Source organism: Nocardioides faecalis (assembly GCF_018388425.1).
Taxonomy (GTDB): domain Bacteria; phylum Actinomycetota; class Actinomycetes; order Propionibacteriales; family Nocardioidaceae; genus Nocardioides; species Nocardioides faecalis.
This window is the reverse complement of sequence record NZ_CP074406.1, coordinates 286,984-342,922: the sequence shown is the minus strand read 5'-3', so window position 1 is coordinate 342,922 and position 55,939 is coordinate 286,984. Positions and strand designations below refer to the sequence as shown.

Annotated in this window: 50 protein-coding genes, 2 tRNA genes and 1 other RNA gene (2 of these 53 running past the window's edge); 20 read left to right on the top strand and 33 right to left on the bottom strand. The window is 73.3% G+C overall.

Features of this window, described 5'->3' with window-relative positions:
- Both KG111_RS01520 and KG111_RS01515 read right to left on the bottom strand, forming a co-directional pair.
- Nucleotides 1–767 carry the 5' portion of an SDR family oxidoreductase gene (locus KG111_RS01520; protein ID WP_205292321.1) on the bottom strand. The gene continues 262 nt to the left of window position 1, outside the view, so the window shows 767 of its 1,029 coding nt (coding positions 1–767); the start codon lies at nucleotides 765–767; the stop codon falls past the left edge of the window.
- A complete protein-coding gene (locus KG111_RS01515) occupies nucleotides 764–2,452 on the bottom strand; it encodes a phytoene desaturase family protein (RefSeq protein ID WP_205292320.1) in 1,689 nt (562 codons plus the stop codon). The genes KG111_RS01520 and KG111_RS01515 overlap by 4 nt, the downstream gene beginning before the upstream one ends.
- A 118-nt stretch (nucleotides 2,453–2,570) precedes the next feature.
- On the opposite strand from KG111_RS01515, the gene bagA reads away from it, so the two are divergent.
- Together bagA and bagB are read left to right on the top strand one after the other, a co-directional pair.
- On the top strand, nucleotides 2,571–3,569 hold the full coding sequence (gene bagA / locus KG111_RS01510) for an ATPase BagA (RefSeq protein WP_249666251.1): 999 nt from the start codon (nucleotides 2,571–2,573) through the stop codon (nucleotides 3,567–3,569).
- 11 nt (nucleotides 3,570–3,580) lie between these two features.
- A complete protein-coding gene (gene bagB / locus KG111_RS01505; protein ID WP_205292318.1) occupies nucleotides 3,581–4,792 on the top strand; it encodes an ArsA family ATPase in 1,212 nt (403 codons plus the stop codon).
- 54 nt (nucleotides 4,793–4,846) lie between these two features.
- On the opposite strand, the gene KG111_RS01500 is transcribed toward bagB, so the two are convergent.
- Entirely contained in the window at nucleotides 4,847–5,128 is a 282-nt protein-coding gene (locus tag KG111_RS01500; protein WP_240195977.1) for a WhiB family transcriptional regulator, read from the bottom strand.
- Between the two features lie 239 nt (nucleotides 5,129–5,367).
- On the opposite strand from KG111_RS01500, the gene KG111_RS01495 reads away from it, so the two are divergent.
- Nucleotides 5,368–7,671, top strand: coding sequence for a penicillin-binding protein (locus KG111_RS01495; RefSeq protein ID WP_205292316.1), 2,304 nt, complete (start codon nucleotides 5,368–5,370; stop codon nucleotides 7,669–7,671).
- A 70-nt stretch (nucleotides 7,672–7,741) separates the two neighbouring features.
- On the opposite strand, the gene KG111_RS01490 is transcribed toward KG111_RS01495, so the two are convergent.
- The gene (locus KG111_RS01490) at nucleotides 7,742–8,200 is read right to left on the bottom strand and encodes a GatB/YqeY domain-containing protein (RefSeq protein ID WP_205292315.1); all 459 of its coding nucleotides are present in this window, start codon (nucleotides 8,198–8,200) and stop codon (nucleotides 7,742–7,744) included.
- Nucleotides 8,201–8,236: 36 nt separating this feature from the next.
- On the opposite strand from KG111_RS01490, the gene KG111_RS01485 reads away from it, so the two are divergent.
- The 3 genes from KG111_RS01485 to KG111_RS01475 all read left to right on the top strand — a co-directional run bounded on the left by KG111_RS01485 (nucleotide 8,237) and on the right by KG111_RS01475 (nucleotide 10,589).
- The gene (locus KG111_RS01485) at nucleotides 8,237–9,187 is read left to right on the top strand and encodes a metallophosphoesterase (RefSeq protein WP_205292314.1); all 951 of its coding nucleotides are present in this window, start codon (nucleotides 8,237–8,239) and stop codon (nucleotides 9,185–9,187) included.
- Between the two features lie 81 nt (nucleotides 9,188–9,268).
- A tRNA-Pro gene (locus tag KG111_RS01480) sits at nucleotides 9,269–9,345 on the top strand.
- Between the two features lie 140 nt (nucleotides 9,346–9,485).
- Entirely contained in the window at nucleotides 9,486–10,589 is a 1,104-nt protein-coding gene (locus tag KG111_RS01475) for a hypothetical protein (protein WP_205292313.1), read from the top strand.
- 108 nt (nucleotides 10,590–10,697) lie between these two features.
- On the opposite strand, the gene KG111_RS01470 is transcribed toward KG111_RS01475, so the two are convergent.
- The 7 genes from KG111_RS01470 to ffs form a co-directional block, all read right to left on the bottom strand.
- Nucleotides 10,698–11,747, bottom strand: coding sequence for an aspartate-semialdehyde dehydrogenase (locus tag KG111_RS01470; protein ID WP_213450021.1), 1,050 nt, complete (start codon nucleotides 11,745–11,747; stop codon nucleotides 10,698–10,700).
- The gene (locus tag KG111_RS01465; RefSeq protein WP_205292312.1) at nucleotides 11,744–13,021 is read right to left on the bottom strand and encodes an aspartate kinase; all 1,278 of its coding nucleotides are present in this window, start codon (nucleotides 13,019–13,021) and stop codon (nucleotides 11,744–11,746) included. The genes KG111_RS01470 and KG111_RS01465 overlap by 4 nt, the downstream gene beginning before the upstream one ends.
- A 106-nt stretch (nucleotides 13,022–13,127) precedes the next feature.
- Entirely contained in the window at nucleotides 13,128–13,754 is a 627-nt protein-coding gene (locus KG111_RS01460; protein WP_205292311.1) for a DUF5063 domain-containing protein, read from the bottom strand.
- Nucleotides 13,751–14,347 (bottom strand): recombination mediator RecR, encoded by a 597-nt coding sequence (recR, locus tag KG111_RS01455; protein ID WP_205292310.1) that lies wholly within the window; start codon nucleotides 14,345–14,347, stop codon nucleotides 13,751–13,753. Before recR ends, KG111_RS01460 begins: the two co-directional genes overlap by 4 nt.
- Nucleotides 14,348–14,359: 12 nt before the next feature.
- Entirely contained in the window at nucleotides 14,360–14,758 is a 399-nt protein-coding gene (locus KG111_RS01450; RefSeq protein ID WP_205292309.1) for a YbaB/EbfC family nucleoid-associated protein, read from the bottom strand.
- Between the two features lie 72 nt (nucleotides 14,759–14,830).
- Nucleotides 14,831–17,149, bottom strand: a complete 2,319-nt coding sequence (locus KG111_RS01445; protein ID WP_213450020.1) for a DNA polymerase III subunit gamma and tau — start codon at nucleotides 17,147–17,149, stop codon at nucleotides 14,831–14,833.
- Between the two features lie 56 nt (nucleotides 17,150–17,205).
- Nucleotides 17,206–17,296: signal recognition particle sRNA small type (gene ffs / locus KG111_RS01440), an RNA gene on the bottom strand.
- 120 nt (nucleotides 17,297–17,416) lie between these two features.
- Between ffs and KG111_RS01435 the strand changes: the two genes are divergently transcribed.
- A tRNA-Ser gene (locus KG111_RS01435) sits at nucleotides 17,417–17,505 on the top strand.
- Between the two features lie 124 nt (nucleotides 17,506–17,629).
- On the opposite strand, the gene KG111_RS01430 is transcribed toward KG111_RS01435, so the two are convergent.
- From KG111_RS01430 to KG111_RS01405, 6 genes are all read right to left on the bottom strand, one after another.
- Nucleotides 17,630–18,910, bottom strand: coding sequence for a S8/S53 family peptidase (locus KG111_RS01430; protein WP_205293009.1), 1,281 nt, complete (start codon nucleotides 18,908–18,910; stop codon nucleotides 17,630–17,632).
- Nucleotides 18,907–20,346, bottom strand: a complete 1,440-nt coding sequence (locus KG111_RS01425; RefSeq protein WP_205293010.1) for a type VII secretion protein EccB — start codon at nucleotides 20,344–20,346, stop codon at nucleotides 18,907–18,909. The genes KG111_RS01430 and KG111_RS01425 overlap by 4 nt, the downstream gene beginning before the upstream one ends.
- A gap of 2 nt (nucleotides 20,347–20,348) precedes the next feature.
- Nucleotides 20,349–21,734, bottom strand: coding sequence for a type VII secretion integral membrane protein EccD (eccD, locus tag KG111_RS01420; RefSeq protein ID WP_205293011.1), 1,386 nt, complete (start codon nucleotides 21,732–21,734; stop codon nucleotides 20,349–20,351).
- A gap of 102 nt (nucleotides 21,735–21,836) precedes the next feature.
- Complete coding sequence (locus KG111_RS01415; protein ID WP_205293012.1) at nucleotides 21,837–22,133, bottom strand: WXG100 family type VII secretion target; 297 nt, start codon at nucleotides 22,131–22,133, stop codon at nucleotides 21,837–21,839.
- Nucleotides 22,134–22,167: 34 nt separating this feature from the next.
- A complete protein-coding gene (locus tag KG111_RS01410) occupies nucleotides 22,168–22,494 on the bottom strand; it encodes a WXG100 family type VII secretion target (RefSeq protein ID WP_205293013.1) in 327 nt (108 codons plus the stop codon).
- 128 nt (nucleotides 22,495–22,622) lie between these two features.
- Nucleotides 22,623–24,029, bottom strand: coding sequence for a hypothetical protein (locus KG111_RS01405; RefSeq protein ID WP_205293014.1), 1,407 nt, complete (start codon nucleotides 24,027–24,029; stop codon nucleotides 22,623–22,625).
- A gap of 377 nt (nucleotides 24,030–24,406) precedes the next feature.
- Here KG111_RS01405 and eccCa point away from each other — a divergent pair, with 377 nt between their 5' ends.
- A complete protein-coding gene (eccCa, locus tag KG111_RS01400; protein ID WP_205293025.1) occupies nucleotides 24,407–28,384 on the top strand; it encodes a type VII secretion protein EccCa in 3,978 nt (1,325 codons plus the stop codon).
- On the opposite strand, the gene KG111_RS01395 is transcribed toward eccCa, so the two are convergent.
- Complete coding sequence (locus tag KG111_RS01395; RefSeq protein ID WP_249666249.1) at nucleotides 28,354–29,628, bottom strand: YibE/F family protein; 1,275 nt, start codon at nucleotides 29,626–29,628, stop codon at nucleotides 28,354–28,356. The genes eccCa and KG111_RS01395 overlap by 31 nt on opposite strands.
- Before the next feature lie 111 nt (nucleotides 29,629–29,739).
- Here KG111_RS01395 and KG111_RS01390 point away from each other — a divergent pair, with 111 nt between their 5' ends.
- Nucleotides 29,740–31,299, top strand: coding sequence for an FAD-dependent oxidoreductase (locus KG111_RS01390; protein WP_205293015.1), 1,560 nt, complete (start codon nucleotides 29,740–29,742; stop codon nucleotides 31,297–31,299).
- A gap of 25 nt (nucleotides 31,300–31,324) precedes the next feature.
- On the opposite strand, the gene KG111_RS01385 is transcribed toward KG111_RS01390, so the two are convergent.
- The gene (locus KG111_RS01385) at nucleotides 31,325–31,789 is read right to left on the bottom strand and encodes a MarR family winged helix-turn-helix transcriptional regulator (protein ID WP_240196175.1); all 465 of its coding nucleotides are present in this window, start codon (nucleotides 31,787–31,789) and stop codon (nucleotides 31,325–31,327) included.
- Between the two features lie 170 nt (nucleotides 31,790–31,959).
- Between KG111_RS01385 and KG111_RS01380 the strand changes: the two genes are divergently transcribed.
- On the top strand, nucleotides 31,960–33,408 hold the full coding sequence (locus KG111_RS01380) for a glyceraldehyde-3-phosphate dehydrogenase (protein WP_205293017.1): 1,449 nt from the start codon (nucleotides 31,960–31,962) through the stop codon (nucleotides 33,406–33,408).
- A 74-nt stretch (nucleotides 33,409–33,482) separates the two neighbouring features.
- Here the strand turns inward: KG111_RS01380 and KG111_RS01375 are convergent, their stop codons facing one another.
- Complete coding sequence (locus KG111_RS01375) at nucleotides 33,483–33,887, bottom strand: sterol carrier protein (protein ID WP_205293018.1); 405 nt, start codon at nucleotides 33,885–33,887, stop codon at nucleotides 33,483–33,485.
- A 378-nt stretch (nucleotides 33,888–34,265) separates the two neighbouring features.
- Here KG111_RS01375 and KG111_RS01370 point away from each other — a divergent pair, with 378 nt between their 5' ends.
- Together KG111_RS01370 and KG111_RS01365 are read left to right on the top strand one after the other, a co-directional pair.
- Nucleotides 34,266–34,820, top strand: coding sequence for a C40 family peptidase (locus KG111_RS01370; RefSeq protein ID WP_205293019.1), 555 nt, complete (start codon nucleotides 34,266–34,268; stop codon nucleotides 34,818–34,820).
- A gap of 86 nt (nucleotides 34,821–34,906) precedes the next feature.
- Entirely contained in the window at nucleotides 34,907–35,254 is a 348-nt protein-coding gene (locus tag KG111_RS01365) for a DUF4031 domain-containing protein (RefSeq protein WP_205293020.1), read from the top strand.
- On the opposite strand, the gene KG111_RS01360 is transcribed toward KG111_RS01365, so the two are convergent.
- Nucleotides 35,241–36,080: a crotonase/enoyl-CoA hydratase family protein gene (locus KG111_RS01360; protein WP_205293021.1), complete on the bottom strand. Its 840-nt coding sequence runs from the start codon at nucleotides 36,078–36,080 to the stop codon at nucleotides 35,241–35,243. The two genes, KG111_RS01365 and KG111_RS01360, sit on opposite strands and share 14 nt — an antisense overlap.
- A 145-nt stretch (nucleotides 36,081–36,225) precedes the next feature.
- Between KG111_RS01360 and KG111_RS01355 the strand changes: the two genes are divergently transcribed.
- Nucleotides 36,226–36,969: a nitroreductase gene (locus tag KG111_RS01355; protein WP_205293022.1), complete on the top strand. Its 744-nt coding sequence runs from the start codon at nucleotides 36,226–36,228 to the stop codon at nucleotides 36,967–36,969.
- Between the two features lie 88 nt (nucleotides 36,970–37,057).
- Nucleotides 37,058–37,630 carry a TetR/AcrR family transcriptional regulator gene (locus tag KG111_RS01350; protein ID WP_205293023.1) on the top strand — a complete coding sequence of 191 codons (573 nt, stop codon included), beginning with the start codon at nucleotides 37,058–37,060 and terminating at the stop codon, nucleotides 37,628–37,630.
- A 42-nt stretch (nucleotides 37,631–37,672) separates the two neighbouring features.
- Here KG111_RS01350 and KG111_RS01345 read toward each other — a convergent pair whose 3' ends face one another.
- The gene (locus KG111_RS01345; RefSeq protein ID WP_205293024.1) at nucleotides 37,673–38,407 is read right to left on the bottom strand and encodes a hypothetical protein; all 735 of its coding nucleotides are present in this window, start codon (nucleotides 38,405–38,407) and stop codon (nucleotides 37,673–37,675) included.
- Between the two features lie 110 nt (nucleotides 38,408–38,517).
- On the opposite strand from KG111_RS01345, the gene KG111_RS01340 reads away from it, so the two are divergent.
- The 5 genes from KG111_RS01340 (at nucleotide 38,518) to KG111_RS01320 (ending at nucleotide 45,223) form a co-directional block, all read left to right on the top strand.
- A complete protein-coding gene (locus tag KG111_RS01340) occupies nucleotides 38,518–41,457 on the top strand; it encodes an FAD-binding and (Fe-S)-binding domain-containing protein (protein ID WP_249666248.1) in 2,940 nt (979 codons plus the stop codon).
- Nucleotides 41,458–41,510: 53 nt separating this feature from the next.
- Nucleotides 41,511–42,596 carry an enoyl-CoA hydratase/isomerase family protein gene (locus KG111_RS01335; RefSeq protein ID WP_205292537.1) on the top strand — a complete coding sequence of 362 codons (1,086 nt, stop codon included), beginning with the start codon at nucleotides 41,511–41,513 and terminating at the stop codon, nucleotides 42,594–42,596.
- A gap of 122 nt (nucleotides 42,597–42,718) precedes the next feature.
- Complete coding sequence (locus KG111_RS01330) at nucleotides 42,719–44,023, top strand: multidrug effflux MFS transporter (protein WP_205292536.1); 1,305 nt, start codon at nucleotides 42,719–42,721, stop codon at nucleotides 44,021–44,023.
- 9 nt (nucleotides 44,024–44,032) lie between these two features.
- Nucleotides 44,033–44,569 (top strand): gamma carbonic anhydrase family protein, encoded by a 537-nt coding sequence (locus KG111_RS01325; protein ID WP_205292535.1) that lies wholly within the window; start codon nucleotides 44,033–44,035, stop codon nucleotides 44,567–44,569.
- Between the two features lie 222 nt (nucleotides 44,570–44,791).
- Nucleotides 44,792–45,223 carry a universal stress protein gene (locus tag KG111_RS01320; RefSeq protein ID WP_205292534.1) on the top strand — a complete coding sequence of 144 codons (432 nt, stop codon included), beginning with the start codon at nucleotides 44,792–44,794 and terminating at the stop codon, nucleotides 45,221–45,223.
- Nucleotides 45,224–45,356: 133 nt separating this feature from the next.
- Here KG111_RS01320 and dmpG read toward each other — a convergent pair whose 3' ends face one another.
- The 3 genes from dmpG to KG111_RS01305 are packed head-to-tail and all read right to left on the bottom strand — an operon-like array spanning nucleotide 45,357 to nucleotide 48,171.
- Complete coding sequence (gene dmpG / locus KG111_RS01315; RefSeq protein ID WP_249666247.1) at nucleotides 45,357–46,412, bottom strand: 4-hydroxy-2-oxovalerate aldolase; 1,056 nt, start codon at nucleotides 46,410–46,412, stop codon at nucleotides 45,357–45,359.
- Complete coding sequence (locus KG111_RS01310) at nucleotides 46,409–47,362, bottom strand: acetaldehyde dehydrogenase (acetylating) (protein WP_205292533.1); 954 nt, start codon at nucleotides 47,360–47,362, stop codon at nucleotides 46,409–46,411. Before KG111_RS01310 ends, dmpG begins: the two co-directional genes overlap by 4 nt.
- The gene (locus KG111_RS01305) at nucleotides 47,362–48,171 is read right to left on the bottom strand and encodes a 2-keto-4-pentenoate hydratase (RefSeq protein WP_205292532.1); all 810 of its coding nucleotides are present in this window, start codon (nucleotides 48,169–48,171) and stop codon (nucleotides 47,362–47,364) included. The genes KG111_RS01310 and KG111_RS01305 overlap by 1 nt, the downstream gene beginning before the upstream one ends.
- 70 nt (nucleotides 48,172–48,241) lie before the next feature.
- Here KG111_RS01305 and KG111_RS01300 point away from each other — a divergent pair, with 70 nt between their 5' ends.
- Nucleotides 48,242–49,021 (top strand): IclR family transcriptional regulator, encoded by a 780-nt coding sequence (locus tag KG111_RS01300; protein ID WP_249666246.1) that lies wholly within the window; start codon nucleotides 48,242–48,244, stop codon nucleotides 49,019–49,021.
- A 107-nt stretch (nucleotides 49,022–49,128) separates the two neighbouring features.
- On the opposite strand, the gene KG111_RS01295 is transcribed toward KG111_RS01300, so the two are convergent.
- The 8 genes in view from KG111_RS01295 to KG111_RS01260 are tightly spaced (at most 43 nt apart) and all read right to left on the bottom strand, a layout consistent with a single transcriptional unit that may run on beyond the window.
- Nucleotides 49,129–49,995 carry an alpha/beta fold hydrolase gene (locus tag KG111_RS01295; protein ID WP_205292530.1) on the bottom strand — a complete coding sequence of 289 codons (867 nt, stop codon included), beginning with the start codon at nucleotides 49,993–49,995 and terminating at the stop codon, nucleotides 49,129–49,131.
- The gene (locus KG111_RS01290; RefSeq protein ID WP_205292529.1) at nucleotides 49,992–50,864 is read right to left on the bottom strand and encodes an alpha/beta fold hydrolase; all 873 of its coding nucleotides are present in this window, start codon (nucleotides 50,862–50,864) and stop codon (nucleotides 49,992–49,994) included. The genes KG111_RS01295 and KG111_RS01290 overlap by 4 nt, the downstream gene beginning before the upstream one ends.
- Complete coding sequence (locus KG111_RS01285) at nucleotides 50,864–52,030, bottom strand: acyl-CoA dehydrogenase family protein (RefSeq protein WP_205292528.1); 1,167 nt, start codon at nucleotides 52,028–52,030, stop codon at nucleotides 50,864–50,866. Before KG111_RS01285 ends, KG111_RS01290 begins: the two co-directional genes overlap by 1 nt.
- Before the next feature lie 35 nt (nucleotides 52,031–52,065).
- On the bottom strand, nucleotides 52,066–52,944 hold the full coding sequence (locus tag KG111_RS01280) for a VOC family protein (protein ID WP_205292527.1): 879 nt from the start codon (nucleotides 52,942–52,944) through the stop codon (nucleotides 52,066–52,068).
- A 43-nt stretch (nucleotides 52,945–52,987) separates the two neighbouring features.
- Nucleotides 52,988–54,190, bottom strand: a complete 1,203-nt coding sequence (locus KG111_RS01275) for a flavin reductase family protein (protein WP_205292526.1) — start codon at nucleotides 54,188–54,190, stop codon at nucleotides 52,988–52,990.
- Nucleotides 54,183–54,983 (bottom strand): ABC transporter ATP-binding protein, encoded by an 801-nt coding sequence (locus tag KG111_RS01270; RefSeq protein WP_205292525.1) that lies wholly within the window; start codon nucleotides 54,981–54,983, stop codon nucleotides 54,183–54,185. The genes KG111_RS01275 and KG111_RS01270 overlap by 8 nt, the downstream gene beginning before the upstream one ends.
- Nucleotides 54,980–55,768, bottom strand: a complete 789-nt coding sequence (locus KG111_RS01265; RefSeq protein ID WP_249666245.1) for an ABC transporter permease — start codon at nucleotides 55,766–55,768, stop codon at nucleotides 54,980–54,982. The genes KG111_RS01270 and KG111_RS01265 overlap by 4 nt, the downstream gene beginning before the upstream one ends.
- Nucleotides 55,765–55,939 carry the end of an ABC transporter permease gene (locus tag KG111_RS01260; protein ID WP_205292524.1) on the bottom strand. 626 nt of this gene lie beyond the right edge of the window, so 175 of the gene's 801 nt are visible here — the last part of the coding sequence; its start codon lies beyond the right edge, outside the window; it ends in the stop codon at nucleotides 55,765–55,767. The genes KG111_RS01265 and KG111_RS01260 overlap by 4 nt, the downstream gene beginning before the upstream one ends.

The window sequence follows — 55,939 nt, the reverse complement described above, 5'->3', positions numbered from 1 at the left end:
TCGCCCAGCACCGTGCGGGTGGTGGTCGAGGTGACCAGCAGCGACCGGTCGCCGGTGCGGGCGGCGTGCAGCACCGCGCGGGCGGGCACCTCGGGCTGGAAGATCGGCGGCACCGGCTGCGGCGCCTCGCCGACCAGGTTGCGGCACATGTCGAACTGCGGGGTGTTGACCGCGGGCAGGTTCACCTCGCTGACGGTGATCTTGCTGTCCTGGTGCAGCAGCTCGCTGCGCAGGGAGTCGCTGAAGCCCTGCACGGCGTGCTTGGCCGCGCAGTACGCCGCCTGCAGCGGGATGCCGCGGTAGGCCAGGGCGCTGCCCACCTGCACGATCCGGCCGGTGCCGCGCGGGCGCATCACCCGCAGCGCGGTGCGGGTGCCGTTGACGGTGCCGGTGAACACGACGTCCATCACCCGGTCGAAGTCCTCGGGGCTGACCTTCTCGAACTCGCCGAGCACGGTGACCATCGCGGAGTTGACCCAGACCTCGATCGGCCCGATCTCGGCCTCGATCACGTCGGCGGCGCGGTCGAGCGCGTCGCGGTCGGTGACGTCCAGGCTCATCGCGCGGCAGGCGGGGTGCCGCTCACGCAGCTCGGCCTCGGTGGCGTCGAGGGCGTCCTGCCCGCGGGCCAGCACGACGACCGGGTGCCCGGCCTCGGCGAAGGCGCGGGCGGTGGCGCGCCCGACCCCTGAGGTGCCGCCGGTGATGACGACGGTGCCGGGCCCGTCCGCGGCACTCGGCTCGGCCACGATCTCCTCCGCGCTCACAGCCGGCCTCCGGCCACCCGCTGAGGCAGCGACCGTACGACGCTCACCGCCGTGCGCAGCCGGGCGTGCCCGAGCGCGGCGCGGGCGGCGTTCGAGCCGCAGGCGCCGTGCACGCCGCCGCCGGGGTGGGCCGACGCGGAGCCCAGGTAGAGCCCCTTCACGTGCGTCTCGGCGCGGCCCAGCCCGGGCACCGGGCGGAAGACGAGCTGCTGGTGCAGGTTCGCGGTGCCGCCGTTGAGCGCACCGCCCACCAGGTTGGCGTCGCGGGCCTGCATCTCGCGGGGCCCCAGCACCCGGCGGGCGACGACCCGCTCGGCGAATCCCGGTGCGTACTTCTCGATCCTGGCCTGCATCCGATCGGCCATCCTCTCGACGTCGTCGTGGTCCCACTTCCCGGTGATCCCTGCAGTACCCGCGCTCGCGCCGGCATCCCCGCGGACCTCCTGCGGCACGTGTGTGTAGGCCCACAGCGACTCCGCGCCGGCCGGCGCCCGGGTGGGGTCGGCGGCCGCCATCTGGCCGACCAGCAGGAACGGTCGGGCGGGCACGAGGTGGTCGAGGATGTGCCCGCTCTGCTCGGCGAGCTCGTCGATGGTCTCGGCCACGTGCACGGTGCCGGGTGCCTGGCTCGGCGCGCCCTGCCAGGGCACCGGGCCGGACAGCGCCCAGTCGACCTTGACGGTGCCGAAGTCCCAGGCGAACTGCCGCATCCGCCGTCGTACGGCGTCCGGCACGTCCTCGCTGGCCAGCAGGTCGCCGTACAGCGCCGGTGCGCTGACGTCGGCGACCACCGCCTGGCGGACCCGGACCTCCTCGCCGGTCGAGGTGCGCACCGCCACCGCGCGGCCGTCGCGGACCACGACCTGCTCGCCACGGCAGCCGGTGACGATCCGGCCGCCGACGGAGGTCAGGCGGCGCGCCATCGCCCCGGAGAAGGCGCCGGCGCCGCCCTGGGGCACCGGGTAGCCGAGGTTCTGCCCGACCATCGCCAGCAGCCAGCCCATCAGCGTCGAGCCGACGCCGTCCATCGGGATGTCGGCGTGCGCGGCGTTGGCGGCCAGCAGCATCTTGGCGCCGTCGTCGGAGAAGTGCTGGTCGGCGACCTCGCGCATCGGGGCGAGCAGGGTGCGCACGAAGTCCAGCCCGCCGGCGCGGGGCAGCCGGGTGAGTGCACCCACCCCCGCCCGCAGCGGCGGGAACGGGTCGAGCAGGGCGCCGACGACCTGCTCGCCGATGGCGTCCCAGGTCCGGCACATCTCGAGCCAGGCGTCCCCGTCGCCCTGCGCCCGCTGCTCCAGCGCGGCGGCGGTGGTGTCGCGGTCGCGGTGCAGCACCGCCCAGTGCCCGTCGGCGTACGGCGTGCCCAGCACCGCCGGGGCGTGCGACCACACCAGGCCGTGCTTCTCCAGCTCCAGGGCCCGGATGGTGGGGCTGACCGCGGCCAGCGGGTAGAACGAGCTGAAGGTGTCGTGCACGTAGTCGGGGTGCAGCGCGGAGTCGCTGGCCACGGCACCGCCGATGGTGTCCTGCTCCTCCAGCACCAGCACGCTCCACCCCGCGTCGGCGAGCAGGTTGGCCGCGACCAGGCCGTTGGGGCCGCTGCCGATGACGACGGCGTCCACCTCCCGGTCGAGCCCCTCCGGGCTGCTCACACCGGCGGCGCGGTCGGGACGGTCTGGGCTCATGCGGGAGGCTCCTCGGATCGGGTCGGCTTCGAGGTGGCTGTACCCGGGCGGCGGCGAGGGAACCTCCGTTCGCCCGTACGCCGCCCCGTCCGCCCGTGCTCTCGCTACGCTGCACGACGTGAGCGACTGGGATGGGGTGCGGCTGCACGTGGTCTCGGGCAAGGGCGGCACGGGCAAGTCCACCGTGGCCTCCGCGCTGGCCCTGGCGCTGGCCGGGCGGGGACGCAACGTGCTGCTCTGCGAGGTCGAGGGCCGCCAGGGCATCGCGCGGATGTTCGACGTCGAGCCGCTGCCCTACTCCGAGCAGCGGCTGACCACCGGCCTGCCCGACGCCGACGGCGGGCGCGGGGTGGTGCACGCGCTGCACATCGACGCCGAGGCGGCGCTGCTGGAGTACTTGTCGATGTACTACCGGCTGGGCCGCGCCGGCCGCGCGCTGGACCGGTTCGGCGTGACCGAGTTCGCCACCACGATCGCGCCCGGGGTGCGCGACGTGCTGCTGACCGGCAAGGTCTACGAGGCGGTGGAGCGCAACTCTCGCAACAAGGGCGCGATCCGGTACGACGCCGTGGTGCTCGACGCGCCGCCGACGGGCCGGATCACCCAGTTCCTCAACGTCAGCAACGAGCTGGCCGGGCTGGCCAAGGTGGGTCCGATCAAGGCGCAGGCCGACACGATGATGACCCTGTTCCGCTCCCCGCGCACCGCGGTGCACCTGGTCACCGTGCTGGAGGAGATGCCGGTGCAGGAGACCGCCGACGGCATCGCCGAGCTGCGTGCGGCGCGGCTGCCGGTGGGCGGCGTGATCGTCAACCAGGTCCGCCCCCAGGACCTCAGCGCGGACGCGCTGGCCCCTGCCCGCGCCGGCACCCTGGACCGGGCCCGCATCGAGTCCGACCTGACGAGCACGGGCCTGAAGGTCACCCCCGGCCTCGTGGACGGGCTGCTCGCCGAGGCGGCCGACCACGCCGAGCGGCGGGCCCTGGAGGACTCCCAGCGCGCGCTGGTCGCGGAGCTGGGCCAGCCGACCTACGAGCTGCCGCGGCTGCCCGGCGGCATCGACCTCGGCGGACTCTACGAGCTGGCCGGCATGCTGCGGGCCCAGGGAATGGCATAGGGGGCGCCACGATGGCACGTTCTGCCGGACGATCCTCGCGGGTCGGACCCGCGACGGCGCCGCACCGGCCGGCCGGTGCGCTGGACGTCGACGCGCTGATCGACGACCGCCACACCAGCATCATCGTGTGCTGCGGCTCGGGCGGTGTCGGCAAGACCACGACCAGCGCCGCGCTGGCGCTGCGGGCCGCCGAGCGCGGCCGGCGCGTGGTGGTGCTGACGATCGACCCGGCGCGACGCCTGGCGCAGTCGATGGGCATCGACCAGCTGGACAACACCCCCCGCCCGGTCTCCGGGGTCGAGGGGCCCGGGCGGCTCGACGCGATGATGCTGGACATGAAGCGCACCTTCGACGAGGTGGTGCTGGCACAGGCGAGCCCGGAGAAGGCGCAGCAGATCCTGGCCAACCCGTTCTACGTCGCGCTCTCCAGCTCGTTCGCGGGCACGCAGGAGTACATGGCGATGGAGAAGCTCGGGCAGCTGCACCGCGAGCACGTCGTACCGGGCTCGGAGGCTGAGGGGGACTACGACCTGATCGTCGTCGACACCCCGCCGTCGCGCTCGGCGCTGGACTTCCTCGACGCCCCCGAACGGCTCTCCAGCTTCCTCGACGGCCGGTTCGTCCGGCTGCTGCTGGCGCCGGCGAAGGGGCCGGCGAAGCTGATGACGGCCGGGTTCAACCTGATCACCAACGCCCTGACCCGGATCCTGGGCGCGCAGTTCCTCAAGGACCTGCAGACGTTCGTCACCGCGCTGGACACCGTCTTCGGCGGGTTCCGGCAGCGGGCGCAGCAGACCTACGCCCTGCTCAAGGCCGACGGCACCGCGTTCCTGGTGATCGCCGCCCCCGAGCCCGACGCGCTGCGCGAGGCCGCCTACTTCGTGGAGCGGCTCAGCGAGGACGACATGCCGTTGGCCGGCATGGTCGTCAACCGGGCCAGCGCCGAGCCCGCGGAGATGCTGTCGGCCGAGGAGGCGCTGTCGGCCGCCGAACGGCTGCGGCAGCAGGACCCGGGGTCGCTGACCGCCGGGCTGCTGCGCCTGCACGGCGACCGGATGCGGCTCGTCGAGCGCGAGCGCACCCTGCGGGCCCGCTTCGCCACCGCCCACCCGCAGGTGGCCACGGCCGTGGTGCCGGCCCTGGCCGGCGACGTGCACGACCTGGACGGCCTGCGCCGCATCGGCGAGCTGCTCGCCGAGTCCCACGAGACGCTGGCCCGCTAGACGCGGGCAGCACTGCAGCCGCCTCACCGCAGGGGTGAGGCGGCTCGCGCCGACTCAGAGGGCGCGGACGCCCTCGCCCTTGCGGGCGTCCTCGAGGACCTTGCGCCAGGAGGCGTTCGGTCGGCGCCGCAGCAGCGCCCGGCGCTCACGCTCGGTCATGCCACCCCACACGCCCCACTCGATCTGGTTGTCGAGCGCCTCTGCCAGGCACTCGGTGCGCACCGCGCAACCCGAGCACACCTGCTTGGCCTTGTTCTGCTCCGCGCCCCGAACGAAGAGCTGGTCAGGCTGCGCGTCCCGGCAAGCGGCCCGCGGCGTCCAGTCGTCTACCCACATCATGTTGTGTCCTTGTGTCCCACAGCCGGCCGGCCATCGCCCCCACAGCGACTGGTCCTACCGACGTCAATCAAAGTAAAGGCAGTTGCCCAGGACACAACACCGCTCATCGGACCCAACCTGACTAGTCAAAATTGACTATGGACATCCCGCATCAGGATGGGTGTGACGTCCCCGGGGGTGGCCGGTGCCCTCGCCGGCGCTGAGCGTCGCCACCTCGGTCACGTACCCTGAGGGCCATGTCCCGCACCCGCCCCGACCGCCTGCCGCCCGGCAGGATCGCCTCCCACCTCGGCGTGATGCTCCTGGTCGCGGCGGTGCTCGGCGTGGTCGTGTCCGGGCTGGCGATCCCGTTCGCGGGCGTGGCCGGCTTCACCGCCCGCAACCTGGCCGAGTCCGTCGACGACCTGCCCCAGGAGCTCGAGACCGAGCAGCTGCCGCAGCGCACCGAGATCAAGGACGTGCGCGGCACCACCATCGCCACCCTGTACGACCAGAACCGGGTGAACGTCCCGCTGCGGCAGATCTCGCGCACCATGGTCGAGGCGATGGTCGCCATCGAGGACTACCGCTTCTACCAGCACGGGGCCCTGGACCTGAAGGGCACGATGCGGGCCCTGTTCACCAACCAGGCCTCCGGCGGCGTGGCGCAGGGCGGCTCCTCGATCACCCAGCAGCTGGTCAAGCTGACCCTGGTCAACCAGGCGAAGACCGACGAGGAGCGGCGCGCCGCCACCGACGACACCTACGGCCGCAAGCTGCGCGAGCTGCGCTACGCGATCGCGCTCGAGAAGCGTCACACCAAGGACTGGATCCTGGAGCGCTACCTCAACACGGCCTACTTCGGCGACGGCGCGTACGGCGTCCAGGCCGCCGCGCAGCACTACTTCAGCGTCAACGCCAAGGACCTCAACCTGCGCCAAGCCGCGCTGCTGGCGGGCCTGGTGCAGTCCCCCGAGGCCTACAACCCGACGAAGTACCCCGCCCAGGCGAAGGTGCGCCGCAACATCGTGCTGCAGCGGATGGCCCAGCTCGGCGTGATCACCGACGAGGAGGCCGCCAAGACCAAGGAGCGCCGCCTCGGGCTGAAGGTGGCCGAGCAGCGCAACGGCTGCGTGAACTCCCCTGCCCAGTTCTACTGCGACTTCGCGGTGCGCTGGCTCAAGGAGGATCCCGCCCTCGGCGAGACGCCCGAGGAGCGTGAGCGGCTCATCTTCAGCGGCGGCCTGACCATCCGGACCCCGCTCGACATGCGCCACCAGCGCGCCGCGACGGAGTCGGTGGCCAGCAAGGTCTACCCCGAGGACGCCGCCATCGGCGCCCTGGCGCTGATCGAGCCCCGCACCGGCAACGTGAAGGCGATCGCCCAGTCGCGCCCGATGGGCAAGCGCAAGGGCCAGACGTTCCTGAACTACACCGTCCCGCGCCAGTACGGCGACGCAGCGGGCTTCCAGCCCGGCTCGACGTTCAAGGCGTTCGTGCTGACCGCGGCGATCATGCAGGACATCCCGCTCAACCAGCGGATCCCGGCGCCGAAGCAGATCTCGGTCAGCCTGCGCGACTTCGAGACCTGCGACGGCCCGTACCGCAGCGCCGAGGTGTGGCGGCCGAAGAACTCCACCACCGCCTCGGCCGCGCCGAACCTCTACGAGGGCACCCAGAAGTCGGTCAACACGTTCTTCGTGAACCTGGAGCGGATGACCGGCATCTGCGAGCCGTGGAAGCTCGCCCGCGCGATGGGCATCAGCCGGCTGACCAAGGACAACATCGTGCCGTCGTTCACCCTCGGCGTCGCCGACGTGAGCCCGCTGGAGATGGCGGAGGCCTACGCGACGTTCGCGGCCGGCGGCGTGCACTGCGACGCGCGCCCGGTGACCCAGATCGAGGACATCGACGGCAACGTGCTGAAGAAGTACCCCAAGAGCTGCACGCAGGTCTTCGCCAGCCCGGTCGCCGACGCGGTCAACGACGTGCTGCGCGGCGTGGTCGCCCCCGGCGGCTTCGGTGCCGCGCTCAACCCGGGCAAGCCGGCTGCCGGCAAGACGGGCACCACCAGCGACAACAAGGCCGTCTGGTTCGTCGGCTACACCCCGACGCTGGCGGGCGCGGCCACGGTCGCCGGCCTCAACAAGGCCGGGCAGCCGGAGACCCTCAACGGCCGCTCCATCGGCGGTCGGACCCTGTACTCCACCTCGGGCTCCACCACGGCCGGCCCGATCTGGGGCGATGCGTTCAAGAAGATCGCACCGTTCCTGGAGGACAAGGACTTCAACCGGCCCTCCTCGACCGACATCCGCGGACTGCTGACCCCGGTCCCCGACGTGGGCGGCAAGACGTACGACGAGGCCGAGGACATCCTCAGCGACCTCGGCTTCGACGTGGTCCGCGGCAGCACCGTCGACTCCAGCTACAGCCGGGGGCTGGTGGCCTCCACCGCGCCGCGGGCCGGCACCGGGCTCGCCGGCGGCGACAAGGTCACCGTCTACATCTCCGACGGTAGCCCGAAGAAGGCCAAGAAGAAGCGCAAGAAGGGCGGCGACTGACCCGTCGCCGGATCCGGGTGACCGGCGGCCGTGGCGGCCGCCGGGCCTCCCGGGGCGTCGGGTCCCGGCGTCAGCCGAGCTGGCGTCGTACCTCAGCGGCGACGGCGGCACCGTCGGCGCGGCCCTTGACCTGCGGCGAGACGATGCCCATCACCTTGCCCATGGCCTTCGGGCCCTCACCGGCGACGCCGGCCTGCTCGACCGCGGCGCTGACGATCTGGGCGATCTCCTCCGGACCGAGCTGCTCAGGCAGGTAGTCCTGCAGCACCGCGGCCTCCGCCCGCTCCTTGGCGGCGCTCTCTGGGCGGCCACCGTCCTCGAAGGCCACGGCCGCCTCCCGCCGCTTCTTGGCCTCGCTGGCCAGCACCGTGACGATCTCGTCGTCGGTGAGGTCCTTGTGGGTCTTGCCGGCGACCTCGGCGTTGGTGACGGCGGTGAGCACCATCCGCAGCGTGGAGGAGCGCACCTCGTCGCGGCCCTTGATCGCGGTGGTCAGGTCTGCGCGCAGTCGATCCTTGAGGGTGCCCATGGGGAGATTGTGCCCGTCGTGTGTCAGCCTTGCCGAATGGGATTGGTCAGGACGGCGGGGCGCGTGGCCGGCCTCGGCGCCCTGCTCGGTGGGGCGGTGACGTCCTACGCCCACTGGGAGGCCCGGCAGTACACGCTGCGCCGCTACGAGGTGGCGGTGCTGCCGCCCGGGATGCGGCCCCTGAAGGTGCTGCACCTCAGTGACCTGCACATGGTGCCCGGGCAGCGGCGCAAGCAGGAGTGGGTGCGCGACCTGGCCTCGCTGCACCCCGACCTCGTCATCGACACCGGCGACAACCTGGCGCACCGCGACGCCGTGTGGCCGGTGCTGGAGAGCCTGGACGCCCTGCTGGACGTGCCCGGGGTGTTCGTGCACGGCTCGAACGACTACTTCGAGCCCGGTCTGCGCAACCCGTTCGCCTACCTGCTGCCCGACGACGGCCGCCGGCACACTGACGTCCCCGAGCTGCCCTGGCGCGACCTGAGCGCCGGGCTGGGCGCGGCGGGCTGGCTGGACCTCACCAACCGCCGGGGCACGCTCACCGTCGGCGAGGCGACGCTGGCCTTCGCCGGGGTCGACGACCCGCACCTGGGGTACGACGACCTGCCCGCGATCGCGGGACCGGCCGACCCGGACGCCGACCTGCGCATCGGGGTCACCCACGCGCCGTACCTGCGGGTGCTCGACCAGCTCGCCGCCGACGGGTACGAGGCGATCGTGGCCGGGCACACCCACGGCGGACAGGTCTGCCTGCCGTGGCCCGGCGGCCGGGCCCTGACGACCAACTGCGACCTCGAGCCGGCCCGCGCCCGCGGCCTGCACCGGCACCCCGCCGACTCCCGGCCCGGCGACCCCGGCTCCGCGGCGCTGCACGTCTCGGCGGGACTCGGCACCAACCCGTACCTGCGGATGCGGATCGCCTGCCGGCCCGAGGCCTCGCTGCTGACCCTCGTGCCGCGCGAACGGGACACCGAAGCGGTCCGGTGACCCCCTGGATTGCGGGTCGCGGGCGCCGCTCCGGTATGCTCCCCTGCTTGTGAGCGAACCCCGCGAGGGGTGCGCGATCGGCGGGCTGTGGCGCAGCTTGGTAGCGCGCCTCGTTCGGGACGAGGAGGCCGCAGGTTCAAATCCTGTCAGCCCGACCACCGTGTCACCAGACACCGGCGAAGGACCCACGACCACGTGGGTCCTTCGCTCGTTTTGGCGCCCCCTGGCGCCCCTGGGCACCTCGGACGTTGTCCGGACTCCGTCCGATCGTGGCCTCCCTCGTGACAGACTGCCGCCCATGGCAGACGAGCAGGACAAGCTGAAGCTCAGCTTGGAGCCGCCCAAGCTCTTCGGGCGCAAGAAGCGCGGGGACTCGAAGAAGGCTGTCTCCGAGCCGCCCACCCGGCCGGAGCCCGAGCCCGCCGCAGCGGCGAAGCCCGCCGTCGAGGAGCCCGTCGCGGTGGAGGAACCCGTCGTCGAGGAGCCCGTCGAGGCGCCGGTCGTCGAGGAGCCTGCTTCGGTGGAGGAGCCCGTCGCGGTGGAGGAGCCTGCTGCGGTGGAGGAGCCCGTCGCGGTGGAGGAGCCTGCTGCGGTGGAGGAACCCGTCGCGGTGGAGGACGCCGTCGTCGAGGAGCCCGCCGTCGAGGTGCCTGCGGCTGCCGACACCAGCGACGACCCGGCCGACGACCCGGCCGATGCCACGGCGACGCAGGTCATCTCGCCGGTGAAGCCCGCCGCCGACACGACCGACACCGCCGTCGACATCGACGCCGAATCCGAGACGGAGCCGGAGCCGGCGCGTCCCGCCGGGCGCGGCATGGCCGCCCGCCTGTCCACCCTCTCCGCAGGCCTGCGGCGTCCCGGCGCGGGGCCGGGCGGATCCGCGGCCCGTGGCGGCGCCGTACCGGCCACGGGCGGCTCTGCGACGAGCGTCATGGAGGGGGACGCGGTCCTCGCCGACCTCGCCGCCGAGGACGCGGAGATCGCCGAGATCGCTGCCGCGGCCGACCACGACCCGCTGCTCACCATCTACCGGGCCGCGGCGCTGACTGGGCTCGTGGTGGGCGCGACGATGGTCGTGCTGACCTGGCTCTCGCTGCGCGGCTGCGAGGCCGTGCGCGGCACCTCCTCGTGCGGTGGCGGGCCCGGCTTCCTGCTGCTGATCGCCACGTTCGCGCTCTGCGTGCTGCTGGGCAGCCAGCTGCTGAAAGCGTTCCTGGTCCCCGACCCGGGCAGCTCGAGCTTCCTCGCGGTGGGCATGGTCGCGGTGATCGCGCTGCTGCTGCTCATCGAGGTGCTCGACAGCTGGACGATGCTGGTCGTCATCCCGTTGCTCAGTGTCGGCGGCTACCTGGCGTCGGTGTGGGTGACCAAGACGTTCGTGGAGCCACCAGACGCCTGACCCCGCGCCTGACCCGCATCAGGCGCGCACCGGTGACGCAGAAAGACCTCGCCCCCGGCTCGTCGTACGAGCCGGGGGCGAGGTCTTCGCGCGTCAGGGGCGTTCCGCTCAGCGCGAGGCGGCGATCAACTCCGCGATCTGCACCGTGTTGAGGGCCGCACCCTTGCGCAGGTTGTCGTTGGAGACGAAGAGCGCGAGGCCGCGGTCGTCGTCGACGCCCGGGTCCTGGCGCAGCCGGCCCACGTAGGAGGGGTCCTTGCCGGCGGCGGCCAGCGGGTTCGGGATCTCCGCCAGCTCCACGCCCGGGGCGCCGGCGAGCAGCTCGCGGGCGCGGTCCACGGGCAGGGAGCGCTCGAACTCGGCGTTGATCGCCAGCGAGTGGCCGGTGAAGACGGGCACGCGCACGCAGATCCCGGACACCCGCAGGTCGGGGATGCCGAGGATCTTCCGCGACTCGTTGCGCAGCTTCTGCTCCTCGTCGGTCTCGCCCAGGCCGTCGTCGACGAGGTTCCCGGCGAAGGGCAGCACGTTGTAGGCGATGGTGCGCTTGTAGACGCCGGGCTCGCCGAAGTCGACGGCCTCGCCGTCGTACGCCAGCTCACGGGCCTTGTCACCGGCCGCGGCGACACCGTTGGCCAGCTCCTCCACGCCGGCGATGCCGGAGCCGGAGACGGCCTGGTACGTCGACGCGATGAGGCGGCGCAGCCCGGCCTCCTCGTGCAGCGGCTTGAGGACCGGCATCGCGGCCATCGTGGTGCAGTTGGGGTTCGCGATGATGCCGCGGCCCGCCTCGATCACGCCGCGGGCGGCCTCGGGGTTCACCTCGGAGACGACCAGCGGGATGTCGGGGTCCTTGCGGAACGCCGAGGAGTTGTCGACCACGATCACGCCGGCCTCGACGAAGCGGGGGGCCAGGGCGCGCGAGGCGGTGGCGCCGGCGGAGAACAGCGCGACGTCCAGCCCGGTCGGGTCGGCGGTCTCGGCATCCTCCACGACGACCTCACGGTCACCGAAGGCGAGCACCTTGCCCGCAGAGCGGGCCGAGGAGAAGAACCGGATCTCGCCGACTCCGAAGTCGCGCTCGAGCAGGATCTGGCGCATCGCGACGCCGACCTGGCCGGTGGCGCCGACGACGCCGATGTTGATGGGCTTGCTCATCGTCCGGTACCTCCGTAGACCACGGCCTCGATCTCGTCCGACCCGAGGTCGAACGCGGCGTGTGCAGCGTTGACGGCGTCGACGACCTGGGTCTCCGAGACCACCACGGACACGCGGATCTCCGAGGTGGAGATCATCTCGATGTTGACCCCGGCCTCCGAGAGCGCCTCGAAGAAGCGGGCGGAGATGCCCGGGGAGGAGCTCATGCCCGCGCCGATGATGGAGACCTTGCCGACCGAGTCGTCGTACTGCAGGCTCTCGAAGCCGATCGACTCCTGGATCCGCGACAGCGCCGTCATCGCAGTCTGCCCCTCGCTGCTGGGCAGGGTGAAGGAGATGTCGGTGCGCCCCGTCGCGGCGGCGGAGACGTTCTGCACGATCATGTCGATGTTGATCTGCGCCTCGGCGACGGCGCGGAACAGCGCGGCCGCCTCGCCCGGCTTGTCCGGCACGCCGACCACGGTGATCTTGGCCTGGCTCCGGTCGTGGGCGACACCGGTGATGATGGCAGCTTCCATGGTGGCCTCCTGGGCAACATCCTCGGCCTTGACGACCCAGGTGCCCTCCTTCTCCGAGAAGGAGGAGCGGACGTGGATGGGCATGTCGTAGCGGCGCGCGTACTCCACGCACCGCAGGTGCAGGATCTTGGCCCCCTGCGCGGCCATCTCGAGGGTCTCCTCGTAGGAGATCCGCGGCACCTTGCGGGCGCGCGGCTCGATCCGCGGGTCGGCGGTGAAGATGCCGTCCACGTCGGAGTAGATCTCGCACACGTCCGCGTCGAGGGCGACGGCGAGCGCCACCGCGGTGGTGTCGGAGCCGCCGCGGCCCAGGGTGGTGATGTCCTTCGTGGTCTGCGAGACGCCCTGGAAGCCGGCGACGATCGCGATCGCGCCCTCGCCGATGGCCTTCTGGATGCGGCTGGGCGTGACGTCGATGATCTTCGCCTTGCCGTGGGCGGCGTCGGTGATCACGCCGGCCTGGGAGCCGGTGAACGAGCGGGCCTCGTGGCCGAGCGTGGCGATCGCCATGGCCAGCACGGCCATCGAGATCCGCTCACCGGCGGTGAGCAGCATGTCGAGCTCGCGGGCCGGCGGCAGCGGCGCGACCTCGTTGGCGAGGTCGATCAGCTCGTCGGTGGTGTCGCCCATCGCCGAGACCACCACGACGACCTGGTGGCCGGCCTTCTTGGTGTTGACGATGCGCTGCGCCACGCGCTTGACGCCGGCCGCGTCGGCGACCGACGAGCCGCCGTACTTCTGCACGACAATGCCCATGGGCGGACTCACTCCTGGCTGGACGGGGGAAGGAAGGGGGGAACGCGGTTCGATCCCCGCCGCGGGCGACCAGCAGCGGGACCGCGCACGATTCTACCGAGCGCGGTTACTGTTCCTCGCCGCTGTCCAGGGTCGTGGAGACGGCGGCCACCTGGTCCTCCTCTGAGGGCACCTCGACGTCGAGGCGGTCGTGAGCCACCACCGAGAGCAGCGCCTTCATCGCGGCGCCCGCCTGCGCGCCCCAGCTGGAGACGTAGGAGAACTGCCACCACCACAGCGCCTCGTCCACGTCGCCCCGGCCGTGGTGGCGCAGGCCGAGCTCGAGGTCGGCGGCGATGCTGGCCAGGTCGTCGGAGAGCAGCCCGGTGACCAGCTCGGGCCGGTAGGGGTCGAAGACGTAGCTGTAGGTGTCGGCGTCGCCGAGCAGCTCGGCGATGCGCATCCGCAGCTCCTCCACGTCGGCGTCGGGACCGACGTCGGGCTGGTACTCCTCACGGGGATCGAAGTCGCGCTGCACCCCCAGCCGGGCACCCGCCAGTGCGATCTGCCCGATCTCCAGAAGCAGCAGCGACACCGCCTGCCCGGGCGTGGCCTGGGTGGCGATCGTGGGCAGCGCGTCCAGGAAGCCGCGCACCGAGGTGGCGATGTCCTCGGCGAACGCGATCGTCTCCGCCGACGGCGCCCGAGCGGACCTCGGGTCGAGCACCGGCGCTGCTCCAGGGATGTCGCTCATGTCGCCGCCTGCCTTCCCACGAACGCTCTGCCGAGGGTGACCTCGTCGGCGTACTCGAGGTCGCCTCCTACCGGCAGTCCACTCGCCAAACGCGTCACGCGCAACCCCAGCGGGTTCAGCATCCGGGTCAGGTACGTCGCGGTCGCCTCGCCCTCGAGGTTCGGGTCGGTGGCCAGGATGACCTCGCCCACGGTGTCGTCGGCGAGGCGGGTGAGCAGCTCACGGATGTGCAGCTGCTCGGGCCCGATCCCGTCGATCGGGGAGATCGCGCCGCCCAGCACGTGGTAGCGGCCCTTGAACTCGCGGGTGCGCTCGATCGCGACGACGTCCTTGTACTCCTCCACCACGCACAGCAGGGTGGGGTCGCGGCGCGGGTCGGTGCAGATGCGGCACTGGTCCTCCTCGGCCACGTTGAAGCAGGTCGAGCAGAACTTCACCCGCGCCTTGACCTCCAGCAGCACCTCGGCCAGCCGACGCACGTCGGCGGCCTCGGCCTGCAGCAGGTGGAACGCGATCCGCTGCGCGCTCTTCGGGCCGATGCCGGGGAGCCGCCCCAGCTCGTCGATCAGGTCCTGGACGACACCCTCGTACATGCCGGGTGCGACTCAGAAGCCGAGCCGGCCCGGCGCCGCGCCGGGGCCGGCGTCGCCGCCACCGAGGCCGCCGGCCAGCGGGCCGAGGGTCTCGGCGGCGAGCTCGTCGATGCGGGTCCGCGCGTCGCGGAAGGCGGCGACCACGAGGTCGCCGAGGTCGGCCAGCGACTCCTCGTCGGTGCCCTGGACCGCCTCGGGCTTGATCGTGACGCCGGTCAGCTCGCCGACGCCGGAGACCGAGACGGTCACGGCGCCGCCGGCGACCGAGCCCTCGACGATCGTCTCGGCCAGGCGCTGCTGCGCCGCCTGCAGTTCGTGCTGCATCTGCTGGGCCTGCTGCATCAGGGCGCCCAGGTCAAGGCCGCCGCCGAGGTCACCGCCGCCGAGGGCGTCGAAGGGGTTCTGGCTCATGGTCTTCTCATCTCTTCTCGGGTGGCGGGCCGCTTCCGCGTCGTCCGCCGGGGGTGGTGGGTCGGGTGCCGCTCAGGTGCGCGGGATCTCCTCGATCATCCGGGCGCCGAGCTCGCGCGCCAGCAGCTCGGCACTGGACTCGGCGTCCACCTCCGCGTCGTCGAGGTCGACGGCCGCGTCGGGGTCGGGCGGCGGCACGTCCGGGTGCGCCTGGGCGGCGACCTCGGCGATCCGGGCGCGCCGCGAAGTGGGTGCCTCCGGCTGCGCCGGGGTGCTCGCCGGAGCCTCGGCGTGGCCGGCCGGCCCGGTCGGTCCGGCGGGTCCGTCGAGGTCCCACGGCGGTGCGTCGTCGGTCGGCGGGGCGGCCGGCGGGGCGTCGTACGACGTGGCGGGGGCGGCGGGCGCCGCGGCAGCCGACGCGGCGGGGGCCGCCGGGGGCGGGGGCGGCGCGCCGGGGGTGGCGCCGGGGTCGATGATCGCCTCGATCCGCACGTCGGCGCCGATCTCGTCGATCACCGCCTGCCGCACGATGTCGGCGTGCCCGCCGCTCTCGAAGGAGCGCCGCGGCCCGTCGTTGGCAAAGCCCAGGCTGAGCACCTTGTTGTCGAAGGCGACCACCTGCGAGTTCTGGGTGAGGTGGATCCAGGTGACCCGCTTGACGTTCTTCACCCGGTCGATCACCGCGGGCCACAGCCGGCGGATGTCGACCAGGGTGAGCCCGCTCCCGGCCGCCGGGGCGGGTGCCGGCGCCGCCGCGGCGGGCTGCTCCACGGGCGGCCGGACGGGCGGCTGGGCGGGCTGGGCGGCCGGCTCGGGCGCCCGCACAGGCTCGGGAGCCGGCGTGGGCTCGGGAGCGCGCGCCGCAGGCGGGGCCGCAGGCGGGGCCGCAGGCGGGGCCGCAGGCGGGGCCGCAGGCGGGGCCGCAGGCGGGGCCGCAGGCGGGGCCGCAGGCGGGGCCGCAGGCGGGGCCGCAGGCGGGGCCGCAGGCTCCGGTGCCGGGGCAGCGGGCTGCGGGGCGGGCTGCGCGGCAGGGGCCGGGGCCGGGGCCGGGGCCGGGGCGGCCGGCATCTGCACCTCGGGCCGCACCACCCGGTGGGCGGGCGCCTCGGGTGCCTGCTCGGCCCGCTCCGGGGCGGCGCGCTCGGCGGCCGACGGCACCGGCCGGTCCTGGGCGGGCAGGGCCGGAGCGGGGGCGGGCGCGGCCTCGGCGGAGGTGACACCGGTGATCGCGACCCGGCGCTCGAGGCGGTCCAGGCGGGCCAGGACGCCCTCGGTGCTGTGGTCCGCGGCGGGGAGCAGGATGCGGGCGCAGATCAGCTCCAGCAGCAGCCGCGGCGCGGTGGCGCCGCGCATGTCGGTGAGCCCGGCGGCGACCAGGTCGGCGGCCCGGGTCAGCTCGCCGCGGCCGAACGCGGCGGCCTGGGCCACCAGTCGGTCGGCCTGGTCGGCGGAGACGTCGAGCAGGCCGGAGGCGGGCGCGTCCGGCACCGCGGAGACGATGACCAGGTCACGCAGGCGGCGCAGCAGGTCCTCGGTGAACCGACGCGGGTCCTGCCCGGTCTCGATCACCTTGTCCACCACACCGAACACGGCGGCACCGTCGCCGGCGGAGAACGCGGAGACCACGTCGTCGAGCAGCGTGTCGGGGGTGTAGCCGAGCAGGCCGCTGGCCAGCTCGTAGGTGACGCCCCGCTCCCCCGCTCCGCCGAGCAGCTGGTCCAGCACCGAGAGGGTGTCGCGTGCGGAGCCCGCACCGGCGCGGACCACCAGCGGCAGGGCGGCGGGCTCGATCGCGACGCCCTCCCGCTCGCACAGCTCGGTCAGGTAGGAGGTGAGCAGCCGCGGCGGGATCAGCCGGAACGGGTAGTGGTGGGTGCGCGAGCGGATGGTCGGGATGACCTTCTCCGGCTCGGTGGTGGCGAAGATGAAGCGCAGGTGGGGCGGGGGCTCCTCGACCAGCTTGAGCAGGGCGTTGAAGCCCTGCGTGGTCACCATGTGCGCCTCGTCGATGATGTAGACCTTGTAGCGACTCCTCACCGGCGCGAAGAACGCCTTCTCCCGCAGGTCGCGGGCGTCGTCGACGCCACCGTGGGAGGCCGCGTCGATCTCGATGACGTCGATCGACCCCGGACCGTTGCGGGCCAGGTCGCGGCAGCTCTCGCACTCCCCGCAGGGGTCCGCGACGGGCGCGCGCTCGCAGTTCAGCGTCCGCGCCAGGATCCGCGCGCTGGTGGTCTTGCCACAGCCGCGCGGGCCGGAGAAGAGGTAGGCGTGGTTGACCCGGTTGCCGGCGAGCGCGGCACGCAGGGGCTCGGTCACGTGCTCCTGCCCGATCACCTCGGCGAAGGTCTCGGGCCGGTAGCGGCGGTAGAGAGCGAGCGGGGAGTCCACGTCTGAACACTAACCAGCGGCTCCGACGCACGACAGGCGGGCGGCCCCAGGAACGTAAAGGCCCCTCGTGCACCCGACAGAGCCCACTTACCCTTGCTGCCTTCCGGCCCTGGGGGAGTTGGGTGAGATATCGCCGCACGAGGGGTTGGCACCACCTTAGACGACACCGTCACGCGACCCCCACGCAGGGCGGCCACCTTGGCCACACCGACCTTGCGCGTCGGCCCGATTTCCACGACCGCGGCGCGGACCGGTAGCCTCCCGGGCGGAGGTATCGCCTAGTGGCCTATGGCGCTCGCTTGGAAAGCGGGTTGGGTTAATAGCCCTCGGGGGTTCGAATCCCCCTACCTCCGCCAGAGAACGGCGCCGAGACACCTCGGCGCCGTTCGTGCTTTCCAGCCCCTGCCACTCCGGGCTCCGCGCCCCAAGTGGATTTGTCGACTTCTCGGCGATTCTCGACGAATTCTCTTGGGAGGCGGTTCAGCGGCGGCGGGCGAGCACCGGGCGCAGCACCAGCAGCACGACGAGCGCCGCTCCACCGCCCAGGCCCCACCACACGGCGTCCTCGCGTACGGCGGCGAGGACGTCGGCGCGCTTGCGGGGCACCCGGCCCGGGGCGACCTCCTCGTCGAGACCGGTGGCGTCCGTCGCCTCGACCTCGCGGCGCAGCGCCTCCACGGGCTGCACCACCCCGAAGCCGGTGAGCGGGCTGGTGGCGGCTCCGTTGCCGCTGGCGGTGGCCTCCAGGCGGGCGCGCAGCCAGGCGGCGGACTCCTTCGGGTGCGCGGACCACACCAGTGCCGCGACGCCGGCGACCTGGGCGGCGGCCCAGTGGGTGGAGACCGACGTCACCACGCACCACGCGCCGTTGAGGCCCTTGACCACCGAGCCCGTGCCCGGGGCGGCCAGGTCGATGGCGGAGCTGCGCAGCACCGTGTCGAGGGAGCCCGGGGTCGAGACGCCGACGGCGACGACGTCCTCGTGGGCGGCGGGCCACACCTCGGCGGCCGCGTCCTCGCCGGGCTTGGCCTTGCCGACGAACTGCGCCAGGAACGACTCGTCCTCACCCGGCCGGTCACCGGCCGCGGCGATCACCAGCGCGCCGCGGGCGACGACCCGGTCGAGGGCGGCGCGCAGGCGGTCGGAGCCGGGGACCTCCGCCGGCACCAGCACGATCGTGCGCGGCCCCAGGGCACCGGAGGCCAGCCGGTCGCCGACCTCGCGCAACCGCTGCTCCAGCGCGCCGGCGGTGGGCACCGGCACCCCGTCGCTGGCCTCGTGCCGCGGCGCGGCGTAGAAGGGAAGGTCGACGATGCGCGCCCGCGGCGCGATCCCGGCCTTGATGCGGGGCTTGGGCTGGTCCGGACCCGCCACGATCCCGGCGACGATCACCCCGTGGCTGCTCGCCAGGCTCGCGGAGGGGCGGGCGGCGTACCCGGCGGCGCCGCTGTCCAGCACGACGACGCTGACCCCCGCCCCCGGTCGGACCCCGCGCCGGCGGGCCACCTCGGTGGCCTGGGGCACCTGGAGCTCCACCGACGCCGCGTTCTCACCGGTCACCGGGTCGCCGAGCTCGGTGTCGGCCCCGACCGTGTCGCAGTCCGGCCCCTCCGCGGCGGCCCGCGCCGCAGGTACGGCGCCGCCTGGGCCGACGGCCGGGACGGCCCCCACCGGCGCGACCAGCGCCGGAGCCAGCATCGGGGCCAGCAGCATCGGGGTGGTGAGCAGCGCGGCGAGCGCGGGCCGGGCCCGCCGGGTCACGAGCAGGATTCCTTGCTCGGCCCGCCCGGTGGCGGCTCGGCGCTGGGCGGGCAGAGCGCGGCCAGCACCGACAGGTCGGCGCCGGGCCGGAACAGCTTGTTCCAGGAGTCGGGCACCACGACCTTGTCCACGCCGTCGTACCCGAGGCGCTCGACCTCCTCCGCACCCGCCACGGAGTTGGACCGACCGCGGTCGTCGATCAGGTAGATGCTGGTGCCGGTCGTCGATCCCCAGTCCGCCGAGCGCACCAGCGCCCCGTGGCCGGACATCACGTCGACCTCGCGGGAACCGGCGGCGACACCCTCGAGCATGCCGACCTCGGCGGGCACGGTGGCCAGCCGGACCGCCGGCACGTTGCCCTCCTCGGTCACCAGGACGCCGCAGATCTCCTCGCTGGCGGACACCGAGCCGGTCGGCAGCGCCTCCGGCCAGGAGGAGGCGTCGTACGGCACGCCTTCATCGATCGTGAACGACGCACCCGGCCCGGCGGTGATCTCGCGCGGCAGCCGCCGCTTGCCGTCCACCGGGGTGTTGCGCAGCACGGCCTCCGCGAACGGGGTGAGCTTGACGAAGCCCGACCGGGTGGCGACGTAGGTGTTGTTGTTGCGGACGTAGAGGTCGCCGACCAGCGCGCCGTCGGTGTAGCCGCTCAGGCCCGCGGGTGCCCCGAGGTCGCCCAGCCCCAGGCCACGGGCGTCCAGCGGCTCACCGGCCGGGAACAGGCCGAGCCACTCGTCGGGCACCTCGATCTCGTCGTTCGGCGAGAGCCGCAGCGCGTCGTACAGGCCGTCGTTGTCGGCGGGCAGCTGGTAGCTGTAGGCGCGCCGCGGCAGACGGTCGACGTCGGCCTCCGCGATCAGGTACCGCTTGCCGCTGTCTGCTGCACGCACCACGAACGCCTGGTCATCGGCGGGCCGCGGCCGCACCTCCTCGGCGATCTCGGTGCGGATGCCGGCGCCTGAGGCCGTGCACGAGCTCCAGCCGCTGTTGATCAGCTGCCGGGGTCCGGGCACCGTGGCCGGCGCGTCCAGGATGCCGATCTGCGGGCCCTTCTCCTGCTGGGACAGCGTCTCGTCCGGCACGCTCTTGGTCTTCACGTCGGAGCCCAGGATCAGCTGGGCGGAGGTGACGTTGATGATCGAGCGCAGCTGCACCTGCCCGGGGAAGACGCTCTCGTCGAGGATGATGTACAGCGCGCCGTGGTCGTCGGTGACCAGGCCGGGCTCGCTCCACGACGGGTCGGTGCGCGGGTTCAGCGCCCCCGCGACGGCGCCCGCGGCGACCAGCAGCACCGCCAGTGCGACCCCGCCGACGATCATCCGGCCGGGGCGGGCGGGCTCCACCTCGCGCCCGCCCGGGGCGCCCGAGACGAAAGCGGTGACCAGCCGGCGCCGGCTGAACGAGTAGGCCTCGACCAGGTCCTTCTTGGTCGCCACGCTCAGGACACCGCCTGGCGGACCTGGTCGAACAGACCGATCGCGACGACGAGCAGCGGCAGCAGCGCGATCAGCGCCGCGGACTCCAGCACGTCACCGAGCCGACCGCGACGCACCGAGGGCACCGACGGCGTCAGCGTCGCCGCCAGGAGCACCGCGCCGGCCACCGCCAGCAGCACCGCCAGGGTGGGCCGCCACTCGTCGTGCAGGGTCAGCACCGCCACGGCGGTGACCGCGAGCCCGGCGATGCCCGAGGCGAGACCGAGCATCACCTCGCTGCCGGTGCGGTACTGCCGGGTGCGCAGCATCACGATCAGGCAGGCGTCCACCGCGAGCAGGGTGCCGGTGACGCCGAGGCTGACCGCCAGCGGGGCCACCGCCAGGAGCATCACCCCGACGGTGCCGGAGATGGCGAGCAGGATCTCGTGCGCCAACCGGGCATCGGCCGAGACCCGGTGCGGGTCGATGTCCTCGGGGTCGGCGGTGATGTCGGCCGGGGCGTAGAGCTGCTCGACCCGCGTCGAGGTCGCACCGAGCGCCAGCCACGGGAAGACGCTGCCGGTCAGCACGACGAACGCGAGCAGCACGGTGAGCACGGTCGCCGGCGCGAACCCGTCGGCGCCGGCGGAGCGGAAGTAGAACCCCGCCATCATCGCCAGCACCCCGAGCACCACCGGAGGCAGGACCAGGGTGCGCCCGGCGTCGAGGCCGACCACGCAGATCGCCCCGGCCAGCAGGGCGCCGGCACCGCCGTAGGCCAGCGGCTCCGCGGCCAGCGCCGCGTCGGTGGGCGCGAACATCACCCCGGCCGCCGCGGCGAACGCGGCCGCGAGCCAGGAGACGCCGACCGCGGCCTCCGGCTCCCGCTGGGCGCGGGAGAGCACGATGCCCGCCGCGCACAGGGCGAGCGCGACGAGTGCGGCAGCCGCCGCCGCGAGCTCGGAGCCACGCTGCACCAGCAGCGCCGCCAGGCCCAGCAGCAGGAAGAGCCCCGCCGCCGCCAACGCCGTACGACGCCCCGAAGCCGGCTTCCACGGCCGCAGCTCGTGCTCGACGACGTCGGTCATCGCCTCCACGACGTCGTCGTAGACCCGCGGGGGCGGGTCGTCGACACCGGCGGTCACGGTGAGCAGGCTGCCGTCCTCGACGCCCTGGAGCACCAGGCCGCTGTCGGGCTGGAGCCGGCGCCCGTCGGCGGTGCCCACCCGGTAGCCGCCGTGCACGGTGGTGGGGTCGAGCAGGCCGACGCTGCGGGCGAGCTCGGGGAGGAGCTCCGCGACCGGCACCGCTCCCGGCAGCACCAGGTCGACGCGCCGGGTCCCCGACGTGACGGTCACCCGCACCAGCCCCGAGGCCAGCGCCGGGGGGACCCCGCCCACTTGTGTCATCCGCTCCACCCTTCCTTCGACTCACCGGCCGTGCTCGTCGTCGAGACGCCGACGGAGGGACCGACGCCGGTGCGTCGGTCCCTCCTGGAGGCGCTCAGTCGATCAGAACTCGAACCGCGCCGCTCCGCGCTTGTCCGCGGCCATGTAGTCGGCGTTGGACTGGTAGACGCTCTGGTGGCTCTTGTCGAGCAGGTCCCGCATCTCCTGCATCGCCCAGTCCCAGGCGGCCTTCGAGACCCGGTAGGCCTCCTGCTGGGAGCCGGACCAGGTGGCGACCTTGGGGGCGATGTCGTTCTCGAGGTTGTTCAGGGTCTCGTCCAGCTTCTGGACGGTGGCGTACATGTTCTGGGCGGCGGCGTCGAGCTCGCCGTGGTTGACGCGAAGTCCGTCGAGGCTCATGTCAGTCTCCTTCGTTCCAGTGGTCTCAGGCTGCTCAGAGCTGGCCGAGCTTGTTGATCAGGGTGTTCATGTTCGACCCGGCGCCCTGGTCGACGGCGACGTTGTCGGCCTCGGTCTCGGTGAGCGAGGCGTGGAACTTGTCCAGCGCGGTGGTGATCACCTTGTGCTTCTCGGTCCACGCGTTGTGCAGCACCATGAAGGCGCGGCCACCGTCACCCTCCCACTTGCCCTTCAGCCCCTGGATCTGGCCGTCGAGGGTGTTGGAGTGCTGGGTGAACTCCTGCTTGGCCTGCACGACCCGCTCGGCGATCTGCTTGAGTGCGCCCTCTGCGTGGCCGAACTCGATGTTCGAACCTGCCATGTCTGCTCCTAGGTCGGATCAGTGGACGGCCACGCCGCCCTGGGTGTGTTTTCTCTGCCCGTGGCTCCCGAGTGCTTCCAAAGAGCCGACGCATCAGGTGCTACCCGGGTCCGCGCAGCGGCTAAACCTCAACCGGTGACTTCCCACAGATGGCGGAACAGCCCGACGGCCACCACCAGCGCGCCGACGGCGAACGAGCCGCACAACGCCTCGGCGACCTCCGCGCGGCGCGACCACCATGCAGAACGCCAGCCTCGGCCGACGAGGACCGCGACGGTGACCAGCACCCCCGCGAGCACCACCGCGGCGCCGGCGAGCAGCCCGGCCGAGCCGATCCGGCCGGTGCCGGCGCCCAGCGGCGCGACGTCGAGCAGCACCAGTGCCAGACAGGCCAGCGGCACCACCCCGGCCAGGCGCAGCATCCGCCGTGCGAGGACGTGGCGGTAGCTGCGGGCGGCCAGCAGCAGCGCGGCGCCACCGAAGCCGACCAGGCAGCGGGCACCGACCCGGTCCAGCGGCAGGGTGGCGGTCGCCAGCAGCAGCGGGGCGGCGATCGCCGAGGTCACCAGGATCGCCACCGAGGCGGCACCGAGCAGTCGGGTGCCGCGCGCCGCCACCGTGTCCACGGCGTGGCGGGGCACCACGATCCGGCCGCGACGGCCGGTGGGCCGTTCGCGGGCGGACCAGGCGGTCACGGCCAGCCGCTCGAGGTCGAGCAGGTAGGAGTCCGGTACGTCGACCGCGACCTCGGGCACGAAGCGGGCACCGAGGACGGCCACGAGCAGCAGCACCGCCCAGACCACCTGCGGCGCCAGGCCGAGCAGCACACCGAGCCCGGCGACGACGAACCAGCCGGAACCGACCACCATCCAGGTGCGTAGCCCCTCCTCGGCGCTGCTGCCCAGGGCCGCGAGCGCGCGTCCCACGGCGGCGCACACCGCCGCCGCGAGCCCCGCCGCGCCGAGCACCATCGGCAGCCGCTCCGGCAGCGGGTCCCAGACCGCGGCGAACACCGCGGCCGCCGCGAACGCGGGGGCGGTGAGCACGCGCTGCTCGGCGATCCGGCCGACCGGCAGGCAGCCCACGACGGCGGCGAGCAGCAGCACCGCCACCGCGGACAACCGGTCCTCGGCGGGCAGTCGGGTGCTCGCCCAGGCCGCGGCGACGGCGACGCCGACGGCGACCAGCAGCCACGTCCCGGCAGCCGGACCCGGCGCCGGCCCCCTGCCCCGGTCCTCGCGGGCACCGTCGCGGCGGTGCGACCCGGGTGGGCGCAGCGCGGGGTCGACCGCGACCAGCACCGAGCCGGAGGCGAGCCCCGCGGCGGCCAGGGTGGTCGCCATCGGCAACGGCGCGCCGGTGCGGGTGAGCAGCGGCAGCGGCGCCCGCAGGCCCGTCTCGGCCGCGTAGGCCGCGGCGACGTCGCCCAGCGCCGCGTCCGCCGGCACGGTCAGGTCGAGGACGCCGTAGGGACCGTGCACGGTCACCGCGACGAGCGCTCCGGCCGTAGGCGGCCGGGACGTCGTACCCGACATCGGGCCTCCCGGAAGTCCGTGGTCGTCACCGGGATTCACGGCGACGTGGGCAGGGTAGTCCTCCCTGCCGTGCCCCCATACCCACTGCACCCGTGCTCCTACCATCGGGACGGCCGCGACCTTCGCGCGCAGGCCGTGACCCGGCGGGCAGAGCGCGAGCATGCCGGGGGACGGGGCCCGGGGCAGCACAGCACGGGGCAGCAGAGCACGGGGCAGCAGAGCACGGGGCAGCAGAGCACGGGGCAGGGCGTCGTGCCGGAACGAGGACAGAGGACCGCAGCGTGAGCGTGGCACCACCGACCAGTCATCCACGCCGGGCACGCACGGGCGCGCCGGGCAGCCTGACCCAGCGCACGGGGCGCGGCGAGCGGCCGGAGATGCCCAGCGGCCAGCTGCAGATCCAGCCGCCGCCCAAGGTGCAGCCCAGCGAGGGCGCGGCCGGCGTGGCGATGAACGCGATCCCGATGCTGGGCAGCCTCGGCTCCATCGTCCTGGTCGCCGGCCTGGCCGGGGACGGGCACAACCAGACCCTGCGCTTCATCGCGGCGGGCATGTTCCTGTTCGCCACGCTCGGCTTCATCGTGGTCCAGATCGACCGGCAGCGGAAGCAGCGCCAGCAGCAGGTGACCGGCTCGCGCACGGAGTACCTGCGCTACCTGTCCACGGTGCGCAGCGTCGCCCGCGACGCCGCCGACCAGCAGCGGGAGGCGCTGACCTGGATCCACCCCGAACCGACCGCGCTGCCGGCGCTGGCCGAGGACCGCTCGCGGGTGTGGGAGCGCTCGTCTTCCGACCCGGCGTTCCTGCAGGTGCGCTACGGCACGTGCGCCCAGCCGCTCGCCCTCGAGCTGGTGCCGCCGGAGGGCGCGCCCATCGACGACGTGGACCCTGCCTCCGCCTCGGCGCTGCACCGCCTGCTGGTGGTGCACCGGCTGCAGCCCGACCTGCCGGCCTCGATCGACCTGCGGGCCTTCGACCGGATCGAGGTCTGCGGTGGCGAGGAGGAGGCCCGCTCCCTGGTCCGGGCGCTGATGTGCTCCGCGGCGACGTTCGCCTCCCCGGAGAACCTGCAGGTCGCGGTGCTGTCCAGCGAGGCCTCCCTGGCGCACTGGGACTGGGTGAAGTGGCTGCCGCACGCCCACAGCCAGCACCACAACGACGCGGTCGGGCCGTCCCGGATGGTCACCACCTCCCTGTCCGACCTGGCCACGATGCTTCCCCCCGACCTCAGCGAGCGACCCCGGTTCGGGGCCGACGAGCGGCCGGCGTTGCCGCACATCCTGCTCATCACCGACGGCGTCGAGCTGCCGCCGGGCAACCACGTCGTGCCGCCCGACGGGCTGCACGGCGTCACCGTGATCGACCTTCCCGCCCGCTGGGGCGAGCTCGACAACCCGACGGCGCTGCGGCTGGAGATCGACGAGGACGCCCGCACCGCTGCAGGGGTAGGCGCCGCCTCGGTCCCGCTCGTCGCGGTCCGGCTGCGCACCGAGCCGGTGCGCGCCCGCGGTGACCAGTGCAGCACGGCGAGCGCGGAGGCGCTCGCGCGCCGGCTCACCCCGCTGTTCACGCCCAGTGCCGGCGCCACGGTGGGTGACGACGCCGTCGACATCACCGCGCCCACCGACTTCATGGACCTGCTCGGTCTCGGCGACGTGCGCGAGTTCGACCCGGCGGCCGCGTGGCGCTCCCGGCCGGCTCGCGACCGGCTCCGCGTGCCGATCGGCGTCGGCGACGGCGCGGCACCGGTGCACCTCGACATCAAGGAGTCCGCCCAGCAGGGCATGGGCCCGCACGGCCTGGTGATCGGCGCGACCGGCTCGGGCAAGTCGGAGTTCCTGCGCACCCTGGTGCTCGGCCTGGCCATGACGCACTCCCCGGAGCAGCTGAACATGGTGCTCGTCGACTTCAAGGGCGGCGCCACCTTCGCCGGCATGTCGCACCTGCCGCACGTCTCGGCGGTGATCACCAACCTGGCCCAGGAGCTCACCCTCGTGGACCGCATGCAGGACGCACTGTCGGGCGAGATGGTGCGTCGCCAGGAGCTGCTGCGCGACGCCGGCAACTTCGCCTCGATCCGCGACTACGAGAAGGCCAGGCTCTCCGGCGACCCCGCCGCCGCGGGCCTGGCGCCGATGCCGTCGCTGTTCATCGTCGTCGACGAGTTCTCCGAGATGCTCTCGGCCAAGCCCGAGTTCATCGACCTGTTCGTGGCCATCGGGCGCCTCGGCCGCTCGCTGGGCCTGCACCTGCTGCTCGCCTCGCAGCGGCTCGAGGAGGGGCGCCTGCGCGGCCTGGAGTCGCACCTGTCGTACCGGGTCGGGCTGCGCACCTTCAGCGCCCAGGAGTCCCGTGCGGTGCTCGGGGTGCCGGACGCCTACGAGCTGCCGGCGGTCCCCGGCCTCGGCTACCTCAAGCCCGACCCCACGCAGCTGACCCGGTTCAAGGCGGCGTACGTCTCCGGGCCGCCGGAGACCCACCGCAGGCGGGTGAGCCGCGACAGCGGCGGCAAGGTGCGCGGCATCCTGCCGTTCACGATCTCCGAGGTGCAGACCTTCGACGACCCGGTCTCCGATGAGCCCGTCCCCCAGGCGCCGGCGCCCGAGGACAGCGGCACCACGCTGCTCGACATCGCCGTCGCCCGGATGGAGGGCCGCGGCCCGGCCGCCCACCAGGTGTGGCTGCCGCCGCTGGACGTCCCCGACACCCTGGACGGGTTGATGGCGGACCTGGCGCCGCACCCCGAGCTCGGCCTGGTCTCGATGCACTGGCGCAAGGCCGGCAACCTGACCATCCCGCTGGGAACGGTGGACCGGCCCCGCGAGCAGCGGCGCGACACGCTCACCGTCAGCCTCAGCGGCGCGGCGGGCCACGTGGCGGTGGTCGGCGGGCCGCGCAGCGGCAAGTCGACGCTGCTGCGCACGATCGTGACCAGCCTGGCGCTGACCACCACCCCGCTGGAGTCGCAGTTCTACGTGCTCGACTTCGGCGGCGGCACGTTCGCGCCGTTGGCCGCGCTGCCGCACGTGGCGGGTGTCGGTGCGCGCTCCGAGCCCGAGGTGGTCCGTCGGATCTTCGCCGAGGTCAAGGGCATCGTCGACCGGCGCGAGGCCTACTTCCGCAGCCAGGGGATCGACTCGATCGAGACCTACCGTGCGCGCCGCGCCCAGGGGCGCGCCGACGACGGGTACGGCGACGTCTTCCTCGTCATCGACGGGTGGGGCACGCTGCGCACCGAGTTCGACGAGCTGGAGCTGCAGATCCAGCAGCTGGCCGGGCGCGGGCTCACGTTCGGGCTGCACGTGGTGACCTCCTCGACGCGGTGGCCCGACTTCCGCGCCGCGATGCGCGACGTGCTCGGCACCCGGCTCGAGCTGCGCCTGGGTGACCCGATCGACTCCGAGATCGACCGGAAGGTCGCCTCGTTGGTGCCGGCGAACCGGCCCGGCCGCGGCCTGGTGCCGGGCAAGCTGCACTTCCTCGGCGCGCTGCCGCGCATCGACGCCGTCTCCAGCGCGGAGAGCCTGGGCGACGGGGTGGATGCGTTGATCTCGGCGGTGGCGAAGGCGTGGCGGGGCCCGGCCGGGCCGAAGCTGCGGTTGCTGCCCGACCGCATCGCCCTCGACGAGGTGCGCTCGCTGGCCGGTGCCGCCACGGGTCGCCAGCTGTTGCTCGGCATCAACGAGAAGGAGCTGGCCCCGGTCGGGCTGGACGTGGATGCGGAGCCGCACCTGCTGCTCTTCGGTGACGGCAAGTCGGGCAAGTCCAACCTGCTGCGCAGCTACTGCCGCGAGGTGATGCGCACCCGGACGCCGGCGGAGGCGCAGATCGTGGTGGTCGACTACCGCCGCTCCCTGCTCGGCGAGGTGCCCGAGGAGTACCTGCTCAACTACCTGACGTCCGCGACCCAGGCGACGCCGGCGCTCAACGACCTCGCCACCTACCTGCAGAGCCGGATCCCGGGCCCGGAGGTGACTCCCGAGCAGCTGCGCAACCGGTCGTGGTGGTCGGGTGCGGAGGTGTTCGTCGTGGTCGACGACTACGACCTGGTCGCCACCCAGCAGAGCTCCCCGGTCGCGCTGCTGCAGCCGCTGCTCGCCCAGGCCCGCGACGTGGGTCTGCACGTGGTGGTGGCGCGCCGCTCCGGTGGTGCGTCCCGTGCGCTCTACGAGCCGGTGATCCAGTCGCTGCGCGACCTGGCGATGCCGGGCATCCTGCTCGCCGGCAACCGTGACGAGGGCGCGCTGATCGGCAACCTGCGCCCGGGTCCGGCGCAGCCGGGCCGGGGCCGGATCGTCACCCGGGACCGGGGCACCGAGACGCTTCAGCTGGCGTGGAGCGAGCCCTCGATCTGAGGCTCGTCGTCCTCGGGGCCGGCGGCGTCGTCGTCGCCGGCACCCCCGGGCGTGCCCGAGGCCACCGCCGCGGCCAACGCGGTGGTGATCGGCACGGCCAGCACGAGGCCGATCGAGGTGACCAGGGTGCGCACCACCTCCTCGGCGAGCTGCTCGGTGGAGAGCAGCTCGATCAGGGGCCGGTCGTAGACGCGCAGCAGCATCAGCAGGATCAGCGCCGTGCCGACGTAGGCGAACACGATCGTGTAGATCGTGGAGGCGATGTGGTCGCGCCCGATCCGCATCGCGCTGGTGAACACCTTCGTCCGCGACGCCTGCGGGTTGACCGCGCGCAGCTCCCACACCGCAGAGGCCTGGGTGATCGTGACGTCGTTGAGCACCCCCAGGCCGGCGATGACCAGGGCGCAGCCGAGCAGGTCGGTGAAGTCCAGCTCCCCGAAGGTCGCCAGGATCGCGGCGGACTCGTCGCTGACGCCGGTCAGGTGCGCATCGGAGATCGCGATGACGCCGATGCCCGCCGTCACCACGATCCCGAGCAGGGTCCCCGCCAGCGCGGTGCTCGTGCGCAGCGAGAAGCCGTGCGTGGTGTAGAGGACGACGAACATGATCGCCGAGGAGCCGGCCAGCGCGACGCCGACGCCCGGCGCGCCGTCGAGCAGCGCGGGGAGCACCCACCACCACACCACCACGGCCCCGAAGGCCAGCCCGATCAGGGCGAGCAGGCCCCGGACGCGGGCGATGACGAGCACCACGACCACGAACAGCAGGGCCAGCCAGATCAGCGTGCCGTCGCGCTCGGTGGCGAAGTAGGAGTACGACGCCGCCCCGTCGGTGCCCTCGGCTGCCGGCGTGCGCAGCAGCTCGACCCGGTCGCCCACGTCGATGCCCGAGTCCAGCACCTCCGGCGGGACCTGCACCTTGACCGGGTACTCCTCGCCGGCGACCTCGACGCTCAGCGTGCTGCAGCCCGACCCGTCGGGCAGGCCCTGCCCGCCGCAGCGCGGCGCCACCTCGACGACCTCGCCGCTGGGGAAGTCGACACCTGGCGCGGCGAACTGCGCGGCCTCTCCCCCGGCCTCGGCGCTGCGCTGGGCGGCGTCGCCCGGCGGCCACCACACGACCAGCGCGACCAGGGTCGCCAGCAGCGCGACGCCGAGTCCGCCGAGCAGGACGGTTCGGGCCGTCGTACCGACGTCGATCGTGGCGTGCTCGTTGTTCGCGCGATGTGCGTGTCCGCCACCCACGTGGACTCCTCCGTGCTCGGGGTCGACCGGCCGCGGGCCCCCGCAGCCTGGGCAAGACCGTAGTCGGCGACCACAGCCGGAGCAGAACGAGAACAGGTTATCGTCGCGGCCATGTCCGCACGTGTGGTCGGGGCAGGGCCCCTGCAGCAGGAGTACGACGTCGTCGTGGTCGGGTCCGGAGGTGGCGCGATGACCGGCGCCGCGCTGGCCGCCAAGGCGGGGATGAGCACGCTCGTGCTGGAGCGGACCCCACTGATCGGCGGCACGTCGGCGTACTCCGGTGGCGCCTGCTGGCTGCCCGGCAGCGACGTGCAGCGGCGCGCCGGGCTGCCGGACTCCACCGAAGGTGCGCGGGCCTACCTGGCCGCGGTGCTGCCCGCGGCGGATGAGGCGCGGGTGGAGGCGCTGCTGGCCGAGGCGCCGCTGCTGGTCGCCGAGCTGGAGTCCGACCCGCTCATGGAGCTGGAGTGGATCCCGTTCTCGGAGTACTACGACGCGCCCGGCCGGGTGCCGATGGGCCGCTCGGTGCAGCCCTCCGCGCTCAAGCGCGCCGACCTCGACCCGGCGCTGGGCGAGCTGCTGCGCCCGCCGGTGGAGCGGGACCGGGCCGGTCGACCGGGGCGCAGCACGCTGTCCGGAGGCCAAGCGCTGATCGCCCGGCTCGCCGCGATCACGCTGCGCGACGGCGGCACGATCGCCACCGGGCACCACGTCACCGAGCTGGTCCGCGACGCCGACGGCCGGCTGGCCGGGGTCCTCGCCGAGGGCCCCGAGGGCCCGGTGCGGGTCCGGGCGCGGCGCGGCGTGCTGATCGCCGCCGGCGGCTTCGAGGGCAGCGCCGAGCGGCGCTCGGCGCACGGCACCCCGGGGCGCGCGGCGTGGACGATGGCGCCGCGCGGCACCAACACCGGCGAGATCATCGACGCCGCGGCGGCCGTCGGGGCGGCGACCGACTTCTCCGGCGAGGGCTGGTTCTGCCCGGGCCTGCTGCAGCCCGACGGCAGCGGCAGCTTCACCCTCGGCTTGCGCGGCGGTTTGATCGTGGACGCGACCGGGCGCCGCTACGCCAACGAGTCCCTGCCCTACGACCGGTTCGGCCGGGAGATGGCCAAGGCGCCCGAGCGGCTGGAGTCGTGGTTCGTCTTCGACGCGTGCGAGGGCGGCGCGCTGCCCGCGATCGCGATGCCGGAGGGCGACCGCGAGGAGCACCTGGCGGCGGGCACCTGGGTGCGCGGCGAGACCCTCGACGAGCTCGCCCGGGCCGCCGGGCTGGACCCCACCACGCTGACGGAGACGGTGGAGCGGTTCAACTCGTTCGCCGCCGCCGGCGTCGACGAGGACTTCGGCCGTGGCCAGGACGAGTACGACACCTTCTTCGGCGGCGCCGGGTCGCCGAACAAGGCGCTGGTGCCGGTGGCCGAGGCGCCGTTCCACGCCGCGCGGGTGGTGCTGTCGGACCTGGGCACCAAGGGCGGGCTGGTCACCGACGCCGACGCGCGCGTCCTCGACGGTCAGGGACAGCCGATCCCGGGGCTCTACGCCACCAGCAACTCCACGGCCTCGGTGTTCGGCTCGGCCTACCCGGGGCCGGGGGCGCCGCTGGGCGCGGCGATGGCGTTCGCCTCGCGGGCGGTGCGGGACATGCTGCGCGCGCCCGCGGCGTCCGCGTAGACCGGGCGGGGGGCTGGGCGGGGCGTCAGTCGGTGGCGTCGAGCCGCGCCAGCACGGCCGTGGTGAGGTCTGCCAGGCGCAGCACGTCCTCGTGCGGCACGACGTCGAAGAACATCTCGCGGACCAGCTTCACGTGCGCGGGTGCCGCGGCCTCGATCGCGGCGCGGCCGGCGTCGGTGAGGTCGACGTAGGAGCCGCGGCGGTCGTCCGGGCAGTGCCGTCGTACGACGAGACCGCGGGCCTCCATCCGGGTGACCTGCTTGGACACCCGGCTCTTCTCCCAGGCCAGGCGCTCGCCGAGCTCGAACATCCGCGCCGAGCCGTCCGAGGCACGTTCGGAGGTGAGCTCGACGAGGATCGCGTAGTCGGCCAGCGACAGTCCGGAGGCCTCCTGGAGCTGCCGGTGGATCCGGGCGTTGAGCCGGGCGTGCACCTCCACCCAGCCGCGCCACGCGCGCTGCTCGTCGGGGCCCAGCCAGGGGGTGCTCATCGGCTCCATCGTATCCGGCGTTGTTGACATATCCACTACCCCGTGCCCCCGCGCACCGACCCCGGTCAGTGCAATTGGTCACGTCCCCGTCTCAGCGCTGGGTTCGATTCCGCCGCCGCGAGCCGCCCGGCCTACGATCAGGCGATTTGTTTGACGACAGAGGGGAAGCCGTGAGCGTCACCGAGGACAAGTTCACCCGCTGGAAGCAGTACGAAGAGCTGGCGGAGGCGATGATCCCGATCGTCGGCCGGCTGCACCGCGAGAAGGACGTCACGATCCTGCTGCACAGCCGCTCGCTGGTGAACAAGTCGGTGGTGAGCATCCTCAAGACCCACCGCTTCGCCCGGATGATCGAGGGCGAGGAGCTGTCGGTCGTCGACACCTTCCCCATGCTGCAGGCCATCGCCGACCTCGACCTCGGCGCCGCCAAGATCGACCTCGCCCAGCTCCTCGCTGCGTACAAGGCCTCCGACAAGAGCCTGTCCATCGCCGACTTCACCGCGCAGGCGCTCGCCGGCGCCACCGGTGAGAACAAGGCCTCGGCCCCCGGCCCGCAGGACGTCGTGCTCTACGGCTTCGGTCGCATCGGCCGCCTTGTCGCGCGCCTGCTCGTGGAGAAGTCCGGCTCCGGCAACGGCCTGCGCCTGCGCGCCGTCGTCGTGCGCAAGGCCAAGGGCGACGACCTGAAGAAGCGCGCCTCGCTGCTGCGCCGCGACTCGATCCACGGTGCCTTCAACGGGTCGATCACGGTCGACGAGGAGAAGAACCAGATCATCGCCAACGGCAACGTGATCCAGGTGATCTACAGCAACGACCCGAGCGAGGTGGACTACACCGAGTACGGGATCAACGACGCGATCCTCATCGACAACACCGGGATCTGGCGTGACCGCGAGGGCCTGTCCAAGCACCTGCGCCCCGGCATCGCCAAGGTGCTGCTCACCGCTCCCGGCAAGGGCGACGTGCCCAACATCGTGCACGGCGTGAACCACCGCGAGGTGGACCCGGCGGAGAAGGTGCTCTCCTGCGCCTCCTGCACCACCAACGCGATCGTCCCGCCGCTGAAGGCGATGGAGGACGAGTTCGGCATCACCCGCGGCCACGTGGAGACGGTGCACTCGTTCACCAACGACCAGAACCTGCTGGACAACTTCCACAAGGCCGACCGCCGCGGCCGCTCCGCCCCGATGAACCTGGTGATCACCGAGACCGGCGCGGCCTCCGCGGTCGCCAAGGTGCTCCCCGACCTGGACGCCAAGATCACCGGCAACTCGATCCGGGTGCCCACGCCCGACGTGTCGATCGCGATCCTCAGCCTCACGCTCAAGCGCGAGACCACGCGCGAGGAGGTGCTCAGCCACCTGCGCCAGGCGTCGCTGACCGGTCCGCTGGCGCGCAACCTCGACTACACCGAGGCCACCGACGCCGTGTCCAGCGACTTCATCGGCTCCCGGGCAGCCTCGATCGTGGACGCCAACGCCGCGATCGTCGACGGCGACTCGGCGATCCTCTACGTCTGGTACGACAACGAGTTCGGCTACTCCTGCCAGGTGGTGCGCACCGTGCAGCACATCTCCGGCGTGGAGTACCCCACGCTGCCCGCGCCCGCCGGGGCGTGAGCGAGCACTGAGCGAGCACTGAGCAACCACGGCAGCGGCCGGTCCTTCGGGACCGGCCGCTGCTGCGTTCCGGCTCAGCGGACGATGAGGTCGTCGCGGCGCTCGGCGCGCAGGGAGGCGACGTAGTCGGGGACCAGGATCGCGCTGAGCGGCGCGAGCTTGAGCACGCCGCCGAGGGCGCCCTCCACCGCGATCTGGCGGCGGGCGATGGCCAGCGGGAGGTTGAGCCGGCCCTGGAAGTAGGCGTTGGCGAACGCCGCCTTCACCCGCATCACGACGGTGGGCTCAGGCAGGTCCTCGGCGGCCCCGATCCGGCCGCCCGGCATGTCCACGACCAGCTCGCTGGCGGGCTCGGTGAACACCAGGCGCAGCACCACGGCGCTGTCCCGCAGCCGGGGACCGATCTCGGGGTGGGCGAACCCGGTGAGGAAGACACCGCCGACGAAGTGCCGGACCTCGTCCGCGTCCTTGAAGCCCATGGTCTCGCGCCCTCGCCTCGCACCTCGTGACTCTCGTCGGGCACTGTACTCACCGGCTGGGAGAAGCCCCTGTAGCGCACGTGACGTCGAACACCTCGACCCCCCTGGTTTTGTGCGGGCCCGGGGCATCGTGTAACGCTGGAATCACTGAGACCTCCTCGCCCGAGGGGGCCGCCCACGTGCGCTGAGGCCCGCGACGACGTGGAGCGACATCGGATCACGATGAGGTAGTCGCGGGCGCGGGAGAACCGAGCACCACGCCGCCCCCCTTCACCGGGGCGCGGCTCGGGGCGAAGGAGCACGTTCTACGTGCCCTGGGCACCAGCAGCCCAAGTCCGACAGGTCCCCTTTCGCAAGCGTCGCTGTGGAGCAACTCGTATGTCCCTGTCCTTGCTGCGCGCCGGTGCGCGCATCCTTCTCCTCCCCCTCGTCCTGTCGCTGTTCCTGCTGGCGCCGGGCACGGCGCACGCCAAGGACGCAGAGCTCATCCCGTCCACCGCGGTGCAGTGGAAGGCGAAGACCCAGGCCGAGATGAAGGCCCGGGCCGAGCGCCGCGTCGAGAAGCGCAAGCGGATCGCGGCCAAGCGCAAGAAGGCCGTCGTGCGCGTGCTGCGGGCGGTGAAGTCGCGGGCCGGCAAGCCCTACGCCTACGGCTCGGCCGGCCCGAACTCCTTCGACTGCTCGGGCCTGACCCAGTGGTCCTACCGCAAGGCCGGCAAGAGCCTGCCGCGCACCTCGGGTGCCCAGGCCAGCAAGGCCCAGCGCGTCAAGAAGCCGCGCAAGGGCGACCTGGTCTTCTTCGCCAAGGGCGGCCGGGTCTACCACGTCGGCATCTACGCCGGGAACAACTCGCTGTGGCACGCCTCGCGTCCCGGTACCCCGGTCCGCAAGGAGAAGATCTGGAACGCCGCCCACTTCTACGGCCGGGTCTGACCCGCACCTCGCAAGGACCCGCCCCGGTTCTCCGGGGCGGGTCCTTGCGCGTCCGGGGCCCACTCGCCCCCGGTAGCGTCGGCGGCGTGACGATCCACGTCGACGACATGCAGCTGCCCGCCCGGGTCGGGCGCATGGACGGCGTCTGGTCGCACCTGCTCTCCGACCTGCCGGGCGCCGCCGGGCACGACGAGCTCGTCGCGTTCGCCGCGCGGCTCGGCATCGAGGCACGCTGGATCCAGAACGAGGGCACGGCGACCGAGCACTTCGACCTCACCGAGCCGCTGCGGCAGCGGGCACTGGCGCTGGGCGCGGTGCCGGTGCGTTACGGCCGGGCAGTTGCGGCGATCACCCGGGCCAAGCGCGAGCACGAGGCATCCGGCCAGGCATCCGGCCAGGCACCCGGGCCCGCGACCGGGTTCAGCGGCCGGTGAACCGGGGCGGGCGCCGCTCGGCGAAGGAGGCCAGGGCCCCCGCCAGGTCGTCGCTGACCAGGAAGGCGGCGTTCCACACCGCGGTGTAGCGCAGCCCCGCCTCGACGCGCGGGCCGCGCTCGGCGTCGAGGACGTCCTTGACGCCGCGCAGCACCAGGGGCGAGTTCGCCGCCATCCGCGCCGCGAGCTCCACCGCTCCCGCCCGGGCGGCCTCGGCGTCGGGGTGCACGTGGTTGACCAGGCCGATCCGTTCGGCGCGGGCCGCATCGATGTCGTCACCGGTCAGCGCCAGCTCGCGCAGGTGGCCGTCGCCGACGAGGCCGACCAGGCGCTGCAGGCTGCCGAGGTCGGCGACGATGCCCATCTTCGCCTCGCGCACGCTGAACATCGCGTCCGCCGAGGCGACCCGGACATCGCACGCCGCGGCGAGGTCGACTCCCCCGCCCACGCACCACCCGCTGACGGCGGCCACGGTCGGCTTGCGGCTGCGCGCCACCGTGTCCACCAGGTGCTGCCAGCGCCGGATCAGCTCCAGCAGCTCCAGCCGCGGCCCGGCCCCGGCGGCGCCGAAGAGCGGGCCGAAGGTCTGCTGCGCCTCGGCGAGGTCCAGCCCGAACGAGAAGTGCGGCCCGGCACCGGTGAGCACGAGGGCGCGCACGTCGGGGTCGGCGTCCAGCGACGCGACGGCCGCTCCGAGCTCGTCGAAGAACCGGCCGTCCATCACCGCCTTGCCGCCCGGCCCGGCGAGGGCGAGGACCGCGACCTGGTCGTGGCGGGTGACCTGCAGCGCGCGGTCGTCGCGCAGGTGGGACGGGTCGTGGGGCATGGGGGTCTCCTCCGCTGTCGCCGGGCGCCCGCACAGGGGGGCCCTCACCAGCGAACCAGATCCCACGGCTTCGCGCGATGCACCCGGACCCACGGGATGCGGACCCGCACGGTGTCCTCACCGGGACGTGGCCATACTGACCCCGATGAGCGCACTGGGATCCACCGCAGCCGACACCGCAGTCGACACCGCAGTCGACACCGCCGGCCTCGACCGGGCCGACGCCCTCGCGGCCACCCTGGAGCACCGGTTCAGCTGCCGCGGCTTCCTGCCCGAGCCCGTCCGACCCGACACGCTGCGGCGGCTGTTCACCCTGGCCCAACGCACGCCGTCGTGGTGCAACTCCCAGGCCTGGCAGGTGCACCTGCTCTCGGGCGAGGACGTCGTCGCGCTGAGCGAGCGGCTCACCGAGCGGGTGCTCTCCGGCGCCGAGCAGCCGGACATCCCCGGGCCGGAGCGGTACGAGGGCGTCTACGCCGAGCGTCGTCGTACCTGCGGCAGGGGGTTGTACGACGCCGTCGGCGTCGCCCGCGAGGACAGCGAGGGCCGGCTGCGGCAGATGCTGGAGAACTTCCAGTTCTTCGGTGCTCCCCACGTCGCGATCGTCACCAGCCCGCAGGCGCTGGGCACCTACGGCGTCATGGACTGCGGCGGCTACGTGGCCAACCTCCTCAACCTCGCCGACGCGCTCGGCCTGGGCGCCATCGCGCAGGGCGCCATCGGCATGTACGCCGACGCCGTGCGCGCGCACCTCGACCTGCCCGAGGACCGCTGGGTGGTCTGCGCCGTGGCGCTGGGCCATGCCGACCCGGACCACCCCGCGAACCGGTTCCGCACCGAGCGCGAGGACGTCGACGTCGCGGTCACCGGGCTTCCCGACCCGACCTGAGCACCGGCCTGAGGACTACCTGACGCAACTGCAGGGCATGCACCCTCCGCGCCGCCTACGATGGGCGCCCGCACCAGGAGGAACGCCGATGAAGGAGCGTCAGGGCCGACGCAACGAGGGTCTGCGCGCGGGTTGGTTCGCCGCCGCCAACGAGATCCTCGCCGGGGAGGGCTACGGCGCGCTCAAGCTCGCCACCCTGTGTCGCCGCCTGGGCGTCACCACCGGCGCGTTCTACCACTCCTTCGACAGCTGGCAGGCCTTCACCGACGCGCTGCTGGACGCCTGGCTGACCGAGCGCACCGACCACACCGCCCAGATCGTGCGGACCGAGAAGGATCCCGCGACCCGGCTGCGCCTCATGATCGGCGCCGGCAGCGAGCTGCTGCACGCCACCGAGGCCGCGATCCGGGTCTGGGCCGGCGTGGACGAGCGGGTCGCCCGCGTGCAGCGCGAGGTCGACCACCGCCGCTACGAGGTCGTGTTCGAGGCGGCGAGCGACCTGGTCGGCCCCGACCGCGCCGAGGCCTACACGGTGTGGGCGCTGAGCACCCTGGTCGGCTACGAGATGCTGGCCGCCGAGCACGACCACTCGCACCTGCTGTGGGCACTCGAGCAGGTCCTCGCCCAGGCCGAGGACGAGGCCTCCCGCCGCACCGACTAGGTCGGCCTGGGTCGGGCTGCGTCGGCTCCGGATCGGGGGGGGTTAGGTTCCCGGTCCCGACTGGCGGTCCGGCACGTCCGGGGGCACGTCCGGGTCCGTGGGGGGCAGCGAGGTCACGTCCTCGTCCGGCTCGTCGACGTCCGCCTCGGCCATCAGGTAGCGGCTCACCCACCCGTCGCGGTGTCGCATCGGGTGGACGGGCTCGGGCACCATCCGGTCCTCCGCGGCGTCCCAGAACCGGTCCACCCGGGAGGCGACACCCCGCGCCATGCGCCCGCCCACGCCCTGGTGCGGCAGGTGCGGGTGCGGTCGCGTCGGCACCCGCGTCTCGCTGTTGTAGAGCTCCAGGGCGAGCGAGTCGGCATCCGCGGGCGTGATCGCGGCGGCCAGCTCGTCGACCAGCTCGGTCTCGATGTCCCAGAAGGCGGCCAGCTCGCTCTCGACCGGCAGCCACACCTCCGCCCACGGCTGCCGCACGGCGTAGGAGGAGCCGTAGAGCTTCGACTTCGCGGCGAAGAGCGCCTCCTCCAGCCGCCGACTCTGCCGCGCCAGCGCCCGGGCCCGGTCCCGGCCGTCCCCCAGGTGCCGGCGCGCGGCCGGCCCCAGCACCGCGTTCGCCGCGGAGACGTGCCGGCTCGCGGTGGCCAGGAACGGGTCGATCGCGGCGGTCATGGCGTGTGGTCGCTGAGCCGTGGGATGGCTGGTCTCTGCGACGCGCAGCCGCTCGGTGAGCAGCTCGTGCGTCCTGGCGACGCTGTCGTTCAGGGTCTGGGTCACAACTCGTCCCCCTCCCGAGATCGGTGTCCTTCGAGTGTGCACCCGCCCGATCACGGTGCCAAGCGCCGCAGGACGACGGTGCCCGGGGCGCCGAGGGCTACATTCGGCCCGTGCCCTCCACCGCCTCACAGCTGCGGCGACTCGGTGTCGCGGAGGTCTCCGACGACGCCGCCGTGCTCGGGGCCTACTCCTCCGACGCCTCGCTCTACCGGGTGCCGCCCGCGGCCGTCGCCTTCCCCCGCACCCCCGACGACGTACGACGTGCGCTGCTCGCCGCCCGCGAGCTGGGCCTGCCGCTGACCACGCGCGGCGCGGGCACCTCGGTGGCGGGCAACGCGATCGGCAGCGGCCTGGTCCTCGACCTCTCCCGGCACCTGGACCGGGTGATCTCGGTGGACCCGGGCACGGCGACCGCGGTGGTGCAGCCCGGCGTGGTGCAGGCCGACCTGCAGCGGGCGGCGGCGCCGTACGGCCTGCGGTTCGGGCCGGACCCCTCCACCAGCTCGCGCTGCACGATCGGCGGGATGATCGGCAACGACGCGTGCGGCGCGCGTTCGCTGGCGCACGGGCGGACCTCGCACAACGTGCTCGGCCTGCGGGCGCTGCTGGCCGACGGCTCGGAGCTCCTCACCGGCTACGACGCCGAGGGCCGACCGACCGCGACGCTGAGCCCCGCCGCCCCCGCAGGCACCGATGGCTCTGGTGGTGCGGACGTGCTGGAGCGGCTGCGGGCACTCGTCGCCACGGACCTGGCGACGCTGCGCACCTCGTTCGGCACCTTCGGCCGGCACGTCTCCGGCCTCGCGCTGCACCACCTGCTGCCCGAGAACGGCTTCGACCTGACCCGGGCCCTGGTCGGCTCCGAGGGCACGCTGGCCGTGGTCACCGAGGCGACCCTGCGGCTGGTCCGCGACCCCGCGGAGCGGCTGCTGGTGGTGCTGGGCTTCGACGACTTCCCCGCCGCCGGGTACGCCGCGCCGGCGGTCCTCGAGCACGCGCCGTCGGCGTGCGAGGGCCTGGACCGGCGGATCGTGGACGTGATCGTGGAACGCAAGGGCGCGCACGCCGTACCTCCGCTGCCCGCAGGCCAGGCCTGGCTGTTCACCGAGATCTCCGGCGAGGACGCGGCCGAGGTCCGCGACCGCGCCGAGCGGCTGGCCGCGGCCGGGCTGGGCGTCTCCGCGCTGGTCGTCGACGACCCGGCCGCGGCGGCGGCGCTGTGGCGGATCCGCGCCGACGGCGCCGGCCTGGCCGGGCGCGCCCCGTCCGGGCGCCCGGCGTGGGCCGGCTGGGAGGACTCCGCGGTGCCGCCGGCCCGGCTGGGCGACTACCTGGCCGCGCTTGAGGAGCTGCTGGCTGTGCACGGCCTGACCGCGATGCCGTTCGGCCACTTCGGCGAGGGCTGCCTGCACGTCCGTCTCGACTTCGCCTTCGACGCCCCCGACGGCCCGGAGCGCTACCGCGCCTTCATCGGCGCCGCCGCCGACCTGGTGGCCTCCTTCGGCGGCTCGCTGTCCGGGGAGCACGGCGACGGCCGGGCCCGCAGCGAGTGGCTGCCGCGGATGTACCCGACCGCCGCGCTGCGCCTGATGGCCGAGGTCAAGCGCATCCTGGACCCCGACGACCTGCTGAACCCCGGCCTGCTGGCCGACCCGGCCGGGGTCGCCTCGAGCACCGCGGACCTGCGCTACACCGCCGACACCCGCACGCCGCCGCCACGGCACGGCCTCGCCCTGGCCTACACCAGCGACGGCGGCGACTTCTCCCGGGCGGTGCACCGCTGCACCGGGGTGGGCGCGTGCCGCGCCCCCGTCGCCACCACCCCCAGCGGTGGCGCCGTCAGCGCCGGCGGCGGCGTCATGTGCCCCTCGTTCCAGGCCACCCACGACGAGATCCACTCCACCCGCGGCCGGGCCCGACTGCTGCAGGAGATCGTCAACGCCGACAGCGACCTGGAGTGGTCCTCACCCGCCGTGCACGAGGCGCTCGACCTGTGCCTGGCCTGCAAGGGCTGCGCCTCGGACTGCCCGACCGGCACCGACCTGGCCAGCTACAAGGCCGAGGTGCTGCACCAGACCTACCGACGCCGGTTGCGCCCGCGCAGCCACTACGCCCTGGGCTGGCTGCCGCGCTGGGCGCGGCTGGCCTCGCGCGTGCCCGGCGCGGCCAACCGGGTGCTGGGCTGGGCGCCCACCCGCACGCTCGCGCTGCGCGCCGCCGGGGTGGACACCCGGCGCCGGATGCCGGCGTTCGCACCGCGACCGTTCCGTCGTACCTTCACCGGCGCGGCCGGCTCGGTCGGCGCGGCCGGTGGGGCAGGTACGACGCCGCGCACCCCGGTGCTGCTGTTCGTCGACTCGTTCTCCGAGCACTTCGCACCGCAGGTCGCCGAGGCGACGGTGGCGGTGCTGCGCGACGCCGGCTACGAGCCGCACCTGACCGCGCGACCGGAGTGCTGCGGCCTGTCCTGGATCAGCACCGGCCAGCTCGACGGCGCCCGGCGCCGGCTGCGCTCGCTGGTCGAGGCGATGGCCCCGGACGCCCGCGCGGGTGTGCCGATCGTCGGGCTGGAGCCCTCCTGCACCGCGGTGCTGCGGCACGAGCTGGTCGAGCTGGTACCCGGCGAGGACGCGCGGGCGGTGGCCGCGGCGGCCGTGACGCTCGCCGAGCTGCTCACCGGCACCGAGGGCTGGACCCCGCCCGACCTGAGCGGGCTCGACGTCGTGGCGCAGCCGCACTGCCACCACCACGCGGTGCTGGGCTGGTCGACCGACGCGGCCCTGCTGCGCGGGGCGGGTGCCCGGGTGCGCGCGCTGTCCGGCTGCTGCGGGATGGCCGGCAACTTCGGTGTCGAGCAGGGCCACTACGAGGTGTCGGTGGCGATCGCCGGCCAGCACCTGCTGCCCGCGCTGGCGCAGCCGCCCGCACCCAGGGCCCAGCGGGTGGTGCTCGCCGACGGGTTCTCCTGCCGCACCCAGCTCGACGAGCTCGCGCCGGACGCCCGCCCGGTCCACCTCGCCCAGCTCCTGGCCCGCGACCTGACCACCTGAGGACCGCACCGCCGCGGCACCGACCTGCCCCACGCCCCGAACGAGGAGAGACGATGAGCACCCCCACCCCGCCAGAGACCGCCGACGAGGCGCCGGTGCTGCTGCGCCGCGAGGGGCGCGCGGCGTACGTGGTGCTCAACCGGCCCCGGGCGATCAACGCCCTGACCCACGAGATGGTGCGGCTGATCAGCGACGCACTGAGCGACTGGGCCGACGACGACGGCGTGCGCACCGTGGTGCTCACCGGCGCCGGCGAACGCGGGCTGTGCGCGGGCGGCGACATCGTCGCGATGTGGCGCGACGCGAAGGACGGCGGCACCGCCACCGCGGCGTTCTGGGCCGATGAGTACCGGCTGAACCTGCAGGTCGCGCAGTACCCCAAGCCGTACGTCGCGGTGATGGACGGCCTCGTGCTGGGCGGCGGCATCGGCCTCTCGGCGCACGCCGGGCACCGGGTGGTCACCGAGCGCTCCTCGCTCGGCATGCCCGAGACCGGCATCGGCTTCCTGCCCGACGTGGGCGGCACCTTCCTGCTCTCCCACGCCCCCGGCGAGACCGGCACCCACCTCGCGCTGACCGCGGGGTCCGCCGGGGCCGGCGACGCGATCGCGATGGGGCTGGCCGACCACTACCTGCCCAGCGAGCGGATCGACGCGCTCCTCACCGCGCTGGCGCACCGCGACGCCGACGAGGTGCTGGCCGACCTCACCGAGCCCGCCCCCGGCTCCGGCCTGCTGGCCGCTCGCCCCTGGCTGGACGAGGCCTACGCCGGCGCGGACGCGCTGGAGATCGTCGGGCGGCTGCGGGCACTCGGCTCCGCCGAGGCGGTGCGCGCCGCGGACGCGATCGAGGCGAAGTGCCCCACCTCGGTGCAGGTGACGCTGCGCGCGCTGCGGGAGGCGGCCGCGATGAACAGCCTCGGGCCGGCGCTCGACCTCGAGTACCGGCTCGCGCGGCGGCTGCACGCCCGTCCCGACTTCGCCGAGGGCGTGCGTGCCCAGGTCGTCGACAAGGACCGCGACCCGCGCTGGCAGCCCGCGCACCTCGCCGAGGTCGACGACGCCGAGGTCGAGGCGTGCTTCGCCGGTCTGGGCGGCGACGAGCTCGGCCTGGGGCCTGGGGGTCTGGGCGCGGTCTGACCGGCCGGTAGCCGACGCTACGTTCCGCTCGCCGGAACAGGGGGCTGCGTGCGGCCCGGCCTGTCCTCCTAGCGTCTGCTTGGACCGGCCGCACGCGCCGGCCGAGAGAAGGCAGAGCCCGGATGACGACGACCCCGACCCGCGCAGACACCACCACGAGGGTCACGCTCGGGGTGACCGTGACCCTCGGTCTGCTCGCCGGGCTCGGGCCGCTGTCCACCGACATGCACCTGCCCGGGCTGCCGGAGATCGCGGACGCGCTCGAGACCACCGACGCCGCCGCGGCCAGCACCGTCACCGTCGGGTTCGCCGGCCTGGCGCTGGGCCAGCTCCTCGTCGGCGGGCTGACCGACCGGTTCGGCCGACGTCGCCCTGCCCTGGTCTGCCTCGCCCTGTTCGTGCTCGCCAGCGTCGCCTGCGCCCTCGCACCGAGCATCGAGGTGCTGCTCGTGGCCCGCTTCCTGCAGGGCGTCTTCGGCGCCGGCAGCGTCGTCGCGGCCCGCGCCTCCGTGCGGGACCTCGCCCAAGGCCCCGCCGCCTCGCGCCTGTACTCCCAGCTGGCGATGATCTCGATGTTCGCACCGGTCATCGCCCCGCTGCTCGGGGGGCAGGTGCTCGCGTTCACCTCATGGCGCGGCATCTTCGCCACGCTCGGCGTCCTCGCCGCCGCACTGCTGCTCCTCGCGAGCGTGAAGATGCCCGAGTCGCTGGCCGCCGAGCACCGCCGCCGCGCCGACGGCCCCGGACAGCTGCGGGTCATGGGGCAGGTGCTGCGCCACCGCGGCTTCGCCCAGCACCTCGTGCTGGCCGTGTGCCAGGGCGTCATCCTGGTCAGCTACCTGACGATGAGCGCGCTGTTCCTGCGCGCCGAGCACGGCGTCGGCTCGCAGCAGTACTCCCTGATCTTCGCCACCAGCGGGGCCGGCATGGTCCTGGGCCACGTGGTCAACATGCGGCTCGTCCCGCGGTTCGGGTCGCTGAACATGCTCACGTTCTCCGTCACCGCCGCGTTCACCTCCTGCTCGCTGCTGTGCCTGGCGGTCTTCACCCACGCGCCGCTGCCGGTGGTGCTGGTGCCGTTGTGCCTCACGCTGCCGCTGCTCACGCCGTCGATGCCCAACAACATGGCGCTCGCCCTCGTGCCGTTCGGCACCGCCGCCGGCACCGCCTCCGCGCTGCTCGGCGCCTCCCAGCAGGTCGCCGGCGCCGTCGTGCCGTCGCTGGCGGTCCAGGTGGGCAGCAGCGGCGCGGTGATGGCCACGACCATGCTGCTCGCGGCCGGCGTCGGGCTCGTGCAGGTCTGGGGCGTCGTACGGCCGGCTTTGCGGCGCGGCGACGTGCCCGACTTCTCCGGCAGCGACGTCGTGGCGGCGGACGTGGGCGGCACCGACGTGGCGCTACCGGGGACGGCGGTGGAGCCCCGCTAGCGTGGGCGGATGTCCTGCTACGAGTTCGAGGGCCGTGCGCCCCAGGTCCACCCCGAGGCGTTCGTCGCCCCGACCGCGACGCTGATCGGCGACGTGCGCGTCGAGCGGGGCGCCAGCGTCTGGTACGGCGCGGTGCTGCGCGCCGACATCTGCACGATCATCGTGCGTGAGGGCGCGAACGTGCAGGACAACTCCGTGGTCCACGGCGCCCCCGACACGGTCGTGGAGATCGGTGCCGGCGCGACCGTGGCGCACACCTGCGTGGTGCACGGCGCCACCCTGGGCGCCAAGGCGCTGGTGGGCAACGGCAGCACCGTGCTCGACGGCGCCAGCATCGGCGCCGGGTCGATGGTCGCCGCCGGCTCCCTCATCACCCCGGGCACCGAGGTGCCCGACGGCGTGCTGGCGGCGGGCAGCCCGGCGCAGGTGAAGAAGCCGATCGAGGGCACCGGTGCGCAGTTCTGGGTCGACGCCAACCCGCCGTACTACGCCGAGCTCGCCCAGCGGCACCGCGCCGGGCTGCGCCCGCTGGTCTCCGAGGGCTGACCCGCACCGCACCGCACCGCACCGCACGAGCTTGGCGCGCCCACCGAGGTTCGCAAGCGGCGTGCGTCGGAGTCATGGCCCGCGGAACGGGAGAGAGGTTCGTGTTCCGCCTGGTGGTAGCCCGCCCCGGGTTCGGCACCGAGTCGGCTTGGCTTGCCCCATGGCCATCGACGTCTGTCACCGGACGACAGCGCCCGGCGTCAGGGCCACCCGGGAGGAACCATGAGCAACAGGATCATCGTCGTGGGAGTCGACGGCAGCGAGACCGCCGAGCAGGCGTCCCGCCGCGCCGCGGAGATCGCCGCGATCAGCTCCGCGGAGCTGCACGTGCTGGCCTCGTACAGCCGATTCGAGGTCGACGCCATCGAGCCCGGCGTGCCGCTGTCCAGCGTCGACGACGTCCAGCTGGTGGCCGAACAGACCGTGACGGCCCTGCGCGGCGCCCACCCCGACGTGGAGATCGTCGCCGCCCCCGCCGAGGGCAAGCCGGCCGACGCCCTGGTCCGCCACGCCGAGCGGGTCGGGGCGGACCTGATCGTGGTCGGCAACAAGCGCGCCCAGGGCCTGGCCCGGGTGCTGGGCAGCGTCGCGCGCGACGTCACGGCCCACGCGCCGTGCGACGTGTACGTCGTGCATACCCACGCGGCGCACTGACCTCTCCGCGCCGGCCGCCACCGCGGACCACCCCGGCACACGACGTACGACGGCGGCCGGGAGCGATGTGCTCCCGGCCGCCGTCGTGTCCCGGCTGTCCCGGGGTGGTGCGGGTGCTGCTGCCTCGGGGCGCTCAGCCGGCCTGCGCGGCGGGCTGCTGCTCGGCGGCGATCGTCAGCGCGATGTCGACGATCATGTCCTCCTGGCCGCCGACGAGGCGGCGGCGACCGCACTCCATCAGCACCTGGCGCACGTCGACGCCGTACTGCTCCGCGGCACGCTCGGCGTGGCGCAGGAACGAGGAGTAGACGCCGGCGTAGCCCAGGGTGAGGGTCTCCCGGTCCACCCGGACGGGGCGGTCCTGCAGCGGCCGGACGATGTCGTCGGCAGCGTCCTGCAGCGCGAACAGGTCGCAGCGGTGCTCGAACCCGGACAGGTCCGCGACCGCGACGAACGCCTCGAGCGGGCAGTTGCCCGCACCGGCGCCGTGCCCGGCCAGCGAGGCGTCGACCCGGTAGACCCCGTTCTCGACGGCGACCACGGAGTTGGCCACCGACAGCGAGAGGTTCTCGTGGGCGTGGATGCCGATCTCGGTGCCCTCGTCGAGCACGTCGCGGTAGGCCCGGACCCGGGCGGCGACGTCGTTCATCGTCAGCCGGCCGCCGGAGTCGGTCACGTAGACGCAGTGCGCGCCGTAGGACTCCATCAGCTTCGCCTGCTTGGCCAGCTCCTCGGGGGCGGCCATGTGGGAGAGCATCAGGAAGCCGGACACGTCCATGCCCAGCTCGCGGGCGGCCTCGATGTGCTGCGCGGAGACGTCGGCCTCGGTGCAGTGCGTGGCCACGCGGACCGAGCGGACGCCCAGGTCGTAGGCGCGCTTCAGCTCGTGCACGGTGCCCACGCCGGGCAGCAGCAGGGTGGTCAGCCGGGCGTTCTTCAGCACCGAGGCGGCCGCCTCGATCCACTCCCAGTCGGTGTTCGAGCCCGGGCCGTAGTTGACCGAGCCGCCGGCCAGGCCGTCACCGTGGGCGACCTCGATGGCGTCCACGCCCGCGTCGTCGAGGGCAGTCACGATCCGCTTGACGTCGGTGGGGGTGATCCGGTGCCGCACGGCGTGCATGCCGTCGCGCAGGGTGACGTCCTGGACGAAGATCGGGGTCTTGGCCCCGCTGGTGGTCTCGGTGCTCACTGGGCGGTCTCCTTCGCGGCGGCGATGCGCTCGGCGACCTGCAGGCCGGCCGAGGTCATGATGTCGAGGTTCCCGGCGTACGCCGGCAGGTAGTGGCCGGCGCCGGTGACCTGGAGGAACACCGACACCTGGTGGGTCGGACGCTCGGCGCCCTCGACGAGGAGCGTCTCGACCGGGGAGTCGGCGGGGATCTCGGTGATCTGCACCTGCTGGACCAGCTTGTAGCCGGGCACGTAGGCGGCCACGTCGGCGACCATCTTCTCCACGCTGGCACGGATCTGCTCGTGGGTGTCCGCATCGGGGGCGTTGACCAGGGCGAAGACGGTGTCACGCATCATCAGCGGCGGCTCGGCCGGGTTGAGGATGATCACCGCCTTGCCGCGCTTGGCGCCACCGACCTGCGTGATCGCCGCGGAGGTGGTCTCGGTGAACTCGTCGATGTTGGCGCGGGTGCCCGGGCCGGCGGACTTCGAGGCGATCGAGGCGACGATCTCGGCGTACTCGACGTCGACGACGCGCGAGATCGCGGCGACCACCGGGATGGTGGCCTGGCCGCCGCAGGTGACCATGTTGACGTTCGGCGCGTCGAGGTGCTCCTCGATGTTGACCGCGGGGATCACGTAGGGGCCCACGGCCGCCGGGGTGAGGTCGATCAGCCGCTTGCCCAGCGGGCGCAGCAGCGCGTCGTTGTGCACGTGCGCCTTGGCGGAGGTGGCGTCGAAGACGATCTCGATGTCGGCGAACTCCGGCATCGCGACCAGGCCCTCGACCCCCTCGTGGGTGGTCGCGACGCCGAGGTCGCGGGCGCGGGCCAGGCCGTCGGAGGCGGGGTCGATGCCGACCATCGCCGCGATCTCGACGTGCTGGGCCGTCTGCTGGATCTTGATCATCAGGTCGGTGCCGATGTTGCCCGACCCGATGATCGCCACCTTGGTCTTCGTGGTGCTCATCAGGACTCCTCACTCATGCGGATCGACAGCTCACCGAGGCCGGTGATGGCGACGTGAACCTCGGCACCGGGGCCGATCGGCCGCATCGGGCCGAGCGCGCCGGACAGGATGACCTGGCCGGCCTGCAGCGGCTCGCCCAGGTCGCGGGCGGCACTGGCCAGCCACTGCACGGCGAGCAGCGGGTCGCCCAGGCAGGCCGCGCCGTTGCCGACCGAGTCCTCCTGGCCGGTGACGCTCATCCGCATCTCGGCCTCGACCGGGCTGAACTCGGCCAGGGTGCGGCGCTCGGTGCCCAGCACGTAGCCGCCGGCGGAGGCGTTGTCCGCCACGGTGTCGCCGAACTTGATGTCCCAGTCGGCGATCCGGCTGTCGCAGATCTCCAGCGCGACGACGGCGTACTCGATCGCGGCGCGGACCTGGTCCAGGTCGAGCTCGCCCTCGGCGAGGTCGGCGCCGAGGACGAAGGCGATCTCGGCCTCGGCCTTGGGCTGGATCAGCCGCGGGTCGTGCACGGGGGCGGAGGCGTCGTACTCCATGTCGTCGAAGAGGACGCCGAGGTCGGGCTGGTCGACGCCGAGCTGGGCCTGCACGGCCTTCGACGTCAGGCCGATCTTGCGGCCGACCACGCGGGCACCGGCGGCGATGCGGGTCTCGTTCACCCGCTGCTGCACGGCGTAGGCGAGGTTGATGTCGGAGGCGCCGATCAGGTCGCGCACCGGCGCGCACGGACGGTGCTCGGCGGCGGCGGCCAGGAGCCGGTCGGCCGCCTCACGCACCGCGGCGTCGAGATCGATGGTGGGGGAGGTCATGGCACCACTGTCGGTGCCGGTGACCTGCTCGGCACAGCCCGGCGTTCCACTCACCGATATGGTTCTGGGTGTGGACCGCGACCGGGACGACGCACTGGCACCCAACGACCTCGACACGGTGCTGGGCAAGGCCGTGGCGATCCTGCGCGCCTTCGGCGCCGACGACCGGATCCTCCCGCTGGCCGAGCTCGCCCGGCGCACCGGGCTGGCCAAGCCGACCGTGCACCGCGTCGCCGGCGACCTGGTCCGGCACCGGCTGCTGGAGAAGACCGAGCACGGCTACCGGCTCGCCGGCGGGCTGTTCGAGCTCGGCATGCGCGCCGCCACCGAGCGCACCCTGCTGGAGGTGGCGATGCCTTTCCTGCAGGAGCTCTACGAGCGCACCCACGAGACCGTGCACCTCGGCGTGCAGGAGGGCACCGAGGTCGTCTACATCGCCAAGATCGGCGGGCACCGGCAGGCCCGCAGCCCCTCCCGTGCCGGCGGCCGGATGCCGATGCACTGCACCGCGATCGGCAAGGCGCTGCTCGCCCACGCCCCGTCCGAGGTGCGCACCGCCGTGCTCTCCGGCCCGCTGGCACGTCGTACGCCGCAGACGGTCGTGGCCCCCGGCCTGCTCCGCCAGCAGCTCGAGCGGACCCTGGAGACCGGCGTCGCCTACGAGCGCGAGGAGTCCACGATCGGCCTGCTGTGCATCTCCGCGCCGGTGCTGGACCCCGACGGGCGCACCGCGCTCGCGGCGATCAGCATCACCGGTCCGGTCGGCCGGTTCCGCCCCGAGCTGCACGAGACCGCGCTCCGCGCCACCGCGGCGGCACTGTCCAGCACGCTGGCCCGCACCCGCCTCTGACCGCCCCCCCGGGGGGCGCCCCTGGGCCAGGCGCTCAGGACACCCCTGGGAACGAGGAAGCGTCCTGGCCCGCGGTGGCGGACCAGGACGCTTTCCGTGTCGGCTGCTCAGGACGAGGAGGTGGCCCCGCGCTGCTCGAGCCAGGCGAGGACCACCCGGTTGAACTCCTCGGCCCGCTCCACCTGCGACCAGTGGCCGCACTGGCTGAAGATGTGCGCGTCGGCGTGCGGCAGCACACCGAGCAGCTCCCAGGTCCGCGACACCGGGATCACCACGTCCTGCACGCCGTGGATGAGCAGCACCGGGACCTCGAGGCGCGAGAGCACGTCGAAGTCCAGCGGCAGTGCTTCCCGGTCGCGGTCCCGGGCCGCGACGACCTCGGCGAGCCGGTCGCTCGCGGTGTCGTTGAGCGCGGAGTGGTAGCGCAGCGTGACCAGCTCGTCGGTGACCAGGGTCTTGTCCACGACGAAGGTCTCGAGCGTCTTGCGGATGCCGGCCTCGGTGAGCACCGGGTTGGAGTGCCCGGCCAACGCCTTGGTCAGCTTCGCTCCGCCGGTGCCCATCGACACGATGCCGAGCAGGCGCTCGGGGAAGTCGATGGCGAACTGGAAGGCCAGCCAGCCGCCGAGGGAGTTGCCGACGATCCAGGTCTTCTCGATGCCCAGCGCGTCGAGCACCCGCACCGCGTGCCGCACCCACTCGCGGATGCCGTACTCGGTGCCGGGCGCGACCACGGTCTGGCCGTAGCCGATGGAGTCGATCGCGATGCAGCGCACCTGCGCGGACAGCGCGGGCAGGTTCAGCCACCAGTTGGCCGCCGCGGTGACGCCGGTGCCGGAGCCGTGCAGGAACAGCACCGGCTCGCCCTGGCCCACGTCGTGGTAGTGGGTCAGCTCACCGGGCGCGGTCTCGAGCCACTCGTCGGCCAGCCCGAAGAACGGGTCGGTGCTGTAGTCCGGGATCGCGGTGCTCACACGGCCTCCTTCGCGGCGGCCGCGCCGCCTGCGGTGTCGGCGAGGAAGCCGGCGATCAGGCGGTTGAACTGCGGTCCGCGCTCGTAGGGCACCCACAGGCCGGTCTTCTTGAACAGGTGCAGCTGGGCGTCGGGGATCTGCTTGAGCAGGAACAGTGCGTTGTCGTAGCCCTGCACCTTGTTCTCGGTGCCCCACACGATCAGGGTCGGTACGGCGATCTTGCCGAGCTCGGTCCACAGCGGCTCGGCGGGGACCCCGGCCGACTCGGCACCGGCGCGCCGCTCCTCGCCGCCGGCCACGGACTCGGCGTAGCGCTCCTCGACGAGCTCGTCGGTGACGAGGCTCTTGTCGAACATCATCAGCTCGAGGTAGGCCCGCATCTTCTCCCGCGACGGACCGCTGCCGGCGTAGTAGGAGCGGATCGCGCGCTGGCCCTCCGAGGGCATGGTGGAGAACAGCGGCACGCCGCCCGCGCTGGAGACCAGCGCCAGGCGAGAGACCCGCTCGGGGTGGCGCAGCGCCATCGCGATGGCCACCGCGCCGCCGGTGGCCAGGCCGACCACGGTCGCGCGCTCGATGCCGAGCTCACCGAGCATGGTGGCGAAGCGGTCGGCGTACGGCGCGTACTTGCCGCCCTTGAGCTCGATCGGGTCGGAGCCGCCGTAGCCGGGCAGGTCCACGACCAGGACCCGAGCGTGCTGGGACAGCTCGGCGAGGTTGGTGCCGAAGTTGCCCCAGCCCGATGCCCCGGGCGCCCCGCCGTGGATGCACAGCAGGACCTCGGGGCCGGTGCCCGCCTCGTGGTAGTGGAGGCGGGCGCCGTCGATCGTGAGGGTGCGGGAGGTCGACTCGGGGGTCAGCTCGGGCATCAGACCTTGACCGCCGCGGGCATCTCGCCGCCGAAGAAGTCCATGCCGTAGGCCTGGAACAGGGGGCCGGAGTAGTTCTGCACGTGGTGCAGCGCCGACTGGCAGTCGCGCCACATCCGCTGCATCGGGTTCGCGAAGTGGATCTGCGAGCCGCCGCTGACCTTGAACACCTGGTCCGCTGCCTCGGCGGCCCGGTGCGAGGCGGCCACCTGGTTGCGCCGGATCTCCGCCCGCTCGCCCAGGGTGAGCAGACGACCGGAGGAGACGATGTCGAAGGCACGGTCCATGTCGGCGAGCACGTGGCGCAGGCTGGCGTCGATGTCGGCGGCCGCCGGCCCCAGCGCGGAGAGCTGGAACGGGTCGGTGCTGGCCGAGCCGAACCGGCTGCTGCGCTTGCGCGTCCACGCGACGTAGGCGTCGAGGGTGCCCTGGGCGAGCGCGATCGTCGCGGTGGTGATCGCGCCGGAGAACACGACGTTGCGCGGCAGCCGGTAGAGCGGGATGTCACGCTCGGCCGGCAGCTCGGCGCTGCCGTCGGTGACCGGGTTGGTCCGGATCAGCCGGTGCTCGGGCACGAACGCGTCCTTGACGACGATGTCCTTGGAGCCGGTGCTGCGCAGGCCCATCACGTCCCAGGAGTCGTGGACGATCTCGTAGTCGGCGCGGGGGAGCACGAAGTGGATCGGCTCGCGGTCCGCGACGTTGCCCTCCTGGTCGGTGATCAGGCCGCCGATCATCACCCACTGGCAGTGGTCGGTGCCGGAGGAGAAGGGCCAGCGGCCGTTGAAGATGTAGCCACCCTCGACGGGGCGGGCACGGCCGATCGGGGCGTACGGCGACGCCACCCAGGTGTCGGGGTCCTCGCCCCAGATCTCCTGCTGCATCCGGGTGTCGCCCTGGGCGAGCTCGTGCGGGTGCACCCCGACGACCCCGGCGACCCAGCCGGCGCCGCCGTTGTGCCGGCCGATCTCGAACACGGCGCGCATGAAGTCGGTCGGGTGCGACTCGAAGCCGCCGAAGTCCTTGGGCTGCAGCATCCGGACGACCCCGGTCGCGCGCACCTGGGCGGCGATCTGGTCGGTGAGCCGGCCCAGCTCCTCCGACACGGGGGCGTCCGCCTCCAGCGCGTCGGCGAGCTCGACGATGCGGTCAAGCACGGCGTTCATTGGTGTTCCTTTCGAGGAGGTGCTGGGGGGACTGCTCAGTGGTGGTCGACGCTGTGGTGGCCCCAGAAGTGGGCGGTGTCGTAGCGCGTCGGCGTCCAGGTCTCGTCGTCGATCTTGATCCCGCCGGTGCCGAACTCCAGGCCCACGTTCGAGGGGGTGATCAGGTAGAAGCTGGTCATCCGGTCGTTGCTGTGCCGCCCGAAGGTCTTCAGCAGCCGCTCCGGCTCCTCCTCGATGTGCTCCAGCGCCCGGCCGATCACGTCGAGGTCGGTCACCTCGAGCATGAAGTGGCCGACGCCGAGCGGACGGCCCGGGATCTGCGGGGTGAACGCGTAGGAGTGGTGGCGCGGGTTGCAGTGCAGGAATGTCGCGTAGAGGTCCGGCGTCAGGTCGATGTGGTCGGAGAGCCGGAAGCCCAGCACGTCCATGAACAACCGCTCGTAGACCTCGCGGTCCTTCACCACCTGCAGCACGTGGCCCAGGCCCTCGGTGCCGGCGACGAACTCCGCGCCGATCGGGGAGGCGAAGCGCTGCGCGGCGGTGCCCAGGCCCCAGAAGATCTCGTGGTCGTAGCAGTCGTCGGGGTCGCGGAACCGGATCAGGTCGCTGACCTGACGCTCCTTGGCGACCTCCGGCCCCGGCCGGGTGACCTCGTAGCCGGCGGCCTCGAGCCGCTGGGCGAGCTCGGCGAGCTCGTCGGGGCCCTTGGTCTCCCAGCCGACGGCGGTCACGCCGCCGGACTCGCCGGCCCGGATCTCGAGACGGTAGCTCTTCTCGTCGATCCGGAAACGCAGCCGGTCCTCGGCCTCCCGCACGGCCATCAGGCCGAGGACGCGCTGACCCCACTCCTCCCACAGGTCGAGGTCGGTGGCGGTGAACTGGATGTAGCCGAGGGCGGTGACGCGTGCGGTCATGTCTGCTCCTGCTGGGTCGTGGGTTGTGCCGGGCACGGGGACGTCAGTCGAGGACGGTGAGGTCGCCGAAGCGGGCCTGGACGAGGTCGGCGACCTCGTCGGCCCGGCGGCGCACCAGCCGGCCCCACTCCGCCACGGTGGCGCCGCTGGCGCCGGTGGGCGGGGAGGAGAGCCGGACCGACAGCCGGGGGCCGCCGATGTCGGGCACCGCGGCGGTGATCGAGCGCACGTCGTACCGCTCGGTGTCCACGAGGTCGGGCTCGTAGTAGTCGAGGTGCTCCAGGTGCATCGTCAGCACCTGGCGGCGCCGGTGCGGGGTGGGCTCACCGTGGATGTAGCGGGTCACGTCCTGCCAGGTCTCCTGGTCGGGGCCGCGTCCCACCAGCGAGAGCGAGTAGCCCTGCTCGGCGACCTTGTCCGCCAGTTCGGCGCAACGCTCCCGGATGCCCTCCTCGGTCCGGCCCAGGCGGCCCAGCCACCGGGTCCGGTCCGCCTCGTCGGCGGGGTCGAGGTAGACCGCGCCGGCGGGCGGCACGCTGGGCAGCCGCAGCCCGATCTCGACGAAGGTCCGGCTGGCCGCGCCGCGCTCCGTGCCGATGACGACGTCGTGCTCCCCGACCAGGGCGAGCAGCGAGACGTCGGCGCCGACCTCGCGGGCCAGGGTCGCCAGCGGCTCCATCGCCACCTCGCTCAGCCGAGCCGCCCGGATCAGGTCGTGGTCTGCGGGAGCGAGGAACGAGGACGGGGCGAAGCCGCCGAAGCCGCCCTGGAAGAACAGCAGCGGGCACGTCGGCCGCTGCACCTCCAACGAGCGCACCTCGCCGAGGACGAAGTAGTGGTCGCCGGCGTCGACGATCTGGTGGTAGTCGCAGTCGATCCAGGTGACCGAGTCGGCGAGGATCGGCGCGCCCGACGGGGACGGGCGCCAGGCGACGTCCGCGAAGGACTCCGTGCCCCGCCAGGAGCCGACGAGGTCGGCCTGGTCGGCGGCCAGCACGTTCACGCAGAAGGTCGACGCCTCGCGCAGCTTGGCGAAGGTCCGCGAGTCGCGAGCCGGCAGGAACGCCACCAGCGGCGGGTCCATCGACACCGAGGTGAAGGTGCCCACGACCATGCCCACGAGCTCGCCGTCGTCGAGGGTGGCGGTGATGAGCGCTACGCCGGTCGGGTAGTGCCCGAGCGCGTTGCGGAAGGTGAGCGGGTCGATCGTCGCGACGTCCTGGACCCCCTGCTGCCGCTCAGACATTGCGGATCAAGCGGTAGACGTGGCTGCGCAGCTCCGCGAAGCGGGGCAGTGCCTTGGTGGCGACCTGCTCCCGGGGACTCGGCAGGTCCACGGTGAGCACCTCGCGGATCCCGGCGGGCTTGCCGCCCAGCGCGAGGACGCGGTCGGAGAGGTAGACCGCCTCGTCGATGTCGTGGGTCACCAGGATGATCGTGATCCCGAGGTGGTCGCGCACGCGCAGCAGCAGGTCCTCGAGGTCGGCGCGGGTCTGCGCGTCGACGGAGGCGAAGGGCTCGTCCATCACGATGGCGTCCGGCCGGTAGGCCAGGGCGCGAGCGATGGCGACGCGCTGCTGCATGCCGCCGGACAGCTGCCACGGGTAGGAGTCGGTGAAGTCGGCGAGGCCGACCTCCGTCAGCGCCTCCACGGCGACCTTCTCACGCTCGGCCTTGCCCATGCCGGCCGAGCGCAGCGGCAGCGTGACGTTGTCGATCACGCTGAGCCACGGCATCAGGGAGCGGCTGTAGTCCTGGAAGACGATCGCCAGGCCGCGCGGCGGGGAGTCGATCTCCTTGCCGTCGAACAGCACCTTGCCGTCGGTGGGCCGGCGCAGGCCGGTCAGGCACTCCAACAGCGTCGTCTTGCCGACGCCGGAGGGGCCCACGATGCACATGAGCTCGCCGCGGCCGACGTGGAAGTCGAGTCCCTGGAGCACCTGGCGGGAGCCGTAGGCGTGCCCCAGCGCTCGCGCCTGCAGGACCGGGGTCGCGACGTCGCCGGAGCTCGCGTCGACGACGGGGTTGATCTGCGTCATCGCTGGTCTTCTTTCTGAGTGGTGTAGCCGCGGTGCCATGCCAGGACCCAGGCCTCGAGGAGGCCGAACGCCTTGTTCGCCGCGTAGCCGATGAGGCCGAGGACGATCAGGCCGGTCCACATCGCGACGATGTCGAACGTGCGCTGGGAGTTGAGGACGAAGTAGCCGAGGCCGCCGGGGCTGCCGATCATCTCGGTGAGCACCATGGCCACCACCGACATGGACAGCGCGACCCGCGCGCCGGCGAAGACCTGCGGCATCACCGCGGGCAGCACCAGGTAGCGGACCCGGTGCCAGCGGCTGAGCCGGTAGCTCGCGGCGACCTGGTGCAGCACCGGGTCGACGGACCGCACACCCTCGACGGTGTTGAGCAGGATCGGCCACGTGGCGACGAAGGCGATGGTGACCACCTTCATGTCGTCCTCGGTGCCGAGCAGCAGCATCATGATCGGCAGCAGCGCGACGCTCGGCAAGGCCCGCATGAACTCCACCAGCGGACGGGTCGCGTCCTCCAGTGCCGCCACGGAGCCGAGCAGCAGGCCGAGCGAGACCGCCGCCATGAAGCCGATGCTGAACCCGGCGATGAGCCGTACGACGCTGGGCAGCGCGTCCTCGCGGAGGTGGTCGAAGAACCACAGCTCCCCGAAGCGGCTCGCGATGTCGGACAGCGCCGGCCAGTAGAAGGAGGTGCTGCCGGCGGTGGCGAACCACCACGCGGCGACCAGGAGCACCGGGAGCCACAGCTCCCAGGCGACGGCCTTGGCGGCCTTCGAGAGCCGGTTCACGACGTACCTCCCGCACGGACCGAGGAGTGCCACCACAGGACGCGGCGCTGCAGCAGCACGAAGAAGAGGTTGAGCAGCAGCCCGAGCGTCGCCGCGGTGAACGCGTAGAGGAACGCCCGGTCGGTGTCGTTGAGCTGCATCGCCTGCAGCAGCGTGTAGCCGAGACCGTCG

Coding starts and splice junctions, on each gene's coding strand:
- KG111_RS01405 (WP_205293014.1), bottom strand. CDS start 24,029: ATGTCGGGTACGACGTCCCGGCCGCCTACGGCCGGAGCGCTCGTCGCG.
- KG111_RS01390 (WP_205293015.1), top strand. CDS start 29,740: ATGTCCGCACGTGTGGTCGGGGCAGGGCCCCTGCAGCAGGAGTACGAC.
- KG111_RS01515 (WP_205292320.1), bottom strand. CDS start 2,452: ATGAGCCCAGACCGTCCCGACCGCGCCGCCGGTGTGAGCAGCCCGGAG.
- eccD (WP_205293011.1), bottom strand. CDS start 21,734: ATGACACAAGTGGGCGGGGTCCCCCCGGCGCTGGCCTCGGGGCTGGTG.
- KG111_RS01275 (WP_205292526.1), bottom strand. CDS start 54,190: ATGTCTGAGCGGCAGCAGGGGGTCCAGGACGTCGCGACGATCGACCCG.
- KG111_RS01475 (WP_205292313.1), top strand. CDS start 9,486: ATGGCAGACGAGCAGGACAAGCTGAAGCTCAGCTTGGAGCCGCCCAAG.
- KG111_RS01415 (WP_205293012.1), bottom strand. CDS start 22,133: ATGAGCCTCGACGGACTTCGCGTCAACCACGGCGAGCTCGACGCCGCC.
- KG111_RS01285 (WP_205292528.1), bottom strand. CDS start 52,030: ATGAACGCCGTGCTTGACCGCATCGTCGAGCTCGCCGACGCGCTGGAG.
- KG111_RS01310 (WP_205292533.1), bottom strand. CDS start 47,362: ATGAGCACCACGAAGACCAAGGTGGCGATCATCGGGTCGGGCAACATC.
- KG111_RS01490 (WP_205292315.1), bottom strand. CDS start 8,200: ATGGGCACCCTCAAGGATCGACTGCGCGCAGACCTGACCACCGCGATC.
- KG111_RS01450 (WP_205292309.1), bottom strand. CDS start 14,758: ATGAGCCAGAACCCCTTCGACGCCCTCGGCGGCGGTGACCTCGGCGGC.
- KG111_RS01280 (WP_205292527.1), bottom strand. CDS start 52,944: ATGACCGCACGCGTCACCGCCCTCGGCTACATCCAGTTCACCGCCACC.
- KG111_RS01370 (WP_205293019.1), top strand. CDS start 34,266: ATGTCCCTGTCCTTGCTGCGCGCCGGTGCGCGCATCCTTCTCCTCCCC.
- KG111_RS01460 (WP_205292311.1), bottom strand. CDS start 13,754: ATGAGCGACATCCCTGGAGCAGCGCCGGTGCTCGACCCGAGGTCCGCT.
- KG111_RS01470 (WP_213450021.1), bottom strand. CDS start 11,747: ATGAGCAAGCCCATCAACATCGGCGTCGTCGGCGCCACCGGCCAGGTC.
- KG111_RS01290 (WP_205292529.1), bottom strand. CDS start 50,864: ATGCCCGAGCTGACCCCCGAGTCGACCTCCCGCACCCTCACGATCGAC.
- eccCa (WP_205293025.1), top strand. CDS start 24,407: ATGCCCAGCGGCCAGCTGCAGATCCAGCCGCCGCCCAAGGTGCAGCCC.
- KG111_RS01335 (WP_205292537.1), top strand. CDS start 41,511: ATGAGCACCCCCACCCCGCCAGAGACCGCCGACGAGGCGCCGGTGCTG.
- KG111_RS01325 (WP_205292535.1), top strand. CDS start 44,033: ATGTCCTGCTACGAGTTCGAGGGCCGTGCGCCCCAGGTCCACCCCGAG.
- KG111_RS01500 (WP_240195977.1), bottom strand. CDS start 5,128: ATGTGGGTAGACGACTGGACGCCGCGGGCCGCTTGCCGGGACGCGCAG.
- KG111_RS01385 (WP_240196175.1), bottom strand. CDS start 31,789: ATGAGCACCCCCTGGCTGGGCCCCGACGAGCAGCGCGCGTGGCGCGGC.
- KG111_RS01410 (WP_205293013.1), bottom strand. CDS start 22,494: ATGGCAGGTTCGAACATCGAGTTCGGCCACGCAGAGGGCGCACTCAAG.
- KG111_RS01270 (WP_205292525.1), bottom strand. CDS start 54,983: ATGACGCAGATCAACCCCGTCGTCGACGCGAGCTCCGGCGACGTCGCG.
- KG111_RS01305 (WP_205292532.1), bottom strand. CDS start 48,171: ATGACCTCCCCCACCATCGATCTCGACGCCGCGGTGCGTGAGGCGGCC.
- KG111_RS01485 (WP_205292314.1), top strand. CDS start 8,237: ATGGGATTGGTCAGGACGGCGGGGCGCGTGGCCGGCCTCGGCGCCCTG.
- recR (WP_205292310.1), bottom strand. CDS start 14,347: ATGTACGAGGGTGTCGTCCAGGACCTGATCGACGAGCTGGGGCGGCTC.
- KG111_RS01465 (WP_205292312.1), bottom strand. CDS start 13,021: ATGGGCATTGTCGTGCAGAAGTACGGCGGCTCGTCGGTCGCCGACGCG.
- KG111_RS01360 (WP_205293021.1), bottom strand. CDS start 36,080: ATGCCCCACGACCCGTCCCACCTGCGCGACGACCGCGCGCTGCAGGTC.
- bagB (WP_205292318.1), top strand. CDS start 3,581: ATGGCACGTTCTGCCGGACGATCCTCGCGGGTCGGACCCGCGACGGCG.
- KG111_RS01375 (WP_205293018.1), bottom strand. CDS start 33,887: ATGGGCTTCAAGGACGCGGACGAGGTCCGGCACTTCGTCGGCGGTGTC.
- KG111_RS01355 (WP_205293022.1), top strand. CDS start 36,226: ATGAGCGCACTGGGATCCACCGCAGCCGACACCGCAGTCGACACCGCA.
- KG111_RS01350 (WP_205293023.1), top strand. CDS start 37,058: ATGAAGGAGCGTCAGGGCCGACGCAACGAGGGTCTGCGCGCGGGTTGG.
- KG111_RS01330 (WP_205292536.1), top strand. CDS start 42,719: ATGACGACGACCCCGACCCGCGCAGACACCACCACGAGGGTCACGCTC.
- KG111_RS01320 (WP_205292534.1), top strand. CDS start 44,792: ATGAGCAACAGGATCATCGTCGTGGGAGTCGACGGCAGCGAGACCGCC.
- KG111_RS01495 (WP_205292316.1), top strand. CDS start 5,368: ATGTCCCGCACCCGCCCCGACCGCCTGCCGCCCGGCAGGATCGCCTCC.